We start from the raw sequence: 57,671 nt of genomic DNA, 5'->3' as shown, positions 1-57,671 counted from the left end.
TCACCGAAACGGATCTCTTCGGTTGCGACAGTGTCGTTTTCGTTCACCACCGCCACCGCGCCGAGCGAACGCAGCCGGTCGAGGGTGCGCTGTGCGTTGCGGTGATGTTCGCGGCGGGAGAAGTCGTCGGCACTGAGCAGGACCTGGCCGACGGTGCGGCCGTAGCGGGCGAACGAGGTGCCCCACGCGTGCGCGAGCGCGAGCTGGCCGACGCTGGCCGCGGCCTGCTTGGTGGCCAGATCGCGTGGACGAGCGCTCAGACCGAGCGGGGCCATACCGGCGCCGATCGCGCCCGAGGACACCACCACCACATCCGATCCGGCCCGCATCCGCGCCTCGACGGCGTCGGCGAGCCGATCCAGCCGAGCGGTGTCCAGACCTGCCTTCATGCTGGTGAGGGCCGAGGACCCGATCTTCACCACCACACTGCGCGCACCGGCGATGGCCTGGCGCGCCTCACTGAGTTCGGCGCCGAACTGCACCTGCGTTTCCGTCACGGCTGATCTCCACCACTGTTCTCGCGCGCGGCACGACGGACGCCGTGCCTACGCTTCGTCCTCGTCGTCGCGCACCAGACCGCGACGCACCCGGGAGGCATGCTTGCGTTCGGCCGCACTGACCCGGTCGGTCTGCTCGAGCCGGATATCGGTGCCGCGGCCGGTGGGCACCATGTCGACGCCCGCGGAGATCTGCGGCTCCCATTCGAAGGTGACGTCACCGATGGTGACGGGCGCGCCCGGTTCCGCGCCGAGACGTACGAGTTCGTCTTCGACGCCGAGGCGGGCGAGCCGGTCGGCCAGGTAGCCGACGGCCTCGTCGTTGTCGAACTGGGTCTGGCGCACCCAGCGCTCGGGCCGGGTCCCGCGCACGATGAAGCCGCCGGGTTCCTCCGGATCCGCGATCACGCTGAAACCGGTCTCGTCGACCGCGATCGGCCGGATCACCGGACGCTTCGGCGCTGCCTTCGGATGTTCCTCGCGGTACTTGCGCACCATGTCGGCCAGCGCGAACGTCAGCGGCCGCAGCCCCGCCCGGCTCACCGCCGAGATCTGGAACACCGGCCAGCCGCGCGCGGCGAACTCCTCGGTGACCATCTCGGCCAGTTCGGCGGCATCGGGCACATCGGTCTTGTTCAGGATCACCACGCGCGGGCGGTCGGCCAGATCACCCAGCCCGGCGTCGGCACTCAGCGCGGGCTTGTAGGCCGCCAGTTCCGCCTCGAGCGCGTCGACATCGGAGACGGGATCGCGGCCCGGCTCCAAGGTCGCGCAGTCCACCACGTGCGCGAGCACGGCGCAGCGCTCCAGATGACGCAGGAAGTCGAGGCCGAGCCCACGGCCCTGGCTCGCGCCCGGGATCAGACCCGGCACGTCGGCGACGGTGAAGGTGGTGTCGCCGCTGGCGACCACACCGAGATTGGGCACCAGCGTGGTGAAGGGGTAGTCGGCGATCTTGGGTTTGGCCGCCGACAGCACCGAGACCAGCGAGGACTTACCGGCCGACGGGAACCCGACCAGCCCAACATCGGCCACCGACTTGAGCTCGAGCACGATGTCGCGCTCTTCGCCCTCCTCGCCGAGCAACGCGAAACCGGGCGCCTTGCGCGCTTTGGAGGCCAGCGCGGCATTGCCGAGCCCGCCGCGTCCGCCGCGGGCGGCGATGAATCGGTTGCCCGCACCGACGAGATCCATCAGCACTTCACCGTCGGCCCCCAGCACCACGGTGCCGTCGGGCACTTTCAGCAGCAGGTCGGTGCCCTGTTTGCCGTCCCGGTTGCCGCCTTCGCCCGGCTTGCCGTTGCTCGCCTTGGCATGCGGATGGAAATGGAAGTCCAGCAGCGTGTGCACATTGGGATCGACCTCGAGGATCACGTCGCCGCCGTTGCCGCCATTACCGCCGTCGGGGCCGCCGAGCGGCTTGAACTTCTCCCGGTGCACCGACGCGCAGCCGTGGCCGCCCTTGCCAGCACGCACATGAAGTACGACACGGTCGATGAATTTGGACATACGCCGAATCATCCTCCTTCGGTCTGGTCGGGACGGCGAACGTCGCCGCAGGTCACTGCTGATGGAAACAACGAAAAGCGGGCCAGGGGTATGTCACCCTGACCCGCTCGTCTGTGTTGGAGTCGTCAGCCGGTCAGGCCTGGACCGGCTCCGGAACCACGATGTTGACGGTCTTGCGTCCACGCTTGGTGCCGAACTCCACCGCGCCCGCCTCGAGGGCGAACAGGGTGTCGTCACCGCCACGGCCGACGTTCACGCCGGGGTGGAAGTGCGTGCCGCGCTGACGCACCAGGATCTCGCCGGCCTTGACGGACTGACCGCCGAACCGCTTCACGCCGAGGCGCTTGCTGTTGGAATCGCGACCGTTCCGGGAGCTGGATGCACCCTTCTTATGTGCCATTGCTGTAACTCCTCCAGGTGAGGGCTCGGTGAACCCCCGGGCCGATTACTTGATGCCGGTGACCTTCAGGACCGTCAGCGGCTGACGGTGACCCTGGCGCTTGTGGTAGCCGGTCTTGTTCTTGAACTTGTGGATGCGGATCTTCGGGCCCTTGGTCTGCTCGACGACCTCGGCGGACACCGACACCTTGGCCAGCTTGTCCGCATCGGCGGTCAGCTCGGCGCCGTTGACCACGAGCACCGGCGACAGATCCACAGCGGTGCCCGGCGCACCCTCGATCTTCTCGACCTTCACCAGGTCACCGACCGCGACCTTGTACTGCTTTCCGCCGGTCTTGACGATCGCGTACGTTGCCATCGGTCGGCTGCCCTTCTTCCTCTAGGTGTGCGACGCTTGCTAGCGCGGCTGGAGTGGCACCCGGCCGGAGAATTCCACCGGGCATCCACTACACATCTGGTCTGGTAGTCACCGCCGCCTCAGCACTGGCGATTGCTCTATAGCTTCGCGGGCACAGCGTGATAAAACGCTGTCGCCGGGCAGCGACTGTCCAAGATTACAGGACGCATAGGTGCGCGACCAAACCGGCCACCGAACGACAGTGGCCCCCGCCACAAGGGCGGGGACCACCAGGTCATTCGTCGGCCGATTCGGCGGGCGGCGGCCCGGCGGGCCTGCCCGCGCTGCGCCTGCGAGGCCTGCGTTCGGGCACCGGGACCGGTACCGGTTCGGTGAAGTCGACGACCGGCGCCGCGGGCTCCTCCGAGCTGCTGAGGACGAATACCGCGCCCGTGCTGTCCGAGGCCGGGGCGGCAGCGGAACGAGCCACCCGGCGGCGTCGGGACGACCGGGCCGGGGTGCCGTTCTCGGCGGGCGCGGTGGGCGCCTCGGCCGATTCGGGCTCGGCCGGCTCCGTCGCGGCGGCGGTCTCGGGCTCTGTCGGCTCGGCCGCGGGCGCCGCGACCACTTCCGCGGGCGCGGTTGCTTCGGGTTCGGCGGTGGTCACCGCGGCCGGAGCCGATTCGGCCGACCCCGGCTCCACGACGGAGACCTGCTTGCCCACTGCCGTCACGTCGGCATCCGGTGCCTGGTCCGCTTCGACCGATTCCGTGTGCTCGGCCGCATCGGTGGCCGACACCGGTTCAGCGACTGGCGCCTGCTCGGATTCACGCTGGTCGGCAACGGCGGCCTGCTCCACCGCCGAGGCCTGTTCAGCCGGCGCACCCACCTCGGTGACGACCTCACTGACGGCGACGACAGCGTCGGCATCCGGCGCCGCGGCCGAGCGCGCCACCCGCCGTCGACGCGTCGACCGGGTGCGAGTGGTTCCGTTCTGTCCTGCGGCGACATGCTGAGCGGCCGGTTCGCCGGTCGCTTCCTGCGCCTGCTCGGCGGCCGCGGGTTCGACGCCGGTGTCCGGCGGCTGCGGCGCGGCCTCGGCCTCCGAGGCACCACTGTCCTCGGCCTGATGGGCGGCCATGGCCAGTGCGACCGGATGCGCGCGCTTGACCGCGGCCTCTTCCTCGCTCAACTCCGCCACCGCGGGCTGCGCCTGCGGGGCGGCGGGAGCGGCCGCCTTGTCACGGCCGCGACGACGGCGTGACCCGGATTCGCGTCCGCGTCCGGCCCCGTCCTCGGCCGCGCCCGGCTCCACCGGGTAGCTGTGCACCAGGATGCCCCGGCCATGGCAGTGCTCGCAGGTGGTGGAGAAGGCCTCGACGAGGCCGGTGCCCAGCTTCTTACGCGTCATCTGGACCAGGCCGAGTGAGGTCACCTCGGACACCTGATGCCGGGTGCGGTCGCGGCCCAGCGCCTCGGTCAGCCGACGCAGCACCAGGTCACGGTTGGATTCGAGCACCATGTCGATGAAGTCGACGACGATCATGCCGCCGATATCGCGCAACCGCATCTGCCGCACGATCTCCTCGGCGGCTTCCAGGTTGTTGCGGGTGACCGTCTCTTCCAGGTTGCTGTTGCCCGAGCCGGTGAACTTGCCGGTGTTGACGTCGATGACGGTCATCGCCTCGGTGCGATCGATGACCAGCGTGCCGCCCGAGGGCAGCCACACCTTGCGGTCGAGGGCCTTGGCCAGCTGTTCGTCGATGCGGTAGGCCTCGAAGACATCCACACCGTTGTTCTCGTGCCGCGAGACCCGGGCCAGCAGGTCCGGCGCGACGGTGCGGATGTAGTTCTCCACCGTGCTCCAGGACCGCTCGCCCTCGATGACCAGCTTGGAGAAATCCTCGTTGAACAGGTCGCGGATCACCTTGACCAGCAGGTCCGGCTCTTCGTAGAGCGTCTTCGGCGCGCCGGAATCCTGTTCGGCGGCCTTCTCGATGGTGCGCCAGGTGGCCTGCAACCGTTCCACGTCACGGGCCAGTTCGGCTTCGCTGACGCCCTCGGAGGCAGTGCGGATGATCACGCCTGCGTCGGCGGGCACGATCTCGCGCAGGATCTCCTTGAGCCGCTTGCGCTCGGTGTCGGGCAGCTTGCGGCTGATGCCGGTGGAGGTGCCGCCCGGCACGTACACCAGGAAGCGTCCGGCCAGGCTGATCTGAGTGGTCAGGCGGGCGCCCTTGTGACCGACCGGGTCCTTGCTCACCTGGACCAGCACCTGATCGCCGGGCTTGAGCGCCTGCTCGATCTTGCGTTCCTTGCCGCCGAGCCCGGCGGCCTCCCAGTTCACCTCACCGGCGTAGAGCACACCGTTGCGGCCGCGGCCGATGTCGACGAACGCCGCCTCCATGCTCGGCAGCACGTTCTGCACCTTGCCGAGGTAGACGTTGCCGACCATGGACGCCTGGCCGGTGCTGGTGACGAAGTGCTCGACCAGGATGTTGTCCTCGAGCACCGCGACCTGGGTGGCGGTGGGGTGGCCGGGGAACTCCTTTTCCCGCACCACCATGACCCGGTCGACGGATTCGCGGCGGGCCAGGAACTCCGATTCGGTCAGGATCGGCGGACGACGCCTGCCTGCCTCGCGGCCGTCGCGGCGACGCTGGCGCTTGGCTTCCAGCCGGGTGGACCCGGTGATGCCCTGCACCTCGTCGACGGCGGCGCGGGCACGGCTCTTGTTGCGCGGTTCGCGCTCGTGCACGACCGTGTTGGGCGGGTCGTCGTCGGCGGGTTCGTTCTCGCCGCCGCCCTCGCCGGCGACCTTGCGCCGCCTGCGCCTGCGCCGGCGACGGGTCGAGCCCTCCGAGCCGTCCTCGCCGTCGTCGCCGGATTCGGCCTCGGTCTGCTGGGTCTCCTCGGACTCGGACTCGTCGGCGGTGCCCGCGTCCGTGGCCGGCGCCTCGTCCTTGTCGCGCGCGCCGTCCTTGTCGCGGGCGCCACGCTCGTCGGTGTCCTGCTCGTCATCGGAGTCGGCGTGCTGTTCGCCGCGACCACGACCGCGACCGCGGCGGCCACGACGGCGGCGGCGGGGCTGATCGTCGGACTCGGACTGCTCGGCGCCGTCCTGCTCGTCGCCGGTCTCGTCCTCGACGTCCTCGGCCTGGGTAGTGCCCTCGTCGGCGCGCGGGGTCTCGGATTCGACGCGGCGGCGCTTCTTCCGCAGCTCTTCGGCGGCGGCGGCATCGGGCGACAGGAACAGTGGCGCGGCGACGACCGCGGACTCGAACACGACCGGCTCCACGACCGGTGGTTCTTCCTGAACCGGGCTGGCGAACAGGCCGCCGGGCGGGCTGAACGCGGGCGCGGTGGAGAACAGGTCGGCGCCGGCGGCCTCGGTCTGCGCGGCCGTCGGGGTCTCGGCCGGGACGGGCTCGTCCGGCGCGGCAGCGGCGCTGACCGCCTGCTCGGCCGGAGGCGCTTCGGGTGTTTGCTGGGTGTCCGCCGCCGGGGGTTCGGCGGCGGCCGGTTCGGCCTCCGGTGTGGCGAGCGCGTCGCGCACCGACTCCGCGACCGCGCGTTCGACGTTCGACTGGGGGCTGCGCGCGTCGGAGCCGAGCTCACCCAGCTTGGCCAGGATGCGCTTGCTCGTTACTCCCAGACGTTTGGCCAGCGCATGAACTCGGATTCGCTCCGGCAATTGATCGGCATCCTGTGATGTTGTGTCCAGCGGCTCTTGATCGGCCACGAAGTCTCCTCGGGCCCCCGGGCGCGTTCCTCCCGGAAGGGAGTGACGCGGCCGACGCGGGGGCGCTGTTTCCGTACGCCTCGCGCGGTTGGCACGAGGTCAATGGTCTCGCCCCGCGTGCCCGGTTATCTCCATATCGATCGTCGTTCGGGCTAACTGGTCACGCGGCGCCTGGCTGTATGGCTGAACTCCGTGGTGTGAGCGTTCATCCAGCGTGCCGACGCGAACGAGTTACCGCGCCGCGGCAGCGATGATCGGCATCGAACCTCGGGGTGTCATCCGGTTACGACCGTTGTCGGTTGCAACCAGTTGCCAGTATCCCACACCGTGCGCCGAGGGTTCGCCATCGGCGCAACAGCGTGACGTCGGATGCGACGGAATGGAGATCGTTTCAGGCCGGGAACTCGGGAAACCAGAGCGCGATTTCCCGCTTGGCCGACTCCGGCGAGTCGGAGCCGTGCACCAGGTTCTCCTGGGTCTCCAGGGCGAAATCGCCCCGGATGCTGCCGGTGGCGGCCTTTTCCACCGGGTCGGTGCCGCCGGCGATCTGCCGGAACGCCGCGATGGCGCGCGGCCCCTCGAGCACGGCCGCGACGACCGGCCCGGAGGTGATGAATTCGATCAGCGAGCCGTAGAACGGCTTGCCCGCGTGTTCGGCGTAGTGCTCGCCGGCCAGTTCATCGGACACCTGCTTCAGCTCGAGCGCGGCGATCTTCAGCCCCTTGCGCTCGATCCGGTTCAGCACCTCACCGACGAGGCCACGGGCCACACCGTCCGGCTTGATGAGGATCAATGTCTGCTCAGTCACGGCGACAGCGTAACGGTCGGCTACCCCTGCCTCCCAACCAGCGCTCATCCCGGATGCGCCCATGACCGGTCGGTCCGGGTCAGTTCCACGAAGCCGCATCGAGACAGCAGCTCGAGCTCCGGATCTCCCGGCTCGCTGTAGGTGAGCAGCCGGTCCACCCCGCCGAGGCGCAACCAGCCGGCGACCTGTCCGTACAGCCAACGCAGCACCTCGGGTTCGCCGTCCTCGCGGCAGGCATCGGCCCAGCCACCCAGCCGTGACATCCGTTCGGGCTGGGTCAGGTTGGTGTCGACCTCCAGGTGGCCAAGATCGTGACCGTCCCGGTGGGCGATGAATCGGGTGCCGAGCTCACCCATCTCGCGGCGCACCGCGAGATCGGGGCGTTGCGGGCGAGGAATCCTGTCGGTCTCGGCGAGCAGCAGCAGTTCGACGCTCGATGCGTCGGCCCGCGACCAGCCGTTGCGTCCGAGGACCGCCCGGATGTGCGGCCATTGCTCGGACAGGCCGTAGGCGGCGAAGGTGGGCAGGTTTCCGCTGAAGCGCCGCGAGGCGACCCGCCAGGGCGCGAACTGGGCCAGGCAGGCGGTCATGAGCGCGTCGGCGGCCGCGTCGACCGGACGGAGAGCGCCATCGTCGCCGAGGGTGCTCCGGTTCCAGGCGAGGAACCATTCGACGGTGCCGGCGTTGCGGAAGCTGTCGGTGACATGCGCGCCGGAGTCGTAACGCAACAGGTGCGCGGCCGCGACGAGTTCACGATCCTGTTCGGCGACGAGGGTGACCCGTTCGATTACCCATGGGTCGAGGATGACCTCTTCGGGACGCCGTTCGAGGCTGCTCAGCATGGTGTTGACCGAGATCGATACCCCGGGAACGACGGCGGCGATGTGAGTGTTGGCCAGCCGGGTCAGCTGATCGCGGTCGTCGCGGCGGAAGGGTCGGATGAGGTAAGCAGGCATGGCGAATCTCCAGGACGCTCGATGAGATGCATCGGAATCCGCCAGGGGGACGGTACGGCGCCACTGTAGCAACGGGGCGCCGGCGCCCGCCAACGTATTTCGGCCCGGCTCAGTCGGTGCGCTGGACGCGCTGGCTGGGCAGGACACCGAGGTCCATACGACGTTTGACGTCGTTGCGCAGGATGAGGATGAACGCCCAGACGATGGCGAACAGGATGCCGATCACGCCGATGGAAACGTGGATGAAGGCGCCCGCGATCACCAGGACTTGCAGGCCGAGGTTGAATTGGACCGCCCAGGGGCGCCGTTGCAGGCCGGCGCCGAGAATCATCACCACCGCAAGCGTCACCAGGTAGGTGCCGGACAGCCAGCTGAGTCCGCCGCCGACGTCGGCGACCACGGGCAGGGCGAGCAGCACGACGATGGCCTCGAGGACCAGCGTGCCCGCCATCACCCCGCGCAGGCCTTTCCACGGGTCCGGTGGCGCGGGCGCCGCCGGAGCGTTCTCCGCCGCGGCCTCCTCGTCACCGTTCGGGCGTGGATCGGATTCACTCATGCTCTGCCTCCTCGGCACGATCTGCCGATCATGCGGGCTTCCGGGCGTCCCGCCGCCTCCGGGCGCTGACCGCTCACGCTGTACCCATCACGCCGCGAGCGGGCGCCCTCCGTGGTGACGCAAGCTGCCGCCTCCGGGCGCTGACCGCTCACGCTGTAACCATCACGCCGCGAGCGGGCGCCCTCCGTGGTGACGCAAGCTGCCGCCTCCGGGCGCTGACCGCTCACGCTGTAACCATCACGCCGCGAGCGGGCGCCCTCCGTGGTGACGCAAGCTGCCGCCTCCGGGCGCTGACCGCTCACGCTGTATCCATCACGGCGTGAGCGGGCGCCCTCCGTGGTGACGCAAGCTGCCGCCTCCGGGCGCTGACCGCTCACGCCGGGTCCTTGCCGAACAAGGCTCGTGCGGCGCCGGCCGTCACCACCGAACCGGTGATGATGACCCCGGCACCGGAGACCATCTCGCCGCCGTCGGCGACGTCCTCGGCGATCGCGATCGCGGTCTCCAGGGCATCGGGCAGGGAGTACGCGGGGACGACGCGTTCGTCGCCAAAGCGCTGCACCGCGAGATCGGTGAGGGTGTCGACGTCGAGGGCGCGGGGCGAACCGTTGGTGGTCACGACGATCTCGTCGAACACCGGCTCCAACGCCTCCAGGATGCCGGCGGCGTCCTTGTCGCCGAGCACCGCGACCACGCCGACCAGCTTGCGGAAGTCGAACTCGCTGGTCAACGTGGCCGCCAGCGCCTTGGCTCCGGCCGGGTTGTGGGCGGCGTCGATGAAGATGGTCGGGGCGCTGCGCATCCGCTCCAGCCGGCCCGGGCTGGTGACGCTCGCGAACCCGGCACGCACGGCGTCGACGTCGAGCTGACGTTGCGCACCGGCGCCGAAGAACGCCTCCACCGCGGCCAGCGCCAGCACCGCGTTGCGGGCCTGATGTTCGCCGTGCAGCGGCAGGAAGATCTCGTCGTACACCCCACCGAGGCCCTGCAGTTCCAACTGCTGACCACCGACCGCGATCTTGCGCGCCAGCACCCGGAACTCCGCACCCTCGCGGGCCACCGCCGCGTCCACCTCGACGGCGCGGCGCAGCAGTACATCCATCGCCTCGGGATCCTGTTCGGCGATGACGGCCACGTTGTCGCGTGGGACCAGGCTTTCCGGAGCGCGCTTGATGATCCCGGCCTTCTCCCGCGCGATGGCGGTGAGGTCGGGCCCGAGGTAGTCCATATGGTCGAGCCCGATCGGGGTGATCACCGCGACCTGCCCGTCGATGACGTTGGTCGCGTCCCAGGTGCCGCCCATGCCGGTTTCCACCACCGCGACGTCGACCGGCGCCTCCGCGAACGCCGCGTAGGCCATCCCGGTGAGCACCTCGAATTTGCTCATGGCAGGCCCGCCTGCGGCCGCGGACTGCTTATCGATCATCTCGATGTAGGGCGCCAGCTCGCGGTAGACCTCGACGTAGCGCGCGGGCGTGATGGGTGCGTTGTCGATGCTGATCCGCTCGGTGGCCAGCTGTAGATGCGGGCTGGTGATGCGGCCGGTGCGCCGGTGCAGTGCGGTCAGCAACGCGTCGATCATCCGGGTCACCGAAGTCTTGCCGTTGGTGCCCGCGATGTGGATGGCCGGATAGCTCTGCTGCGGCGAGCCGAGCAGGTCCATCAGGGTGGAGATGCGGGTGAGCGACGGCTCGATCTTGGTCTCCGGCCAGCGCCGGTCGAGTTCGGCCTCGACCAGCGCCATCTCCGCCAGATCCACCGGCGACGGCCCGGAACCGAGCGGTGCGCCGGTGCCGTGTTGCGGTTCCGGTTCGGCGTTGCCGGCTTCGTGGGCGAAGTCGGGGCCGTCGGTCTCGTCGGGGCCGGTCACTTGCCGCTCAGTTCGGCGAGCCGGGCGCCGATGCGCTCCACCTCGGCGGCGGCCACATCGCGGCGGGTGCGGATCTTGTCGACCACCTGCTCCGGAGCCTTGGCCAGAAAGGCCTCGTTGCCGAGTTTGGCTGTGGTGCCTGCCAGTTCCTTCTGCGCGGCGGCCAGATCCTTTTCCAGCCTGCGGCGTTCGGCGTCGAGGTCGACCGCGCCGGAGGTGTCGAGTTCGACGGTGACGGTGGCGCCGCTGAGCCGGACCTCGACCGAGGCGGTAGCGGCGAAATCGTCGCCGGGCGCGGTGAGCCGGGCCAGGTCGGTGATGGAGCGTTCGAGCTCGGTGAGCCCGGCGGCGTCCACACCGATCAGCTTGGCCGCGACCTTCTGCTTATCGGCCAGGCCCTGGTCGCTGCGGAAACGCCGGATCTCGGTGATCAGCCGCTGGGTGTCGGCGATGCGCTGCGCCGCATCCTGATCGGCGGCCTGCCCGGTGGCCTGCGGCCAGTCGGCGATCACGATCGACTCGCCGCCGGTGAGCGCACGCCACAGCGATTCGGTGACGAACGGGATCACCGGATGCAGCAGCCGCAGCACGGCATCGAGCACCGAACCGAGGACGGTGCGGGTGGATTCGGCGCGCGCGTCGTCGGCGGCGAACTGCACCTTGGTCAGTTCGAGATACCAGTCGCACAGCTCGTCCCAGGCGAAGTGGTAGAGCGCCTCGCAGGCCTTGCCGAATTCATACGCGTCGAAGGCCGCGTCGACCTCGGCGCGCACGGCGTCGAGCCGGTCGATGATCCACAGATCGGCGTCGGTGAGGGTGGCGCGGTCGGGCAGCTCGCCGGGCCGGGCGCCGTTCATCAGCGCGAACTTGGTGGCGTTGAACAGCTTGGTGACGAAGCTGCGCGAGGCCAGCGCGTGCGGTTCGCCGACCGACAGGTCGCCGCCGGGCTGGGCGCCGCGGGCCAGGGTGAACCGCAGCGCGTCGGCGCCGTAGGCGGTGATCCACTCCAGCGGGTCGATGCCGTTGCCGCGCGACTTCGACATCTTCTTGCCGTGCTGGTCGCGGATGAGCCCGTGCAGGAAGACGTCCTTGAACGGCACCTGCTTGGCGCCGCCCTTGCCCGCGGTGATGACGTGATCGTCGGCCACATAGGTGCCGAACATCATCATCCGGGCCACCCAGAAGAACAGGATGTCGTAGCCGGTGACCAGAACGCTTGTGGGATAGAACTTCTCGAGCTCGGGGCTGGTGTCCGGCCATCCCATGGTGGAGAACGGCCACAGCCCGGAGGAGAACCAGGTGTCGAGCACGTCGGGGTCCTGCACCCAGCCCTCGGGCGGAGTCTCGTCCGGCCCGACGCAGACGATCTCGCCTTCGGGGCCGTACCAGATGGGGATGCGATGGCCCCACCACAGCTGCCGGGAGATGCACCAGTCGTGCATGTCGTCGACCCAGTCGAACCAGCGCGGTTCCTGACTGGCCGGGTGGATGACGGTGTCGCCGCTGCGCACCGCGTCACCGGCGGCCTTGGCCAGCGACTCCACCTTGACCCACCACTGCATCGACAGCCGCGGCTCGATCGGCTCGCCGCTGCGTTCGGAGTGGCCGACGCTGTGCTGGTAGGGACGCTTCTCGGCGACCACGCGGCCCTCGGCGGCCAGCCGCTCGCGCACCTTCACCCTGGCCTCGAAGCGGTCCATGCCGTCGAATTCGGTTCCGGTGCCGGTGATTCGGCCGCGTTCGTCCATGATGGTCGGCATCGGCAGGTTGTGCCGCAGACCCATCTCGAAGTCGTTGGGGTCGTGCGCCGGGGTGATCTTCACCGCGCCGGACCCGAACTCCGGATCGACGTAGTCGTCGGCGATCACCGGGATCTGCCGGCCGGTGATGGGATGTTCCAGGGTGGTGCCGATCAGCGCCTGGTAGCGCGGGTCGTCGGGGTGGACGGCGACGGCGGTGTCGCCGAGCATCGTCTCGACACGGGTGGTGGCGACGATCACGTGCGGTTCGTCGTCACGCAGTGAGCCGTAGCGCAGCGACACCAGCTCGCCGTCGACGTCTTCGTATTTGACCTCGATATCGGAGATGGCGGTGCGCAGCTCCGGCGACCAGTTGACCAGGCGTTCGGCGCGGTAGATGAGCCCGGCGTCGAACAGGCGCTTGAACATGGTCTGGACGGCGCGGGACAGGCCCTCGTCCATGGTGAAGCGGTCGCGGCTCCAGTCGACGCTGTCGCCGAGGGCGCGCATCTGCCATTGGATGGCGCCACCGGATTCGCGCTTCCAGTCCCAGACCTTCTCGATGAACAGTTCGCGGCCGAAGTCCTCTTTGGTCTTGCCGTCGACGGCGAGCTGCTTTTCCACCACGGTCTGGGTGGCGATACCGGCGTGGTCCATACCTGGCAGCCACAGCACCTCGTAGCCCTGCATCCGCTTGCGGCGAGCCAGCAGGTCCATCAGGGTGTGGTCGAGGGCGTGGCCCATGTGCAGGTTGCCGGTGACGTTGGGCGGCGGCAGCACAATCGAGTAGCCGGGCTTGGAACTGGCCGGGTCGGCCGTGAAGTAACCGGCCGCTACCCAGCGCTCGTACATCTCGGCCTCCACCTCGCCGGGGTTCCAGCTCTTGGGGAGGGCATCGGCACGATTACGCGTGTTGTCTGGGGCTGCGCTGGTCACCCCGCGATTCTAGTGGTCGGCGCGGACCACCTGACGCAGGGGCGACGAGGCCGGGACGGGACCGCGAACTCATCGACCCGGGTCCGGAAAAAAACACCGGCGGAGTCTTCGGTGGATGAGGGACACCGAAGACTCCGCCTACACCTGACAGACTACCGCCGATCGCAGGGGCGATCGCGGATCCATAGGCAACTCTCAGCTTCGGTTTTCGCCCGGATTGGTCACACCCGGTTGCCGAATCGGACATTACTGACAACTCTGGAAGAGTGAACCCCCGGCTCGAACCGTCCGTTGTTCTTCCCTTCGAATCCCCTGTGCCCGCTGCGGATTCCGTGCTGCTACCGCATCGGGTGCACGATCTACGCGGCCGCGCGGTCGACGAGTTGCGGTATCCACCGACGGCGGTGCTGGTGTTCGCCGGCGTCCCCGGCGCAGGCAAGAGCACGGCGCTGCGGGCGTTGTTCGGGTCGACGGCCGAGGCCGAGCAGCCGCCCGCCGGTCCGGGCGGTTCGGTGGTGCTCGATTCGCAGCATTCGCGCAACTCGTGGCGGCACCGGCTGGGCCGGGTGCCGTATCCACTGTGGCGGCCGGTGGTGCATATCGCGCACTACACGCGGATACGGAATGCGTTGCGCGACAATGCCGGACCGGTCGTCGTGCACGATTGCGCCACCTTCGGCTGGGCGCGGCGGATGCTGGCCCGCTGGGCGGCGGCGCGCGGGCGGGAACTGCACTTGATCCTCATCGACGTCCCCGCGACCATCGCCCGCGCGGGCCAGTACACGCGCGGGCGGCGGGTCAACGGGTTCTTCTTCCGGCTGCACTGCGTGCGGTGGCAGCAGCTGCTGCGCGCGGTGGACGCCGGGCCGATCACCGACCCGGCGCCCGCCTCGATCGTCATCGCCGATCGCGAGACGGTGGGTGGGATGCGCCGGGTCAGCTTCGCGGCCTGAGCGCGTTCTCCTCCGGCACCAGGATCGACAGCGCGCCCGGGACCGCACGCAGGGTGATGGGCAGGGTGCCCACCGGCTCCCCGTCGGCAGTGGCAGGCGCTCCAGGAGCGGTCAGCGTGATGCGCTGTGCGCGGTAGTGCGAGACCGCCGGATGGTCGATCCGCTTACCGGAGGCCAGCGCGGGCAGCAGCCGCAGCATGTTCAGCCGGGAGACCGCGCGGACCACGGTGACGTCGAGCAGTCCGTCGTCGACCACGGCGTCCGGGCACACCAGCATGCCGCCGCCATAGGTGCGGGTATTGCCGACCGCGACCAGCATCGCGTCGGTCTCGACCACGGTGCCCGGCCGCGCCGACCCGTCGGACAGTTCGATGCGGTACGGGGTGGCGGCTCGGCTCGCGAGTTCGGCCAATGCGGCCACGGTGTAACGCAGCGGACCCTTGGGCCAGCGCAACCGGTTGGCGCGCAGGGTGACTCGCGCATCGAACCCCGTGCCGGTGATGGTGGCGAACCACATCGGCGCGGCGTCGGTGCGGTCGATCAGGCCGAGGTCGATGGTGCGGGCCAGCCCGCCGAGCACCACGTCGGCCGCGGCCACCGGGTCGTCGTTCGGGATGCCGAACTCCCGGGCGAGGTCGTTACCGGTGCCGCCGGGGATCAGCCCGATCGGGGTGCCGGTTTCGGCCAGCGCCTCGAGCATCACCGACACCAATCCGTCGCCGCCGACGCAGACCACCGCGTCCGGGCGCTGCGGCCCGGTCACCTCGGCACGCACCAGTCGCACCGATTCGGCGGCCGATGGCGCGCGGATCTCGGTGACCTCGATGCCGCACTCGGCCAACCTGGCCGTGGCGGCAGCCGCGACATCGTGGCCTTTACCCATCCCCGACAGCGCGTTGGTCACCACCGTGACCTTGCGGATCTCGCGCCGCGACTGCGTCGTCATGGGACCAGCTTGCCCGGGTTGAGGATGCCCGCGGGATCGATTTCCCGTTTCACCGCTCGCAGCACGCGCACGCCGAGGTCGCCGATCTCGTCCGGAATCCAGCGACGATGATCGGCGCCGACGGCGTGATGGTGGGTGATGGTGCCGCCCGCCGCGACGATGGCATCGCCCGCGGCGTGTTTGGCGGCCTGCCATTGGGCCAGCGGATCGTCGAGCAGCTTGGCGATGACGGTGAAGTACAGCGAGGCGCCGGTCGGGTAGGTGTGCGAGATATGGCACATCACCAGCGCCGGAGTGCCCTGATCGGTGAGCGATTCGGTGAGCGCCGCGGTGACCTTCGCCTTGAGGTTCGACAGGTTCGACCAGGTGGTCGCGGTCTCCAGGGTCTCGCAGAGCACACCGGCGTCCAGCAGCGAGTCACGTAGGTAGGGCGCCGAGAAGCGGCCGCTCTCCCACTCGCGGGCCGGCATCTCGCCGAGCACCGTGCCGCCCGTGGCCGACAGCAACGCACCCGCCTCGAGCCCGCGCGCGGCGACATGCATCTCCGTGCCTTCGAAGGTGGTGATGGCCAGGCAGCCGCTCACCGCTTCCCCACCGATATCGGCGGTGCGGGCGAGGTTGACGCCGGTCTCCATCTCATCGGACAGCCGCAGCACCGTCGGCGCCGCCCCGGCCTGCACGACCGCACGCAGCGCAGCGGCGCCGGTCTCGAAGTCCGGGAACGACCAGGCCTGGTACGCAATGGTTTCCGGGACCGGATGCACCCGCACCGTCACCTCGGTGATGATCCCGAGCGTGCCCTCCGAGCCGACGAACAACTCACGCAGATCGGGACCGGCCGCCGAGGCCGGCGCGCGGCCGAGTTCGAGAGTGCCGGTGGGGGTGGCGATCCGGAGCGCCTGCACCATGTCGTCGAAGCGGCCGTAGCCCGCCGATGCCTGCCCGGACGAGCGGGTGGCGGCGAACCCGCCGATGCTGGCGAACTCGAAACTCTGCGGGAAATGGCCGAGCGAAAGATCGTGCGCGCCGAGCAGTTCCTCCGCGCGCGGGCCGGTGACACCCGCGCCGAAGGTCGCGGTGGCGCTCATCGGGTCGACCGCGATCAGTGCGTTCAACCTGCGCAGATCCAGCGAGATCACCGTGGCGAACTCACCGCGGATGGGGTCGAGCCCGCCGACGACGCTCGTACCGCCGCCGAACGGGACGACCGCGATCCCGGCTTCCGCGCAGTAGCCGAGGACGGCGACCACCTGCTCGTGATCGCCGGGGAACACCACCGCATCCGGCGCGTCCTGCGGGCCCTCAGCGCGCCGGCGCAGCAGGTCGGGAGTGCTCTTGCCGCCGGCGTGCAGCAGCCGGTCATGGTGGTCGGTCGAGACGTGCTCGGCACCGACCACCGCGGCCAGCCCGGCGCGCGCGGCCGGTGTCAGCGCCGAATCGCGCAGCGGCACGTCGCCCTCATCGCGGCGCGCCACGGTCTCGCCGGACACTCCGAACACCTGCTTCAGCAGGCCCCGGATCTGGGGCGAGAGCGGCTTGTGTCCAGCGGGAGCGCCCCAGGCGTCCCACACCATACTCGCCGGGAGCGCTACGTCGTCCGGGTTCGCGAAGGGATCCCGATCGGCGCCGGCAGGCTGCTGCGTATCGACCATGCGTTACAGTTTGACATAGACTGTCAAGCAGTAATCGATAGAACCTGTAGTACCGCGTGACGACCGCATCCCGATCGCCACGCCCGGCCCCCCGGTGGTGAACTCCATGACCGTCGCCGATGAACCCGGCGCCGAGCCCTCGGCCATAGACCGCGCCATCCTTGATGCCGCGCGCGCATGCGTCGCGGAGTTCGGGGTGCGGCGCACCACGCTCACCGAGGTCGCGCGGCGCGCCGGAGTGAGCAGGCCCACCGTGTACCGGCGCTGGCCGGATACCGGCTCGCTGGTGGCCGACCTGCTGGTGCGCGAATTGGGTGACATCCTCGCCACCGCCATCCCCTCCGACGGCGTGGTGCGTCAGCGACTGGTCGACGGCATCGTCGCCGGTGCGGCAGCGGTGCGCGCGAATCCCTTGTTCCGCAAGATCTTCCGCGCCGACACCGACCTGATGCTCACCTATGTCTTCGGCAGGCTCGGCCGCAACCAGCGCCACCTGATCGAGCTGTTCGCCGAGGCGATCCGGGAAGGCCACACGGACGGATCGGTCCGCGACGGTGATCCCGCACAAATGGCCACGATGCTGCTGCTCATCGCGCAATCGGTGGTGCAGTCGGCGGAGACGGTGTCCGGCTTGCTCGACGGCACCGCCCTCGACACCGAGTTGGCCCGCGCCGTCGACGGTTATCTGGCTCCGCGACCGGCCCCTTCCGGTGTCCCGCCGCGCACAGATAGCCACCTGCCGAACCCGCAGGTGAACCCGAGTGCGGCCGCGGGCAGCGCCCCATGATGAGCCGGCGGTCTGGACGGATCATGCGCGCACCGAGCGCCGTCGCCCCGGTGCCACCGGGATGAGGACCGCATCGGAGACCAGCGGCGGCGGGACCGGCACACCGGACGCGCCGGACGCCCCCGGCACCGTATCCGACCGACGACAAGGACTGTGATGACCCAGAATTCGGTACGCACCGGAGACTCAGCGCTCAACGCGCGACGGCGCCGGCGCGAACTCGCGGCCCTCGGGGACGCCGGGCAGATCGACGTGTTGGTGATCGGCGGCGGCGTGACCGGAACCGGTGTCGCGCTCGACGCCGCCTCCCGCGGACTGCGCACGGTGTTGGTGGAACGGCACGACCTGGCCTTCGGTACCAGCCGGTGGAGTTCCAAACTGGTGCACGGCGGGCTGCGATATCTCGCGGGCGGGCATATCGGCATCGCGCACGAGAGCGCGGTGGAGCGCGGCATCCTGATCCGCACCACCGCACCGCATCTGGTGCGGCCCATTCCGCAGCTGGTGCCGCTGCTGCCCACGCTGGGTGTGGCGCAGAGTTCGCTGGTCCGCGCGGGATTCCTGGCCGGTGATCTGCTGCGCCGCGGTGCGGGTACACCGGCGAGCCTGCTGCCGCGCTCACGGCGGGTGGCCGCCGCCGAGGCGCTGCGGCTGGCTCCCACCGTGCGGCGGGACGGATTGCGTGGTGGCCTGACGGCCTGGGACGGGCAGCTGGTGGACGACGCGCGGCTGGTGGTCGCGCTGGCACGTACCGCGGCCGCGGCCGGAGCGTCGGTGCTGACGCGGGTCGAGGTCACCGCCGCCACCGGCGACTCGGCGACCCTGCGCGATACCCGCACCGGCGAGACGCTGACCGTGCAGGCCCGTGCCGTCGTCAATGCGACCGGAGTCTGGGCCGATCAGGTCGACCCGAGTATCGAACTGCGGCCCAGCCGCGGCACGCACCTGGTCTTCGACGCCGCGGCCTTCGGCGGGCTGAGCGCCTCGCTGACGGTGCCGGTGCCCGGCAGCACCAGCCGTTTCGTCTTCGCCTTCCCCGCCGCGCACGGCCGGGTCTATCTGGGCCTGACCGACGAGGACGCCCCCGGCCCGGTGCCCGACGAACCGCACCCCACCGACACCGAGATCGATTTCCTGCTCGACACCATCAATGCCGCCCTGCGCGAACCGCTGACCCGCGCCGATATCCGCGGCAGCTACGCCGGACTGCGCCCGCTACTGAAGACCGGCACCGACAGCACCGCCGACATCTCCCGCGAACACGCCGTGCTGCACTCCCCCGACGGCCTGATCACCATCGTCGGCGGCAAACTCACCACCTACCGCAAAATGGCCGAGGACACCGTCGACGCCGCCGTCACGCGCGCCGGACTCACCGCGGGCCCGTGCCGCACCCGGCAGCTGCCCCTGGTCGGCGCGGTCGCCGGAGCCGCCCGCGACAGGATCGCCGCGCCACCGGTGCTGGTCGACCGCTACGGCTCGGAAGCGACCGCCGTACTCGCCCAGACCGACGCCGACCCGACCCTGCTCGAGCCGGTGGCCCCCGGAATCGACGTCACCCGAGCCGAATTCGCCTGGGCGATCTCCCACGAAGGCGCCCTCGACACCGCCGACGTGCTCGACCGCCGCACCCGCATCGGACTTGTCGCCGCCGATTGCACGGCCGCCCTGCCCGCCGCGGAGGAAGCTGTCGCCGCGGATCGAACCGACTAGCGATCCGATCGAAGTCAGGATCTCTCGCCGCATGAATTGGGGAGGGTAGTGATGGCTGCTACGGCCTACGATTCGCTGGTCGAGTCGGGAATACCGAGAGATTCGGTCCGTTCGGTCCGGCAACGCCATTCGCTTCTGCGCGGTGATGTCCGCTTCGTCGACGCGCACTTCTGGACGCGATGGCAGCGCACGCTGCTCGTCGAGTACCTGGAGGAAGAATCGGGCTGGGACACCGCAGTCATCGAGCTCGAAGAGCTGCTGCGCAAGAGGGTCTTGCGGTGGTGGGCGCCGACTTCGGCGGACCGAGCAGTGCCGAACGCTCAGTGCGCGATCCAGGCGGCGACCTCGGCGCGCATGCACGCCCGAGGCCACCGGTCCAGTCCATGGGCGGCCTCGGCGGCCCGGATAGCGCGCAGGCCAGGTGTTTCCTCGTCGGCGGACAGGTACCGAAAGCCCATCCGCTGGTAGTACGGGCCGTTCCAGTCGACGTCGGTGAAGGTGGTCAAAGTGAGTGCGGGCAGGGCGCGGTCGCTTGCCCACCGGGCCGCGTGGTCGATCAGGCGCCGCCCGATCCGCCGGCCCGCGTACCGGGGTTGCACCGAGACCTGCTCGATGTGGGCGTTGCCGTCCACGACCGCCAGGATCAGGTAAGCGACGGGCACGCCGGCGTCGGTCCACACCCAGGCGCGTCCGGCGTCGGCGAACTCGCGCAGGGTCGCGATGCTCGGCGGATCGTCCTCGGCGACCGACGTCATTCCGATCGCGGCGAACGGGGCGCCCGCCGCCCGTTCGATGTCCTGGAGCAGGGGCAGGTCGGACGGGGCGGCGGCGCGGATCACCGGGTCAACGGTAGTCGGAGGCGGACCGTGATCGCGGGCTGGTGCGAGCCGGCTGCGCGAACCTCCGCCTCTGCCCGGGTCGCAGGGGTCGGGGCGACGGGACCGGCCGCATCGCGTTTGAGCCGACTGGACGCGATGGCCCCCGCGATCGACGCGACCACGGTCCCGCACGTCACCGGCGCTTGGTCATCCAGCTGGTCGCCGACTTCCACCTGCACCGATGCCCGTCCGAACGCGCACCGCTGAGCCGCGCGGCACGCGACCGTCCCGCCGGCGGTCCTCATCCCCCGGTCGGACACCCGAACGACCTCTATGCTGGACCCCGTGGTGCGCCAGGAAGGAGGCGCGAGTGCGCGGCAGATCATCCACAGTCGGCGTCGCGCCGGGCGATGGCCTGGTGGCGCGCTTCGATGACGTCATCATCTACATCGGCGGCGAAACCGCCTCCACCGAGCGGATTCTCGGCGCGGTGGAGGCAGTGGCGCAGACCGAACATCCGGGTGCGGCCATTGCCCAGCGACTGGCGGCAGTGGTGTTCGGCGCGGGATCCGAACCGCCGCCGTTCGGCGTACTCGCCCCCACCGATGACGGCACGCTGGTGCTGTTGCGCGGCGCCGTGGCCGCCATGATCGATGGCGCCGAGGGAGCTCGGCGACTCACCGGTTCCCGGGCGTTCACCTGGGTGGACGAGATCGTCCGTGAGCCTTTCCGCACCATCACGATCGGCCCTGATGCCGGCGCCCGAATCACCGAGCGTCCACGCACCGATCTGCGCTCCGGCGTGGTTCCCGGCGGTGGGTTCGTGTTGCGCGCCGGCGTTCGGCGCAGTGGTCGTCAGCCCGCCGGCCGCGTGGCCCGTCCCGGCGCGACACCGGGTGAACCACCCGCCACCGCACCCGCCGGCTTCGCGGTCGCCGACGCCGAACCCGACCCGCACCCGTCCACCAGCGCGGCGCCGCCGGTGACCAACACACCGTCACCGCCCGCCCGGCATCGCGCGGACCCGCGGCCCGAGGGCACCCAGGCCATGTCGCTGGCCTGGTCGCAGGCACCGGGCACACTGCGCTCGGCTCCACCGGAACCGGTGGCGCTGCACAAACCGGGACCACAGGAAACAGTCCGCCGCCGCCCACGCCTGGCCGTCGGAACCGCACCGAGCACACCGGCCTCCGGCGTACTGATCGCCGAGGACGGAGCCAGCTATCCGCTGGACCGCCCCTACGTCATCGGCCGGGGTCCGTCCGCCGACGAGTCGGTCCGCCGCGCGGCCGCGGCCCCGATCGTGTTGCAACGCGACCGCCACATCTCGCGGGTCCATGCCTACGTGTCGGTGAGCAACGGCAAGGTCTTCGTCCGCGACGCCGGTACCGCCTCGGGCACCTTCCTGGCCACTCCCGATTCCCCGGAGTGGGCGCGCGTCGGCCGCACCCCCACCGAACTACCACCGGGCGGCCGGATCCGGATCAGCGAACGAGTATTGACCTACAAAGCCGGCCCCGACCCGTCCGCCACCGACGGAACCGGGTAGTCCCCTGCTGCTCACCCTTCGCTCGTGCTCGGCGTGAGGCGGGGCACAATGGGCGCATGCGCCGCACAGGACCGACCGAGGACATCGACGAGTCCGCACTGTCGGTGACCCCGCCGAAACAGCAGGCAGCAGGCGTCACCGCGGTGGCCGTCGCGTTGAAGCGAGCCGTCGAGGACATGGGCGTGGTGCGCACGGCCCGCACGCTGGTCCGGCTCAATCAGGTCGACGGTTTCGACTGTCCCGGCTGTGCCTGGCCCGAACCCACCGGTCACCGCAGGCCCGCCGAGTTCTGCGAGAACGGCGCCAAAGCCGTCGGCGAGGAAGCCACGCTGCGCACCGTCACCCCGGAGTTCTTCGCCGAGCACTCGATCGCCGAGCTGGCGGACAAGTCCGGATACTGGCTCGGCAGGCAGGGCCGGCTGACCCACCCGATGGTGCTGCGCCCCGGCCAGGACCACTACGTCCCCATCGACTGGGACGAGGCCTACCGGCTGATCGCCGACCAGCTGCGCGCCCTCGACAGCCCCGACGAAGCGGTGTTCTACACCTCGGGCCGCACCGCCAACGAGACAGCGTTCCTGTATCAGCTGTTGGTGCGCAGCTTCGGCACCAACAACCTGCCCGATTGCTCGAACATGTGCCACGAATCCTCGGGCACCGCGCTGACCAGCTCGATCGGCATCGGCAAAGGCTCGGTGACCATCGATGATTTCGCTGCCGCCGATCTGATCATCGTCGCGGGTCAGAACCCGGGCACCAACCATCCCCGGATGCTCAGCGCCCTCGCCGACGCCAAGGCCGCCGGAGCCCACATCGTCGCGGTCAATCCGCTGCCCGAAACCGGCCTGATCGGGTTCCGCGATCCGCAGACCGTCCGCGGGCTCACCACCGGCGTCCCCATCGCCGACGATTTCCTGCAGATCCGCCTCGGCGGCGATATGGCCCTGTTCCAGGGCCTTGGCAAGCTGCTTTTCGAGGCCGAGGACCGCGCGCCGGGCACCGTCGTCGACCGTGCCTTCGTCGACGCGCACACCGCCGGGTTCGCCGAATACGAAAAGCAGGTCCGCGCCGTCGATCTCGATGTGGTCGTGCAGGCCACCGGGCTCGACCGCGAACAGCTCGAACGCACCGCGCGCCGGTTCGCCGAATCCGAACGCGTCATCGTCTGCTGGGCCATGGGCCTCACCCAGCAGTCGCATGGTGTCGCCACCATCGAAGAGGCCACCAACTTGCTGCTGATGCGCGGCATGATCGGCACACCGGGTGCCGGTGTGTGCCCGGTACGCGGACACTCCAATGTCCAGGGCGACCGCACCATGGGCATCTGGGAGAAGATGCCCGAAACGTTCCTGGCCGCTCTCGACCGGGAATTCGGCATCACTAGCCCGCGCGCACACGGGCTGGACACGGTGAACGCCATCCGCGCGATGCGCGACGGCAAGGCGCGGGTGTTCTTCGGTATGGGCGGCAATTTCGTGGCCGCGACCCCCGATACCGAGGTCACCGAGGCGGCACTGCGGGCCTGCGATCTCACTGTGCAGGTCTCCACCAAGCTCAACCGCAGCCACGTCGTGCACGGCACCACCGCACTGATCCTGCCCACCCTCGGCCGGACCGACCTCGATATCCAGGGCGGAGTGAGACAGCAGGTGTCGGTGGAGGATTCGATGTCGATGGTGCATCTGTCCACCGGCCGGCTGCACCCGGTGAGCGAACAGCTGCGCAGCGAGGTCGCCATCGTCTGTGAGCTCGCCCAGCACCTGTTCGGCCCGGACCATCCGGTGCCGTGGGCCGAGTTCCGCCGCGACTACGACCGGGTCCGGGACGCCATCGCCCGCGTAGTGCCCGGCTGCGCCGACTACAACCACAAGGTCCGCCGGCGCAATGGTTTCGTGCTACCGCATCCGCCGCGCGATGCCCGCGAATTCCGCACCGCCAGCGGGCGCGCGAACTTCGCCGTCAACGACCTCACCTGGCTGCCGGTGCCGCCGGGGCGGCTGATCTTGCAGACCCTGCGCAGCCACGACCAGTACAACACCACCATCTACGGGTTGGCGGATCGCTACCGCGGTATCCACGGCGGGCGCAAGGTCGTGCTCGTCAACGCCGACGACATCGCCGAGCTCGGTTTCACCGATGGTGAGCTGGTCGATCTGGTCTCGGAGTGGAGCGACGGCGTGCAGCGCCGGGTCGAAGGCTTCCGCATCGTCGCCTATTCGACCCCGCGCGGCAATGCCGCCGCCTACTACCCGGAGACCAATCCGCTGATCCCGCTCGACCATGTGGCGGCCAGATCGAATACGCCGGTGGCCAAGGCGGTCACCATCCGGCTGGAACGGGCGCGCTCATGAGCCGGGTCACCGCGCGCCGCCGGATGCAGCGCGTCTCGCCCGCCGGGCTGGTGCAGCGTCCCGACACCTTGGCGGTGGAGGAGCCGCTGGAGATCCGGGTGAACGGGGCGTCGCTGACGATCACCATGCGCACGCCGGGCAGCGATATCGATCTCGTGCACGGGTTCCTGTTCGCCGAGGGCGTGATCGACTCGGCCGAGGACATCCTCGCCGCCCGCTACTGCGCGGGCACCGACGATGAGGGCCGCAACACCTACAACGTCCTCGACGTCACCCTGCGCGCCCCCGCCCCGGTCAAGGCCAGGAACTTTCTGACCACCAGCGCCTGCGGGCTGTGTGGCAAGTCCGCACTGGACGAGGTCCGCACCCGGACCCGCTACCCGTTGCCCGCCCCGGCACCCATGATCGGCGTCGACGCGCTGGCCGCGATGCCGAATACATTGCGCGCCGAGCAGTCGGTCTTCGATGCCACCGGCGGTCTGCACGCGGCCGGGCTGTTCACCGCGGACGGCGCGGTGCTTGCGGTCCGCGAGGACATCGGCCGCCACAACGCCGTGGACAAGGTGGTGGGCTGGGCGGTGCGGGAGAACCGGATTCCGGCCACCGAGCTGGTGCTGATCGTGAGTGGCCGGGCGTCGTTCGAATTGGTGCAGAAGGCCGTCATGGCCGGGATCCCGATGCTGGCTGCCGTCTCGGCGCCCAGCTCACTTGCGGTCGATCTGGCCGCCGAATCCGGTCTCACGCTGGCGGGGTTCGTTCGCGGGGAAACCATGAACATCTATACCCACCCGGATCGGATCGTCACCGAGTCGGCGAGCTCCCGCCCCGCCTGATCCCCGCGACGCGGGGATTTCAGCGCGCGAGCCGGAAAAGGCTCGCGCCGACCTGAGCGTCCGTCGCGGAGAGCTCATCGCGCGGACGCTCAGCGCCGGTTTCTCAGTCGGCGAGGGCCTCGAGCAGGGCGGCGCGCTGGCGTGCGCCCAGGCCGCCGATGCGGCGGTCCTCGGGGATCTCGGCCTGGTCGAGCAGCTTGGCCGCCTTGACCGGGCCTACACCGGGAAGGGCCTTGATGACGGCCGCGACCTTCGTCTTCTTGACCAGGTCGTCGGAGTCGGCCTTTTTCAGTAGATCAGCCACTGAGACCTTGCCCGACTTCACCTTGCCGATCAGTTCGGAGCGCGCCTTGCGGACCGCCGCCGCTTTGGCCAACGCTTCAGAGCGCTGTTCCGCGGTCATGGTAGGCAGTGCCATGTCTCCTCCGCTTTCACTCGTCACTCGAACATCTGACTCGAACATCTGGTTGACCGGACCGATTCAACATCACCGTACCGACAAGGTACGCCCGACACACCGGGGAAGAACCCGGTGGATACCGCTGGTTGTACCGAGTGAGACCGCGTAACAGCGGGGGCGCGCGCACCGACACATCAGCAGAAGCACCCGCACGGATCGAGGTTCAACGGCGAACCAGGGAGATCAAAGGCGCTCTCCAGCACCGGGCGCGGACGGCAATCGCACCGACCGTGACCGTGTCCCAGCGGGTGAAGTGTAGGGGTTGGTCCGTTCCCGCCGCGACGGGACCAGCGGGCTGATATCGTGCCGAATTAGAACACGTTTCATTTCGGCAGGAGTTCCCATGGCACGGCAGATCCGCGATGTGGTCGAGCAGTACGTCAAGCTGGTCGGCAGCGGCCCCACCGACGACATCGTCGCGCTCTATGCGCCGGACGCGATCGTCGAGGACCCGATCGGCACCCCGCCGAAGCAGGGCCACGACGCCATTCGCGAGTTCTACAACATCCTGGCAAACCTGGAGCGCGAGACCTCGATCCATCCCGACACCGTCCGCATCGTCGGCAATCACGCCGCCTTCATGTTCACTCTCGTCACCATCGCCGGCGGGCAGCGCATGACCCTGCACCCGATCGACGTGATGGAGTTCGATGACGAAGGCCGCATCACCCGAATGCGCGCGTACTGGGGGCAGGACGACCTGAGCATGGAGCCCGTCTGATCTGACGCGCGGACCGGGGTCCCGGCCCGCGAGCCCGGCGAGAAGGCCGCGGGCGCGGCCCGACCACGTCGCCGGCTACTTACCCATGGCTCGGCAGTCGTGCGCCTGCGCCTCACACGACGAGGCAGGCGTACCCGATATGCATGCCGACGCCCACCTCCACCTGGACCCACGGCGCGATCTCCTGCGCCGTTGTCGGCTGCACCGCTTGCAACGTGTGGTGGCCGCGAGTCGCCGGCGTCCAGGTGACCAGCGCGACGCCGTCGGTGGGCGCCACGGTGGCGAACGGCACGCCGTTGTCGTAGAAGGTCACCGGCGTCAACCCCTCGGTGAGCCGGGCCCGCACGGTGTACTGGCAGGTGGTGCCGTAGTTGGTGATCGGCCCGAACGAGAAGTCCGGCATCACACTCACCTGCGTGACACTGGCAGGCGCGGCGGGTGCGGTGACCACCAGGCCTGCGGCTGCCGCGGCGGCGAACACGGCCGCGGTGGCCATGGTGCGGGCTCGGAAACGCTTCGACATCGGCCGCTCCTCGTTGTGCGACGCCTGCAGGTGCACCGACCCTACAACGATCGCACCGGCCGGGAGGCCGTCATCGCCAACTCGGCGCCGAAACGATGAACGGCCCGCCCACAGTGTGGGCGGGCCGTCCTTCGACTATGTCAGGCCGACTTCTCGCGACGCTCGGCGCGCTCGCGCTTGCGCGGGACGATGGTGGGCAGCACGTTGTCGTTGACGGTGTCGGCGTCCACGACCACCTTGGCGACGTCGTCGCGGCTGGGGATGTCGAACATCACCTGCTGCAGCACCTCCTCCATGATGGCGCGCAGACCGCGGGCACCGGTGCCGCGCAGGATGGCCTGATCGGCCACCGCTTCCAGCGCGTCGCGGGTGAACTCGAGATCGACCCCATCCATTTCGAACAGCCGGATGTACTGCTTGACCAGCGCGTTCTTCGGCTCGGAGAGGATCTTGACCAGCGAATCCTTGTCCAGGTTGGTCACCGAGGCGACCACCGGCAGGCGGCCGATGAACTCGGGGATCAAACCGAACTTGATCAGATCCTCGGGCATCACGTCGGCGAAGTGGTCGATGGTGTCGACCTCGGCCTTGGACCGCACCTCGGCACCGAAGCCGATTCCACGATGGCCGGTGCGGTCGGAGATGATCTTCTCCAGCCCGGCGAACGCGCCCGCCACGATGAACAGCACATTCGTGGTGTCGATCTGGATGAATTCCTGGTGCGGATGCTTGCGCCCACCCTGCGGCGGCACGCTGGCCTGGGTGCCTTCCAGGATCTTCAGCAGCGCCTGCTGCACACCTTCGCCGGAGACGTCACGGGTGATCGAGGGGTTCTCGCTCTTGCGGGCGATCTTGTCGACCTCATCGATGTAGATGATGCCTGTCTCGGCGCGCTTGACGTCGTAGTCGGCGGCCTGGATCAGCTTGAGCAGGATGTTCTCGACATCCTCACCGACGTATCCGGCCTCGGTGAGCGCGGTGGCGTCGGCGATGGCGAATGGGACGTTGAGCATCTTGGCCAGCGTCTGGGCCAGATAGGTCTTACCGCAGCCGGTGGGGCCGAGCATCAGGATGTTGGACTTGGCCAGCTCGACGCTCTCGCCGCGGCTGTCGCGGCCCTTGTCGCCGGCCTGGATCCGCTTGTAGTGGTTGTAGACGGCCACGGCCAGCGTGCGCTTGGCCGTGTCCTGCCCGATCACATAGTTCTCCAGGAAATCCCGGATCTCGGCGGGTTTGGGCAACTCATCGAGTTTGACCTCGCTGGACTCGGCCAGCTCCTCTTCGATGATCTCGTTGCACAGGTCGATGCACTCGTCGCAGATGTACACCCCGGGTCCCGCAATGAGCTTCTTGACCTGCTTTTGACTCTTTCCGCAGAACGAGCACTTCAGCAGATCGCCGCCATCACCGATGCGCGCCATCTCGTGGGTCCTACTTCCTTGTTCGCGTGCAACCGTCCATCCAGTTGCCAGCTTTCCGCCACCTGTGGAAGGTGTCGTTGAATCCGTCGACCGTATCCGGGTGGTGGTGCACTGCTGTCAACCGGGAGCAAAGGTCCCTAGGTCGACCGTACCCGGTGTGCGCGAAACTGGTCGACAACTCGCGCATGTTTCTCGCCGGGGTTGTGCGGGTTCTCACCATGATTCGCCCGATTCACCCGGTCGCCGAGCCGTCCACCACACGCGCAACAATTCAGCAACCGCGTGTCGGCGGAACCCGCGGCGCACAGGCGCCGCGGGTCACCGAATTACTTCTGCGCGCTCAGCTTGCGGTAGTCGAACACCGTGTCGATGATGCCGTAGTCCTTGGCATCCTCGGCGGTGAGGATCTTGTCGCGGTCGGTGTCCTTGCGGATGGTGTCGGGGTCCTTGCCGGTGTGCCGGGCCAGCGTGGTCTCCATCAGGCGACGCATGCGCTCGATCTCGGCGGCCTGGATCTCCAGGTCCGACACCTGCCCCTGGATGCCACCCTCCAGCGACGGCTGGTGGATGAGCACGCGGGCGTTGGGCAGGCAGGCCCGCTTACCGGGGGTACCGGCGGCCAGCAGCACGGCGGCCGCGGAGGCGGCCTGGCCGAGGCAGACGGTGGCCACATCGGCACGCACGTACTGCATGGTGTCGTAGATGGCCATCAGCGAGGTGAACGAGCCACCCGGCGAGTTGATGTACATGGTGATGTCGCGATCGGGATCGAGCGACTCGAGCACCAGCAGCTGGGCCATGATGTCGTTCGCCGAGGCGTCGTCGACCTGCACGCCGAGGAAGATGATGCGCTCCTCGAACAGCTTGTTGTACGGGTTGGACTCCTTGACGCCGAAGCTCGAGTGTTCGATGAACGACGGCAGGATGTAGCGGGCCTGCGGGCTCGCCGGGGCGATACCGGACAGGCCTGCGCGGGGGTCGATCAGGTTGGCCATCTTCGTCTCCAAAGTCGGTGGGAGGTGAGCTGATTCGCGGCTCAGTTACCGGCGCCGTTCGCCTGGCGAGCGCTGTTGATCACGCGATCGATGAAGCCGTACTCGAGCGCCTGGTTCGCGGTGAACCAGCGGTCGCGGTCGGCGTCGGCGGTCACCTGCTCCACCGTCTGGCCGGTGTGCAGCGCCTGCAGTTCGTTGAGTTCGCGCTTGGTGTGCGCGAGCTGCTCGGCGTAGATCGAGATGTCGGCCGCGCTACCACCGATGCCCGCCGACGGCTGGTGCATCATGATCCTGGTGTGCGGAAGCGCGTAGCGCTTGCCCTTGGTGCCCGCGGTGAGCAGGAACTGCCCCATCGACGCGGCCAGACCGAAGGCGATGGTCGCGATATCGCACTCGGCGTACTGCATCGTGTCGTAGATGGCCATACCGGCACTGACCGAACCACCGGGCGAGTTGATGTAGAGCGAGATGTCGCGGGTCGGGTCCTCGGCGGCCAGCAGCAGGATCTGCGCGCACAGCTTGTTGGCGATGTCGTCGTCGACCTGGGTGCCCAGGAAGATGATGCGGTCGCGGAGCAAGCGCTCGTACACCGAATCACTGAGGTTGAGACCAGCAGTCGCGGATGTCATGACCCCTGCCTGGTTGATTGTCACGGATACCTGCCTTCTCTCGCCGGCTCGTTGCTGACACAAACATTAACGAAGCAGGGCGGCACCGAACTCCCGGTACCGCCCTTCTTCGCTCACAGCGCAATCTCGCTGGCGCTCGATTGCGCTGTGCGCGACCGCGCGCTGTACTTCTGGTTCACTCGCTTCGCTCGCTCACAGCGCAATCACAGAGCCCGAAAGGCACCCATCACGCTGGTCTCTCAATGGTTCTTCGCCGCTCGGCTTACTTCTCGGCGTCGGCGGGAGCTTCGGCGGTCTCGGCGGCCGCCTCGGTGTTCTCCTCGGCCGAATCCTCCGGGGCACCGAACATTTCGGTGGTGTCGACGGTGTTGCCCTCGGAGTCGGTGACGGTGGCCTTGCCGACCACACCGGCCAGCGCCTTGCCGCGGCGCACGTCGGCGAACACCGCGCCGAGCTGACCGGCCTGCTGCACCTGCTGGATGAACTGCTCCGGCGACATGCCGTAGCGCTGGGCCTGGAACAGGATGCGCTCGGTGAGCTCCTCCTGGCCGACCTGGGTGCCCTCGGCCTCGGCGATGGCATCCAGCAGCAGCTGGGTCTTCACCGACTTCTCGGCAGCCTCCTTGGTGTCCTTGTCGAACTCCTCGCGGCTGGAGCCCTGCGCCTCGAGCGCCTCGGCGAACTTGGCCTCGTCGTGGTCGAAGCCGTGCACGGCGTCGTGCTCGACGGCGTCGATCTCGGCCTTGACCACGGCCTCGGGCAGCGGCACCTCGACCTTGTCGAGCAGCTGCTCGAGCACCTTGTCGCGGATGTCGCTGGCCTGCTGGACCTTCTTGACCCGCTCGACCCGGCCGCGCAGATCGGCCTTCAGCTCGTCGAGGGTGTCGAATTCGCTGGCCAGCTGGGCGAACTCGTCGTCGGCCTCGGGCAGCTCGCGCTCCTTGACCGAACCGACGGTGACGGTGATGACGGCTTCCTTGCCCGCGTGCTCGCCCGCCACCAGGGTGGAGGTGAACTCCTTGGACTCACCGGCCGACAGGCCGATCACGGCCTCGTCCAGGCCTTCGATGAGCTGACCCGAGCCGACCTCGTGGGACAGGCCGGTGGTCGAGGCCTCCGGCACGTCCTCGCCGTCGACGGTGGCCGACAGGTCGATGGAGATGAAGTCGCCCTCCTGCACCGGGCGGTCGACGCCGGTGAGGGTGCCGAAGCGCTGCCGCAGCGACTGCAGCTGCTCGTCGATGTCGGAGTCGTCGACGGTGATGGCGTCGACGGTGACCTCGATGGTGCTGTAGTCGGGCAGGGTGATCTCCGGGCGGACGTCGACCTCGGCGGTGAACGCCAGCTCCTGGCCGTCTTCGATCTTGGTGATCTCGATCTCGGGCTGGCCGATGACCTTGACCTCGGAGGTGGTCACGGCCTCGCTGTAGCGGGCCGGAAGCACGTCGTTGACGACCTGCTCCAGGATCGCGCCGCGGCCGAGGCGTGCCTCGAGCAGCTTGGCCGGCGCCTTGCCCGGGCGGAAGCCGGGGATACGGACCTGCTTGGCCAGCGCCTTGTAGGCCTTGTCGAAGTCCGGCTTCAGCTCCTCGAAGGGCACCTCGACATTGATCCGGACCCGTGTCGGGCTCAGCTGCTCGACGGTGCTCTTCACGGACATGCTCCTTGTTCGTAGTTCATCGGTCGTTGACGTCGGTGTGTCCCCCCGATCGCATCCAGGCAAGGTTAGTCGACCGGTGCGCGCGCCCTGCAATCCGGGCAGGCGAACGCCCCCGTCACCGCCGCAGCGGCGGCGCGGGCAGGGCGTGGACCTCCGGGGTCAGTTGTCCGGGACGTCGACCGCGTCGGTGACGAAGACCAGGGTCTCGTTCGGTTTGATGCCGTTGCCGCCCATGCCGTAGCCGAGGTCGGGCGGGATGATCAGCAGCCTGCGGGTGCCCTCCTGGACGCCTTCGAGGCCCTGGTCCCAGCCGGGAATGACCATGCCGGCGCCGAGGGTCAGTTCGAAGGGCTCGCCGCGGTCGAAGGAGCTGTCGAGCTTCTGCTTGTCCGACCAGGTGACCAGGGTGTAGTTCATCTTCAGTTCCTGGCCGGGCTGTGCGCCCGGGCCGGAGCCGGTGACCAGATCCTTGACGATCAGCTGTTTCGGCGGATCGCAGTCGTCGGGGATGGTGATGGTCGGGGCCTCACCGAAGCCGCCGGTGACGTCGATGTCCTCGGCGGTGCATTCACGGCCGGTGGACGGCTTCGGACTCGGCGCACCGGTCGCGGCGTAAGCGCTCGTTGCGGCGGCGGTGGTGGCCGGCGCGGCACTGTCGGAGCTGTCGTCGGAGCCGCACGCCGTCAGCGCGAAGGCGGCCGCGGCGAGGGTGGCGATACCGATGGTCCTGGCGGAGGTAGGCATGCCGCGCACCCTAATCGACGCGTCCACGCAGCTGCCGATCGAGCCCGCGCCTGCCGGTCCCCGATCGCGTCCTGGGCCTACCACGGATCCGGCCGGTAGCCTGACGGGGAATCTCCATCCGGTGCGTGGCACGAGCGTGAGGAGAATCGCCCATGGCACAGCCTGGCTCACAAGGCAATCCCGTCGCCGAGGACACTTCGGCCGACAACGTCGGTGGCGGTGGCGGCCGGTCGGTGGCGCCCAGCCCGTATCGGCTCACCGACGCGCCCGGTCCCCTCGATGCCGACGGGCTCGCGGCCGTGGACGCCTGGTGGCGCGCGGCGAATTATCTGTCGGTCGGCCAGATCTATCTGATGGACAACCCGCTGCTGCGCGAACCGTTGCGCGCCGAGCACATCAAGCCGCGACTGCTCGGCCATTTCGGCACCGTTCCTGGGCTGAATCTGGTGTGGGTACACGCCAATCGCGCGATTGTGGCCCGCGATCTGAATGCGGTGTTCGTCGCCGGTCCCGGTCACGGCGGGCCGGGGCCGAACGCCTGCGCGTGGCTCGAGGGCACCTATTCCGAGTTGTACAGCCACATCGCGCGCGATATCGACGGTATGCGCGCACTTTTCGGCCAGTTCTCCTTCCCTGGCGGAGTGCCGAGCCACTGTGCGCCGGAGACGCCCGGCTCCTTCCACGAGGGCGGTGAACTCGGGTATTCGCTGCTGCACGCCTTCGGTGCGGCCCTGGATCACCCGGATCTCACGGTGTTCTGTGTGGTCGGCGACGGGGAGGCCGAGACCGGCCCGCTGGCAGGCAGCTGGCATGCGAACAAGTTCCTCAATCCCGCCCGCGACGGAGCGGTGCTGCCGATTCTGGCGCTCAACGAGTACAAGATCGCCAACCCGACGATTCTGGCTCGAATCCCCGAACCCGAGCTGATCTCGCTGATGCGCGGCCACGGCTACGAGCCGCTGGTGGTGTCCGGGCACGATCCGGCGCGAGTACATCAGGCCATTGCCGAGGCGATGGACACCGCGTTGGAACGCATCGCGCAGATCCAGCGGGCCGCCCGCGGCGGCGACGGTAGCCGCCCGCATTGGCCCATGATCGTGCTGCGCACCCCGAAGGGCTGGACCTGTCCCCCGCTCGTGGACGGCGAACCGGTGGAAGGCACATTCCGGGCCCATCAGGTGCCGCTGCCCGCGGCCCGCACCGACGACAACCACCGGGCCGTGCTCGAACAGTGGTTGCGTTCGTATCGGCCAACGGAGCTGTTCGACGGTTCCGGCGCGCCGGTCTCGGAGCTGATGGACCTCGTCCCGGCCGGTGACCGGCGGATGAGCGCGAACCCGGTGAGCAACGGCGGCACCCACGCGCGTGATCTGCGGTTGCCGGATTGGCGCGAGTTCGGCGTCGACGTGCCCGCCCCCGGTGCCACCCATCACGAGGCCACGCGAGTACTGGGCGGCTGGCTGCGTGAGGTGACCGCAGCAAATCCGGACAACTTCCTGACCTTCGCGCCGGATGAGCTGGCCAGCAATCGTTTACAGGACATCCTCGAAGTCACCGGACGCAATTGGCAGGCCGAGATCGATGAGTTCGACGTCGGCCTCGACCGGCAGGGCCGGGTGATCGAGGTGCTGTCCGAGCACATGTGCCAGGGCCTGCTCGAGGGCTATCTACTCACCGGCAGGCACGGCGTGTTCACCTGCTACGAGGCCTTCGTGCACATCGTCGACGCCATGTTCAATCAGCACGCCAAGTGGCTCGACGCGAGTGCCGCGGTGCCGTGGCGACGCCCGATTCCGAGCCTGAATTACCTGTTGTCATCGCATGTCTGGCGTCAGGATCACAACGGCTTCACCCATCAGGATCCGGGTTTCCTCGATGTGGTGCTGAACAAGAAGCCCGAGGTCGTGCGGGTGTACCTGCCGCCGGATGCCAATACGCTGCTGTCCACGTTCGACCATTGCCTGCGTTCACGCCATTACGTGAACGTGGTGGTGGCGGGCAAACAGCCGCAGGCCGATTGGCTGTCGGTCGAGGCGGCGGCGCTGCACTGTGCGCGCGGGATCGGTATCTGGGAGTGGGCGGGTAACAACGACGAACTCGGCACCGCCCCCGATGTGGTGCTGGCCTGCGCGGGTGACGTGCCCACGCTCGAGACGCTGGCCGCCGCGGCCATCCTGCGCGAGCATCTGCCGCAGCTGCGGGTTCGGGTGGTCAATGTGGTCGATCTGATGCGGCTGCTGCCGAGCACCGAACATCCACATGGGCTCCCCGACTCCGAATTCGACACCCTGTTCACCCACGATCGCCCGGTGATCTTCGCCTTCCACGGCTACCCGTGGCTGATCCATCGGCTCACCTACCGGCGCACCAATCACGCGGGCCTGCACGTGCGTGGATACAAGGAGCGCGGAACCACGACCACACCGTTCGACATGGTGATGCTCAACGATATGGATCGCTATCACCTGGTCACCGACGTGATCGACCGGGTGCCCGGACTGCGCGAGAAGGCCGGCGGCCTGCGCCAGCAGATGCAGGACGCACGACTGCGGGCCCGGGCCTGGACCCGTGAGCACGGCGAGGACATCGCCGAAGTAGCGCAGTGGTCGTGGGCCGGCGCCTGAGATCATTGCCCGAAGTAATGAAACGAGTTACATTCGGTAGCAAGGTCGCTTGCAACTGCTAGCGAGCAGCAAGCGCCGGGCGTTTCACAGACAAAGGAGTCTGAATCATGCCGGCTACCGGAACCGATGGCGCGTGGGCCGAGGACAGCGTCCCGCCCGTCTCGCACATGCTGATCGACGACCGCTTCGTGCCGGTGGCCACGAAGTTCTTCGCCATGGTTCGCCGTCGCCGCCATGGTGGCGCGGCCCTCGCGGTCTACCTGGACGGCGAGCCGGTGCTCGACATCTGGAGCGGCTGGGCCGCACCCGGACGGCGCTGGCGCGGCGACACCATGGCGCTGGCCTACTCCACCGGCAAGGGCGTGACCGCGACGGTGGCGCACCGGCTGATCGAACGCGGACTGCTCGCACTGGACGAACCGGTCGCCACCTACTGGCCCGAGTTCGCCGCCAACGGCAAGGACGCCATCACCGTCCGCGAGGTGCTCAACCATCGCGCGGGCCTGCAACGCACCCGCGGCCTGCTCGACGATCCCGAAGGAATGCTCGACCACGACGCTTTGGCCGCCGCGCTCGCCGCCGCGGCACCCGATCCGCTGCGACTGCGCGCATCGGGCTATCACGGGCTGACCTTCGGCACGCTGGTCGCCGAGATCGCTCAGCGCGCGACCGGCCGGCCGTTCCCCGAGCTGGTGCGCACCGAACTGGCCGAACCGCTGGGTCAGGCCGATCTCTGGTTCGGCGTCCCGGACCATCATCGGGCGCGGATCGCACCGTTGTCGCCGCGCCTGCATATCGCCCGCGTCCCGCTCGACCGGTTGACCGGGCTGACCGGATCGCTGCGTCCGTTGACCTCGCTGCGCGAAGTGATCTACGACGGCTGGGCCGAGATGAGCCAGACCGAGCGCCCGTACACCGCGATGATGCCCGGCTGGAACGGCGTGTTCACCGCTCGCGCGCTGGCCGCGATGTACGGCGCGATCGCCAATGACGGCCGTGTCGGCCGGCGACGGCTGTTGCAGCCCGAAACCACCAGGATGATCGCACGAATGCCGGCCAACAGCCGCTTCGACTATGTGCTCGGCGCCCCGCCGCACCATGCGCTCGGCTACCACCGCGGCATCGTCGGCGCCACCTTGACCAGGCACGCCCTCGGCCACTACGGCATCGGCGGCTCCGGCGCCATGGCGATGCCGAGCCTGGGGCTGTCGATCGCCTTCGTCACCAACCAACTCGGCAATCACGCCATGTCACTGGGCGATGCGCGGCTGACGATGCTCGCGGCCGCAGCGGTCCGGTCCGCGCGTGCGGCGCGACGGCTCACACCCCCGGAGTTGGCCGCCGCGGCGAGCTAGCTCGACATGGTCCCATCACCGGCCGCGGACGCCCCTCTGCCCAAGCGAGGCGCGAGCATTCCTAAACGGTCAAGTTCGGTCGCCCGGACCGCCTGGATACATCTGCGACGCAACGCTGTTCGCCCATCCACTTGCCAATCCTGGGCAATGACGTAGGGCGAGTTCGGTCGCGGCGGACGGCAGGACCAGCCCCGACCGAATACCAACCCCGCTTACGCGGGGACCACGCCCTGTTGGCCGCGAAGACTCACGTGAACGTCGGATCATCCCCGCCTCCGCGGGGAACAACGCGAGATGCGATGTGGCGGGCGACTTCTGCTGCAGACACAGGCGTCGTGAGCCACTAAGACCTTACCCACGATAGCGCCTGGAAGTCAGCGGGCCCGATCTGGTCCGCGTGCGGCATGCCGAGCTCGCGGCAGATCTGCTGCTGCCAGGCGGGCAGCGCGTCGATGTAGTCATCCACGCCCGGATCGACTCGGTAGGTCACCTCTCGATCACACCACGCGCAGCACAGTCCGGTCAGCACTTCCCAGCTCCGGGAATAGCGGAACTGCAATCAGCGTCACATCGACTATCGTACCGTTACATAACGACACATTGATTGGGTCAGGCAGAGCCGAGGCCCAGCTGCCGACCCGATGCGGGCACTGGCACAACGAACGGAGCAGACCATGAGCAGCACTTTCCATCGGGGCACGGTCCGCAAGATCCTGGCCACCACCGCCCTCGCCGGCGCGCTGGCCCTCGTGCCCGCCGCGGTGGCGCCGCAGATCGCGGCCGCGATGCCCGCGGGCGCGGATGCCAAGGCTTCCAGCCAGCGCGGCGACAGCCACAGCAGCCGTGGCAACGACGGTCACGGGCACAGCCACGGCCGCGGCTACGGCCAGAGCCGTGGCTACGGGCAGGGACGCGGATACGGCTCGCACAACCACGGCGGCCTGCGCAACTCCTCCACCAAGACCGAGTCCGACAACAAGCCCGGCTACAGCAGCCGTTGCCACGGTGAATGCGGCCCGGACTAAACCCTGGCAGCACCGCCGATCCCAGCGATCGAATCAGCGCCCGCGCGTCCGCCGCGGGCGCTGCGGTCGTTGTCCGGCCTCCGCGCGCACCTGCTCGGCCAGCTCGGGCGGGATGTGGGCGGCGATGTCGTTGCGGGAGGAGATCATCAGCTTCTGCCGAATGCCTGCCACCTGCGCGTCGACGGTGCGCACCGAACTGTGCCGCCGACTCGCGATCGCACTGTTCGGCCAGCCGGCCGCGGCGAGGATCGCGACGTCACGTTCGGCCCGCGACAAGCTCTCCCACAACCCCGATCGCGGCGGGGCCGGCGGCTCTCCCGGCCCGTCGGCACCCAACGGCTCCGCGCCGAAGGCTGCCGACGCCACGTCCATGGCCAGCCGCAATTCGGCGGCGACCAGTGGCAGCGCGGCGACCGCAACGCCCATCGTCCGGTCGAACTCCTCGAAACTGCCAACCATGCGGGCGATCTCGGTGGCCATCGCGACCGCTGTGCGTCGCTCCCGCTCGGCGCGCAGCAGTTCGGTCTTGGCGATGATGCGCGCGGCGACCGCCCAGATCGCCGTCCAGCTGTCGCCGGCACGCCGCTGATCGGCGGGCACCGCGTCGATCAGGTCCAGCGCTTCGCGCGCGAAACCGTGTTTGGCCAGCGCGACCGATCGCGTGATCTGGGCCCAGGCCTTGGCCAGATTCGATCCGGAGCTCATCGAACGCTCCAGGTAGCGCGCGGAACTGTCCAAGGCCGCGGCCCGGGAACCGAGCGCAGCGCGACATAGGGCCAGGAACATGTCGCTGCCCTCCTCGCCCGCGTGGTCGCCCGCGTCCGCGTACTTGCGGCGGGCCCGGTCGAGCACGCCGATGGCGCGCGGATCACGGCGGACCAGCATCAGCTCCAGCCCGCACGTCCATTCGACGGGAGCAGGCAGACCGGTATCGACGCCGATGGTCTCGCGCCACGGCAGATCGGTCTCCGCGCCGGCGCGGCACAGCGTCACGCATTCGTCGAGCAGCCGGGCCGCGTAGACGTCGCGGCCCTGCCAGATGGCATTCCACGCCAGCATCGCCGACGCGCGCACGCGATGCCTGATGCCCTCGGGCGAGGACGTCCGCGCGGCCTCGAGCGCCCGTTCGGTCAGCCGGGTGACCGCCCATCCGCCGCAGCGGATCGACGGAATCCAGGTGGCGAGCAAGACCGCGGCCGTCTCCAGGGCGACGACCGCGGTCTCCGGATCATCGAGTCCGGTGTCGATGGCGAGCAGGATGTTGTCCCAGGCCGTGCGCACCCAGTGGACCCAGGCCCGCTCTCGCGGCCCGAACCAGTCGTCGGCGCCGACCACCACCCGATCGCGGTAGTAGCAGCGGTGCCGGTCGGCCATCCGCTTCGCCTCGGCCGGATCACGACGCTGCAAGCGGTCCCGCGCGAACACCCGGACGCTCTCCACCAGGTACCACCGCACCGATTCGGCGGTGTGGTGGGTCGACAGCAGCGAGCGTTCGGCCAGCCGTTCCAGCAGATACTCGACGGTGCCGGGCGAGAGGCTAGCGTCGGCGCACACCGCGACGGCGTCGGCGAGCTCGATACCGTTGCGTAGCGAGTCCGCGCCGTCGGTCTCGTATCCGGCCGCGAACACCGACAGTCGTTCCAGCAGCAGCTTTTCCTCGGGCCCGCACAGGTCGTAGGACCAGGCGATGACGTCGTACACCCCGCGATGGCGGTGTTCGTTGCCCACCCGCACACCATGTGACCAGCGCATCCGCTTGTCGTCGACGTCGCCGGTGAGTTCGGCCAGCACCATGGCCGGCGGCTGATGCCGTAGCCGGGCGGCGGCCAGCCGGACGAACAACGGACTGTGATCGACGTGGCGGCAGATCTTTTCGGCGATCTCGATCTGCACCGGATCGTCGGGGATCGGGCGTCCGGTGCGTTCGGCGCGCTGCCGCAACAGGGCCAGCGACTGGCCGGGGGCGAGCGGCGGCACGGTCAGGATGAATTCATCGATCCAGCCGACCGGTTCGCGGCTGGTGGCCAGGATGGTCAGCGTGGGCGCCGTCGCCAGCAGTTTGGTGATCACCCGGCCGACGCTGCGGAGCACGTGCTCGCAGTTGTCCAGCACCAGGATTCGCCGCTCGGCGCCGGCGGTGGCGTCGGTGAACGTGCTCATCAGCAGATCCCACTCCGACGGATCGCTGCCGTCGGTGCGCATCACCGACCGCACCACGTCCTCGTCGGCGAGCCGGTCGTCGCGTTCGACCTCGGCCAGCCGAGCCCAATACACCGGTCGACGCTGATCGTGCGATATGCGCCGCAGGGCTTCGGCCGCCAGCCGGGTCTTGCCGATGCCGCCGGGCCCCACCAGGGTGATCAACCGGGCATCACCGGCGAGCAGGGCGTCCAGGCGGGCCAACTCGGCGGTACGCCCGACGAATTCGCTCACCCCGAGGACCTCATGAGCGGATTCGGAGAGCACTACGTCGGACACCGGTAACACGACCATATGGACGTAAATTAGCCGATGAACCCAGCGGCGGAAGAAAATTTCGCCGGAGTACGGCGCTACCGGCGCTATGCCGGGCTGCCCGTCTGCCGTGCTCAGCTCGTCGCGCGGCTCGCATGCTGATAATGCATGCCGACCACGGCGCTGTCGAAGGTCATCACGTCGACCAGTTGCAGCCCTGCGGCTTCGGGTCCGGTGTGGAACAACCGGACCCCGCCGCCGAGCAACATCGGATGGACGAACAACCGGTACTCGTCGATGAGATCGTGCCGGATGAAGGTGGATGCGGTCTCCGCGCCGCCGAACAGCACCATGTCGCAGTCCGGGCGTTCGCGCAGGGCCGCGACCTGCTCGACCATGTCCTCACCGATCACACTGGTATTCCACGGCGCGGTGCGCAGGGTGCGGGAGAAGACGATCTTCGTCTTCTCCTTCCAACACCGGGCGAAATCCAGATAGAACGGCGAGATCCCCGGCGCCGCATCGGCGGTCGGCCAGAACGAGGCCATGATCTCGTAGGTCTTGCGGCCGTAGAGGAACAGGTCGGCGCGGCGCAACTGGTCGAGGGACGATTCGCACAGCTCCTCGTCCACGACCGGCCAGTGGACCTCGTCATCCGGCCCTTCGGCGAAGCCGTCGAGCGAAATCTGCATCCATAACGTCACGCTTCCCATTCCAGGCAACCCTCACTGTCCCAAGCTGTGCGACAGTGTGCATTGTCGCGCCGGGCCGCGGCAGCGCGCATCGGTAGGAGCGTGCCTATCTACTTAGGTAGAAGCGGCGTCGGCCGTGCCTGCCCTATGCCTATGCCGGCTACAGGTGGCCCGCACTGCCGCTGGGTAGCGACAGCCCGAACGGCAGGCCGGGGAGGTGCGGCGCCGACCGCGCGGGTCCGCCGTCGAACAGGTCCGTATCGCAGTGCGCGCCTTGCTGCCACGGCGCACAGGGCGGGTCGGCGTCGTCGTGCGGTTGCGGCGAGGGGGTGTTCGGGAAGAACGGACTGAACGGATAGCCCGGGTCGGGGAAGGGCCAGCGGTCGTTGTGCCAGCCGTCGTTGGGGTCGTGCGGGTGGATGGGATCGGCGGGCGCGGGCTGACCGGGGGCGGGCGCCTCCGGCGCATCGGGGGGCGAGGGCAGCTGGGGCGCCTCACCCGTTCCTGGGAGGGTGCCGATGCCGGAATCCCCGCCCAGATCGGGAAGTCCGGGCAGGCCCGGATCCGGTGTGCTGCCGCCGAATCCGCCGCCGTCGCCGAAGCCGCCGTCGAGGCCACCACCGACACCGCCGTCGCCGAGGCCGCCACCGAACCCGCTGTCACCGCCGACACCGCCGTCGCCGAAGCCGCTGCCGACAGCGCTATCGGTGGCGACGCCGCCGTCACCGCCGAATCCCGAGTCGGTACCGGCTCCGCTGTCGGTGCCGGCGCCGTCGCTCACGCCGCCGCTCGCGCCGCCGTCGCTGACACCGCCGCTGGTGCCGCCGTCGGTGGTCGCACCACCACCGGTGTCACTGACGAATTCGGCTCGCACACCCGAGTCGTCGACGGATTCGAACGCCACCGCGGAGGCGGGTGCGGCCGCGAGGGTCGCTACAGCCGCTGGGCCCAGTGCGAGCGCCGCCGCGATCGCGGCGCCTGCCAGCCATGTCGGTGTCCGGCGGGTCCTTGTGAACGCTCGCATCGCCATCACTTCCGTTCCTCGCTCATCGGGTTCTGGCCTGACGGACAGCCCTTCAGTATCGCTGCCTAATGTACCGTTAGCTAGCGGCACATTAGATTGCGAGGAATTGTCAGCGGTGGGAAATCAGCAGTGAACAACGTGAGCAGAGAACCAGCGGAGGCGCCGGGCCGAGGAGGGCAACTACAGATCGGCGAGTTCGGCGTCTTCGTCGAAATACCGTGCGACGAACCGGTTCACCAGCTCCCCTGTCACCTGGCCGGGGACCACCTTGGCGACGTCGAGGCTCTCGGTGAGCTCGGCCCGATCGGCCGACGACCGCTCGGACTCCTGGTACTCCCGCCAGACCGTGCGATGGAACAATTCGACGAACCGGCGTGCGACGCGATCGGCGTCGGTCCGCAGCTTCTCCAGCTCGGCCAGCATGTCGTCGACCGGAATGCCGGCCGCCTCCATCTGTTCCAGGACACGGATGAGCTTGCGATCGGCGGGGCGATAGGTGCTGGCATCGACGGGTTCGTACAGGCCGGCCGCGACGACGCGGGCCAGGCCGTTGGGCACCGCGCTGTAGCGCTGGGCGAGTTCGGTCGCCGGGATGGTGTCCTCGGCCCCAGCGCTCCCCGCGGGTTCGGCCGGACTGTCGCCCACGCCGAGGACGTCGCCGAGATCGTCACCGCGATCCCAGGCCGCGAGCAGCTCCTTGATGCCGTTGAGTTTGATGCCACGATCGAGCAGCCGGCTGATGGTGCGGACCCGGTTCAGGTGCTCGGCGCCGTAGAACCCGGTGCGGCCCTTGACCCGAGGCGGTGGCAGCACCCCGCGCTCGTGGTAGACCCGCAGGCTGCGCACCGTGGTGCCGGCCTCGCGAGCAAGCTCGTCGATCGTGTACTCCACACGCCCAGCCATACCTCAAGGAAACCACATCCGGGCGTGTCGGAGCGGGCGTGGACGGGCGCGGCGCGTCCGCTCAGGCGCCCTGATGACCCCAGGGCCTGCGCCGGGCCGCGGCCCTGCGCTCGTCCTCGGACATGCCGCCCCAGATGCCGTACGGCTCGCTGACGGCCAGCGCGTAGTTGCGGCATTGTGCCAGGACCGGGCAGCTGTCGCAGATCTGTTTGGCCCGCCGCACCCGTGCGGCGCGGGCCCGGCCACGTTCACCGTCCGGGTGGAAGAACACCGCCGATTCCACCCCGCGGCAGGATCCGCGCAGTTGCCACTCCCACGCGTATGCGGCCGGGATGGTGCGCTCGATCACGGTGGACATACCTGGACTCCTCATGGTGCGAGTTCGTGCCGGTGCCAGCCTAAATTCTCCCCAGATGTGGGAACCGTCACTCGAACGTGGTCCGGCGCCCCTTCCCGCCCATGGCAATTCGGGAGGCCGGGCGCGGGTTGCGCGGGCATATTCTTCGGATATGACCGATTCGCCGGGGCTTCGGATCAGTGTCGCCGAGCGCGAACGCGCCCTGCGTGAGCTCACTCATCATCTGGGCACCGGCAGGCTGAGCCTGGACGAGTTCGAGATTCGCAGCGCCGCCGTCGCCGCGGCCGATCGGCCGGACCAACTGGCCGAGCTGTTCACCGATCTGCCCGGCGCCGTGCCGGATTCCGTTCCACTCGGCCCGCCGCCGAGCCCGTTGCCCGCGGTCGGCGCGGGCGCGGTCGTCGTGCTCGGCGTGGTAGCGACACTGGTGTCCGGTAGCTGGTGGTGGCTGCTGCTGCCGATTGCGGCAGCTGTCGCCACGCCGGTGATCCGGCGGCGTCTACCCCGCGCCAAGGGCTGACACAGTACTCACCACCGGCTGTGTGGCCGCACATGATTGGCGAGGTCGACCAGTCGGTACCGGTGCAGCCGATCGGGCGCGGTGCGGGCCAGCGCGCGCAGACAGGTCTCCAGCCCGCGCGCCAAACCCGGCTCGGTGAACGGGAATCCCAGCAGGTCGGCTCGCGGGTCCGGCGCCGCATGGCCCGCGCGCAACCATTCCAGCGCCGCCCCGACCACGATGACCTGCAATTGCAATGTGCGCGGCTCTTCGGGCAGGGCTTCGAGCCGCTCGGCGGCCTCGCGCAGATCCTCGGCGATGATCTCGCCCACCGGCCGCGACACCAGCAGCAGGCATCCGGTCATCCGGGCGACGGCATGATGCCGCGAGGCGGCGGGCACCTGGTCGAGCACACCGACGGCTTCGAGCAGTTCCCCATCGGCGGCGAGCCGGCGCGCCAACCCGAACGCCGAGCTCACCACACCGTGGTTGGTGCGCCAGACCATGCGGTGATACTCCATGGCGGCGCTGTGCCAGCGGTCGGTGCGCTCGGGCTGCTCGAGCTGCTGCAACACCAGTTCGGCCGCGGCGGCCAGCGCCAGCGCGGGCGCGATCTCCCCGGGCAGCACGGTGTGCACCTCGTCGAAGCAGGCGTAGGCCTGTTCGTAATGGCCGTCGAGCAGGTCGGCGATGCCGGAGTACCACTGGATGCGCCAATCCCTGCCGAAACGCGGGCGCAGTTCGGCGAGCCGGGCGCGGGCCGGGCAGACCTCACCCAGATCCAGATGGGCGCGCACGGCGGTCAGCGGGCCCTCCAGGTCGAAGGATTCGGGCGCCTCGATCGTTCCGGCGCCGATCCGTTCGGTGGTGCGTTCGAGCACGTCGAGGATGTGGCGCGGATCGCCGTGCAGCAGCGTGGCCAGCAGCTCGGCACTGGGATCTTCGCTGTCGATGAGCGGAATGGGCAGTGCCGCGACGACGCTCGCCGCGTCCACCGCGGGCATCCGGTGCATACCGTCGACCATGCCGTCGGTCTGGCCGATCAGCGTGTCTATACCGAAATCGCCTCGCATCGAACCGAATTCGGTGGATGCCTGCGGGTGTTCCAGGCCGGTGTCGGCGGCCAGCACCATCCGCAGCACGCCCGCGAGCTGGCAGTACATGGTGTAGGCGGACGGGAAGCGACGCAGCGGGTCCGGGTCGGTCGCGCGCAGCAGCAACCGATGCAGGAACGGGTAGCGACGCAGGATCGGCTGCTGCTCAGGAGACGGCATACCGGGCAGGTAGTGGCCTTCGGAGTCGGTGGGCAGATCGAAGAGCAAGGCCGCCAGCGTCCGCCCCACCGCGTAGATGTCGGATTCCACCGTCGGCCCGGTCTGCAGGATCTCCGGGGCCTGGTAGCCGGGGGTGCCGTAGATGCTGCCGTAGGACTCCATGGCGGCCACCGCGCCGAGGTCGATGAGTTTGACCTCGTCGTCACCGACCATGATGTTGTCGGGTTTGAGGTCGTTGTAGGCCAGGCCGATGGAATGCAGGTAATCGAGGGACGGCAGCACTTCCATCACGTAAGCGATGGCCTCGGCGACGGGTATGCGTTCGGGCGTGCCCCGGTCGAGCATCGATTTGAGCGAGTGTCCGCCCACGTACTCCATCACGATGTAGCCGTCGGCCACCTCGCGCGCCGACTTGTGCTTGACGAAGTTGTAGATCTTCACCACGCCCGGATAGGCCACCTCCGACAGGAACTGCCGTTCGGCGAGCGCGACGACATGCGCCTCGAAGTCGAGTGGGTTCTGCAGGCCTTTGAGCACCACCCAGCGATCGCTGACGTTGCGGTCGATCGCCAGATAGATCCAGCCGAGACCGCCGTGTGCCAGACAGCCCTGCACCTCGTACTGATCGGCCACCAGCTCGCCGGGCCGCAGCGCAGGCCGGAAATTGAACGGCGACCCGCATCGTCGGCATTCACCGGCCACCGCGCCCGGGCCATCGGCGGTGGCGCGCCCGACCGCGTCCTGGCAGTTCCAGCAGAACCGTTTGTGTTCGGGAACTTCCGGGTTCTCCAGCACCGCCGACAGCGGATCGGTCTCGGTGACCCGTGGTACGACGACGAGGCCGGCGCCGAGGCGGCGCACGCTCGGCCGTGAGGGGGTACTTCGGGCCGAACCGGTCTCCAGTTCGTCGAGTTCGAGATCATCGAGCCCGGGCGGCATGGTCGTTTCCGGTGCGCCGAGGTCGCCGGCGGCCTCGCCGGTGCTCATCGCCGGAGGCGAAACACGCTGGGAAAGCTCGGCTTTGCTCACCCGACGAGTAGACCAGTGCGGCGCGAGACGGTGGGGCACTTCGCCACGAATGCGGCGATCAGCCCAGGCCGTTGGACGCTGTGTGTCGGACGCGCTGGGCTGTTCCGGCATATGAACCCCTAGAACCCGATGAACCGAGGTCTCATTCTCGTGTGCTGCCGAACCGGGAGGCTCGGTGATGTTCCCGAATCTGGGAACACCACTGCCCCGGGCGAGCCTCGCCCGGAGCAGTGGCCGGCACTCATTCGTCGGCAGGCTTCTCCAGGATCACCACCGCTTCGCGGGCATCCTTGCGCGGACGCTCGGCGAGCACCGGGAACTGCCCGGTGTGACCGCCGCGAATCTGCGCGAGCTGCGTCACCCGCTTGCGGGCCAGGAACCAACCGCCGACCAGCGCGGGGATCATGATGACGCCCATGGCGATCACGGCTCCGCGCTGCACCTCGTCTTCGCTGAAGGCCATCAGCGCGACAACGGCGACCAGGAACAGCAGGGTCGCGACGCTGGTGTACGGCGCACCGATCAGCCGGAACGAAGGACGCTCGACCTTGCCCTGCTTCGACCAGCGCCACAGCTGCAACTGGCACAGCACGATCGCGGCCCAGGCGAAGATGGTGCCGAGTGCGGACACGTTGATCACGATCTCGAACGCCTTCTCCGGCACCATCGCGTTCAGCCCGACACCGAACAGCGCGATCGCGCCGGTGGCCAGGATACCGACGTAGGGCACGCCGGACTTCGACATCCGGGCGGCCACCGTCGGCGCGCTGCCGTTCATCGACATCGAGCGCAGGATGCGGCCGGTGGAGTACAGCCCGGCATTGAGACTGGAGAACGCGGCGGTGAGCACGACCAGGTTCATCACCGAACCGGCGCCTTCGACGCCGAGCTTGGAGAAGAAGGTGACGAACGGGCTCTCACCGGACTTGAAGGCGGTGTAGGGCAGCAGCAGCGCGAGCAACACCAGCGAACCGACGTAGAACAGCGCGATCCGGGCGATGACGGAGTTGATGGCCCGCGGCATCACCTTTTCCGGGTTCTCCGTCTCTCCGGCCGCCGTTCCGACCAGTTCGACCGCCGCGTAGGCGAACACGACACCGGTGGTGACCAGCACCAGCGACAACATGCCGGTGGGGAACAGACCGCCGTGGTCGGCGATCACGCTCGGACCAGTGGTCTGGCCCTTGATCTCGAACCGTCCCGCGAGGAACACGGTGCCGACGATCAGGAAGGTGACCAGCGCGACCACCTTGATCAGCGCCGCCCAGAACTCCAGCTCACCGAACCATTTGACCGACACCATGTTGATGGCGACCACCAAGACCAGCGCGATCAGCGCGATAGTCCACTGCGGTATGGCCTCGAACGCTCCCCAGTAATGGACATATGTGGCGATGGCGGTGATGTCTACGATCCCGGTCATGCACCAGTGGAAGAAGTACATCCACCCGACCGCGAAGGCGAGTTTCTCACCGTAGAACTCGCGGGCGTAGGACACGAACGATCCCGAGGACGGGCGATGCAGAACGAGTTCACCAAGGGCCCGCAGGATGAAGAACACGAACACGCCGCAGACGGCGTAGACGATGAACAGGCCGGGGCCCGCGCTTGCCAGCCGGCTTCCCGCGCCGAGAAACAGCCCGGTGCCGATGGCGCCACCGATGGCGATCATCTGCAGCTGACGCGGGCGCAGCGACTTGTGGTACCCCGCATCCTCGGCATGCAGCGCGTCGACCGACGTCGCCGGCGTGCCCTGCTCGGGCAGTGCGGCCTGGGCCGGCGCCGAGGTAGGTCGAACAGTGGTCATGGTGATGGCCTTTCCTGTGGCGGCGATCATATCTGTGAGTAATGTACCGTCAAACAACGGTACGTTCAATAGGTATCTACCCGATGTAACCCCCTGTAAACAAAGAACTTTCGAACGAGGTGCCGACGCCGAGCAGTTTGTGCTGGTCATAGCGGATTGATCACGCCGATACCCAGCGGTACGCTATTTGTTGTTGTTCGCGGATGGAGCGCATATGGCTTGGTTCGAACGGGAGTTCATCGCGGTTCCGGAAGCCGCCAAGGGCCAACTCGTCTACAAGTGGCCCGATGTCAACATCCGCCGGTACAGCCGCGCCGTCGTCAATGCCGACCAGACAGCCCTGTTCGTCAAATCCGGTCACGTCGTCGCCGCGATGGGACCGGGCAGGCATCGCATCGACGCCGACGAGCTCCCGGTGCTCGGCGCCCTTGTCGATACGCTGTCCGGCGGAAACTTCTACCGCGCGGAACTGTATTTCGTCTCGACCCGGGAGTTCGCCGGTATCAAGTTCGGCGGTCGGCTGGCCGATATCGTCGACCCGGCCAGCGAGCAGGTGGTGACCCTGCGGGTCTTCGGCGAATTCGCGCTGGCGGTGCGAGATCCGGGCATGCTGATCACCGGGCTCGCGGGCACCGCCGACGTCGCAGACCCGGCCGCCTTGAACTCCTGGTGCGCCGAGCTGCTGCTGAAATCGATGAAGATCGCGGTGACGCAGGGGGTTTCCGGGGGGCAGTGGCCGGTCCTGGGGCTATCGGGGCATCTGTTGCCGATCGAGACGGCCGTATTGCGCCAGACCAACATCACGCTCTACGAGTACGGCCTGCGCATCGTGCGGATGGGTAACTTCGACATCACGCTGGCGCCGGAGGATGCCGAGCGACTCAAACGACTCGCCAAAGACGTCACCTACATCCGGCTCGCCGGAGACTTCCGCACCTACGCCGCCGGAGAGATGGCCCTGGGCGCGGGCCAGGGGTTCGCACAGGGCGCCTCCGGTTCCGATGCCGGCTTCCTCGGCGCGGCCCTCGGCCTCAATGCCATCAACCAGCACACGAGCTCACCGCCGCGGCCCCTGCAACCCGCTCCCCCGCAACCGACACCGCCGCAACCTGCTGCCTTGCCCGCGGCCACCGGCAACCGGACGTGCGCCGGCTGCGCCGCAGAGAATCCCGCGGCCGCCCGCTTCTGTATGGCCTGCGGGCAACCTCTCGCGACCCCACCGCGGCACTGCACGAGCTGCGGCGCGGAACTCGTCGCCACCGCCAAATTCTGTGGTGACTGCGGGTCTCCCGCAGGCCCCTGACACCTCGTCGCTGCACGAGGTGAGCGCTCGAGCCGCTCCGGCGGCCCTCCGCTACCCGGTTCACCCGCCCACCGGAACGCCGATGGCCGACGGCATGTTCGCCGTCGGCCATCGAACCGGCTAGTGCGCCGAATCAGCTCGCGCTAGTCGCCGCCACCACACTGGACTCGCCACCCGCGCTGACCATGCCGCGCACCTGACGCGCCGCGACCGACAGCGTCGCCAGATCGTAGGTACCGGAGTCGAAGATCTCACCGAGCGCCGCCGCGGCCCTGGCCAGACGCGGCCGGTTCGTGGACTCCCAGTATTCGATCTTCTCCGCGACGGTGTCGCCGGGTTCGGTCGCGGTCGACACGTCGAGGGTGAGCAGCCGCAACGATTCGTACAGATCGTCACGCACCGCGAGGCGGGCCAGGGTCGGCCAGCGGTCGCCGTGCTCGAGGTTACCCACCGCGGTGAGCAGCCGCTCGATATCGAGGTGCTCGTTCAGGGCGAAGTAGAGCACCGCGACGTCGTCGGCGTCCCGTTCCGCGATATCCGCGATATCGAGCACATCCAGCAGCGGGAACAGGTGGATCAGCCGGAACACCTCGGTCGCCAGGTCCGGCGGCGCGCCGAGGGCGACGGCGCCCTTGGCACGGGCGGTGAGGTCGTCGGTCAGGTAGCCGGGCATCCAGTCCGCCACTCGACCGGCCAGCGCCATCACCCCGTCACGGTAGCGGGCGATGTCGGCGCCGATGGCGATGGGCTGCGGCCGGTTCAGCAACAGCCATCGAGAGGCCCGTTCCAGGGTGCGGCCGGTCTCCAATTCCAGGGCGTCGCGCGCCGCGGACGGAATGGGCGCGGTGCGGATTCGCTGCCAGATCTCGCGCAACCCGAAGATCTCCACTGCCGCGGTGAAGGCACGCACCGCGTCGTCGGTGGACGCGCCGACCTCCTCGGCCAGACGGAACGCGTAGACGATCCCACCGTAGTCGACCAAATCGTTGACCACCACGGTGGCCACGATCTCGCGGCGCAACGGGTGCCTGCGGATAGCCGATTCGAAACGGGTGCGCAGCGGCGTCGGGAAGTAGCCGGGCAGCACCCCGGCGAACGAGGGACTGTCGGGCAGCTCCCCGGCCAGCAGATCCGATTTCAGCGACAGCTTCACATGGGCCACCACGTTCGCCAGCTCCGGCGAGGTGAGCCCACTGCCGTCGGCGGCCCGCCGCGCCAGTTCGGCATCGGTGGGCAGCGCTTCCAACTGCCGATCGACCCCACGCCGGGTTTCGAGCTCGGTGAGCAATCTGCGGTGCACAGCCGACCGTGCCGCGGCATCGGCCCGGCACAGGCCCATCCGGAAATTCTGCGAAATATTGTCACGCAGCACGAGTTCGGCGACTTCGTCGGTCATCGACGCCAGCAGTTCATTGCGTTCACCCGGATCGAGATCGCCACCGGAGACCACCGCGTCGAGCAACACCTTGATGTTGACCTCGTGGTCGGAGCAGTCCACGCCGGCGGAGTTGTCGAGAGCGTCGGTATTCATCCGGCCGCCGTTGCGGCAGAACTCGATCCGGCCGAGCGCTGTGGCGCCGAGGTTGCCGCCTTCGCCGATCACCTTGGCCCGCAGCTGGTTCGCATTCACCCGCACGGCATCGTTGGATTTGTCTCCGGCGTCGGCATTGGATTCGGTGCTCGCCTTGATATAGGTGCCGATGCCGCCATTCCAGAGCAGGTCGACCGGCGCCTGCAGGATGGCACGGATCATTTCCGGTGGGGACAGGGTCGTGACCGCCGGGTCCAGGCCGAGGGCGGCGCGCACTTCCGCTGAGACCGGCACCGCCTTGGCCGACCGGTCGTACACGCCACCGCCGGCGCTGATGAGCGAGGCGTCGTAATCGGCCCAGGACGACCGCGGCAGGCCGAACATCCGCTTGCGCTCGGCGAACGAGGACGCCGCGTCCGGATTCGGGTCCAAGAAGATGTGCCGATGGTCGAACGCGGCCACCAGACGGATGTGCTCGGACAGCAACATGCCGTTGCCGAACACGTCGCCGCTCATGTCACCGACACCGACGACCGTGAAATCCTCGGTCTGGGTATCGATTCCCATTTCCTGGAAGTGGCGCTTCACGCTTTCCCAGGCGCCACGAGCGGTGATACCCATCGCCTTGTGGTCGTAGCCGACCGACCCGCCGGAGGCGAACGCGTCACCGAGCCAGAAGCCGTAGCTCTTGGCCACCTCGTTGGCGATATCGGAGAAGGTCGCGGTGCCCTTGTCGGCGGCAACCACCAGGTAGGTGTCATCACTGTCGCGCCGAACCACCCGGGCCGGCGGCAACACGGCGCCGCTGGTGTGATCGACATTGTCGGTGACGTCGAGCAGTCCCGAGATGAACGTGCGGTAGCAGTGCACGCCTTCGGCCAGCATCGCCTGCCGATCCGCGGCGGGATCGCCGGTCGCGGCGGGAGGTTGCTTCACCACGAAGCCGCCCTTCGCGCCCACCGGCACGATCACCGCGTTCTTCACCGCCTGCGCCTTCACCAGACCGAGAATTTCCGTGCGGAAATCCTCGAGCCGGTCCGACCAGCGCAAACCACCACGCGCCACCGCACCGAACCGCAAGTGCACACCCTCGATTCGAGGCGAATACACGAAGATCTCGAAGCGCGGCCGCGGCTGCGGCAATTCGGCGATGGCCTGCGGATCGAACTTGAACGACAGGTAGCCGGGGGCATGGCCGTCCTGGTCGCGCCGGAAGTAGTTGGTGCGCAAGGTAGCGGTGATCAATTCGAGCACCGCACGAAGGATTCGGTCGGTGTCCAGGCTGACCACCGCGTCGATCTCCGCGCGCAATCGCCCGGAGATCTCGCTGATTCGGCTCTCCGATTCGCTGCCCGCCGAATCCGGATCGAAGTACGCGTCGAACAGCTCGATGAATGCCGCGGCCAAGGCCGGATGGGCCAGCAACACCCTGGTGATATTGCCGAAGGTGTAGGCGAATCCCGCCTGCTGGAGGTACTTCGCGTAGGCCCGGAGCACCGCGATCTGGCGCCAGTGCACGCCCGCGCGCAGTACCAGCTCGTTGAGACCGTCGACTTCGGCCTCGCCGAACCACATGGCCGCGAAGGCTGCCGGGAATCGGTGCCGGATACCGGAGGCCTGTTCGCCCGCCGGGCTCAGCAGATCCGCTTCCATCTCGGAGTCCAGCGAATCGCGGAGCACCGATGCGGGCACCCGCAGCGCGAAATCGTAGATCCAGCGCAGCGGGCCGTCCTGGCGAGTGATCCGGTACGGACGCTCATCGACCACCTCGACCCCGAGGCTGTGCAGCACCGGCAGCACCCGGCTCAGTGATACGCCGGCGCCGGCCACATAGAGGGTGAACCGCCACTCCCCCGAGGGCGCATCATCGAGCCGGTACAGCGTGGTGTCGATCTCGCCGTCACCGAGCCCCTCCAGCCTGCGCAGATCCGCCAGCGCCCGATCGGCGCCGAACTCCTGCTGATAACTCGCGGGGAAGGCGTTGGCGTAATCGGTCGCGACGGCGCGGGTGATACCTTGCACACCCGCCGCTGCCGCCACCACCCGGTCCGACCAGGTGCGTGTGGTCGCGAACAGGATGTCCTGCACCCGTTCGCGGTTGGCCTCGGACAGGTCGGCCGCCGCGCCCGCCGCGCGATGCACCGTGAAGTACACGACCGCGAGCTCGGATTCGGTGACCCTCGCCGAATAGCTGATCTGGTCACCGGCGAACTCGGCGAGCAGGATGTCCTGCATCCGGAGCCGGACTTCGGTGGAGTACCGATCGCGGGGCATGTACACCAGGCAGTAGATGGCACCGCTGCGCGCGTCCTGGCGCAGGAACAACCGGATCTGACGCCGCAGTCCGAGATTCATGACCGCCGAGACGGTTTCGAAGAGCCTGCGCGCGTCGGTGGAGAACAGCTCCACCCGCGGGAAGGTCTGCATCACCTCGAGCATGCCCTGACCGGAGAACGAATTCAGTTCGAACCCGGCCCATTCGATGACCTGATGCACCCGGCGCGAGATGACCGGGATATCGAGGATGTTCTCGTGCAGCGCCGTCACGGTGAAGGTACCGACGAAGACGTGCTCACCCTTGACCGCCGCGACCGTATCTCCCGAGGCGCCCGCCCGACCGGGATCGGTGGTCGCGTATTCGGCCACACTGATGAAGTACAGATCACGCGAGCCCGGGATCAGCGAGTCCACTGTGCCATTGGCGAGCCGCAGCACCGGACGCTTGGCACCGAGCACCGGCACAGGGATCTCGGCGCCGGAACCATCACGCAGAACGCCGAGTCCGGTACCCGGGACCGGCCACATGCCGAATTCTGCGTCGGGGGTCGGGCTGGTGCGGCGCATCCGGTAATCGCTGTAGCCGAGCACCGTGAAATGGCCGTCGGCCAGCCAGCGCAGCAGGCGCGCGCATTCGGAGATCTCGGCGTCATCGGCCCATTCCGCGGTCCGGTCGAGACGGTCGGCCAGCGAGGTCATCGACTCGACCATGGCGGGGGTGTCGTCGGTGACCGAGCGCAGATCGCTCAGGACCTGCGGCAGGGCCTGCTCGATCCGATCGAGGGTCTCGCCCGTGACGGTGGGGTCGAGTTGGACGTGAATCCAGGATTCCGGGTAGCTGTGCGCGTCGGCGTGATCGCGGCCGTTCCCGTCGCCGTCGCGCGGGGCGATTGCCCGCAGTTTGCCCTTATCGTCGCGGGTAACGTCGAAGACCGGGTGGACCACCTCGCCGACAGAGGCGCCGAGGCGGCTCAGCGCGGAGGTCACCGAGTCGACCAGCAGCGGCATATCGTCATTGACGATCTGGATCGCCACACCGAGTCCGCATCCGTCCTCGGCGCGGTACACGCGCGTGGAGACCGTGCCTGGCGCGCGCTCGAAGGCGAGCTCGAGGTGATGGCGCAGGATATGCCCGGCCCGGTCGGTTGTCGTGAGAGTCGACGAATCCGATTGGATCCAGCGGAAATACGCGGCCTCCAGCTCCGATGGATCACCTCGGAACCGCTTCGTTGGGGAAATCGTGTCCTGAGTGGTTGTCACCGTCGACCTGCGCCTTCCGCTGTTCGTGTGGTTGTACCGATTGCCAATTTACCTATTTAACGTACCGTTGTACAGCGGTACGTTAACTGTGGCGAATAGCCAGTTGGTGCAGCGCGCGATCTGCGCTCACCGAGTGAGGCCCGATCGGGCCAAGAAGGTCTGCGCGGCCGATGACCCGGCGAACGCGCCGGTTTCGAGTACCAAGCCGGCCCGGGTATCGGCATATCGAATCGCCGCCGAAGAGCTGATCGCGGCGAATACCGCATCGTCGGCGACAACCATGCCACCCGCCCCGCGCCATTGCGCGACAGTCGTTTCGGCTCGGTCCGGCGATACCGTCCGGATGGTGAAGATCAGATCCCGGCCTGCGGTGATCTCACCCCACAGCAGCGAACTGCCCGCGTCGAGCACGCAACGGTCCGACGACGGATCGGACTCGGCGCGTTGACATGTCGCCGCGGCCCGTAGCTCAGCCACCGCGCCGCCGACTCCGTCGGCGCCTGTCGGCCCGCCGGCAGGCAGCGGCATCGAGCATGAGCGGGTCATCAGGACGACGATGAACACAAGCGCTGCCACCCCAACGGCCGCGACGGCACGCCACTGCCATGCCGGGTGACGTCCCGCCATTTCTTCGATCCGTGTCGACACCGCGCGCGTCACGCCGACAGCCTCGCCCACCGCCTTACCGGCCGCGTGCTCTGCCGTCGCTTCCCACCGCGCGGCCGTGCCCCCGATGGACTTCGAATCGGCGGTGGGACCGGATGGTCCCGGCTCGGCCTGCGGTTGCGCCGTCACAGTGACGGCCGACAGCGGTGCACCGCAATTGCCACACCGCGGGCTCGGCGCGCTCTCGCGATGCGCGCAGTACTGGCAGATCAGCTCGGAAGTACCGGGCATGGCACCACTCACCGTCCGGTGATCACGATCGAGGAGATCGCGGTGGTGTTCACCGTCGCATCACCGGTGGATTCCAGGACCGTCAGCACGATCTGCGAGGCTCGCACCGGCGGATCCAGCGTGGTGACCACCAGAGTTCGCTGGTCGAGCGTGTCCTGTGTCAGCACGGTCGCGTCGTTGTCGTCGAACTGATACGACACCCGGCTCACCGTGCGGTATTTCGACCACTGGTCGGTGCCGTCGGTGCCGACGTGGTCCCACCCCGGCACGATACCGATGGACTGGATCTCGTAGGTCTTGCCGAGGTCGATGCGCAAGATCTGGCCGTCGACCTTGTATGCCCGCGCACACGACCAGGCCTTACCCGGTTCGCCGGAGAAGGCGTCCATGCCATCGGTGCCGCCGGGCGGGCAGTGTGATTCCGCCGAACGGGGCTCGATGGGTCCCGCACCACTGTCGGCGGGCGCAGAGGTGGGCGCGGGCTCGGTCGCCGTTGGAGGAGGCAGGACCAGCACCTGGTCCTGCGGCTGCTTCTCACCGCCGGTGAGAATCAAGATCAGCACCAGTACCACGGCCAGAACGCCGCCCACCGCCATCGCGACCTTGGGCTTGCGCAGTTGCGCGAGCGCATCCCGCAGCATCGCCTCGCCGGGCGGTCGTTTGGCACCGGTGGGCGAGCTCGGCCGATCCGGTGCCGCGGATTCCGCGTGCTGTGCGGCTTCGGTGTCGCGGGCGGTTGCGTTCAACCGCGACGACGCCATTTCGGCGTACTCGTTGGAGTAGTCGGCGGCCGGGCCGCCGGACGGGTGCCCGTTCAGGAGTGCGTTGATACGGTCGCTGGCCCGCTGACCACCGGCCGGTCGCGAGGGAGCGGGCGCGGAGGTCGTCGGGTCGGGGCCGACCGGCGGCAGATCGAGCAGCGCTGCGTCGATGTCGAAATTACCGCCGGAGCCGGGCGCGCTCCGTGCGCCGGCACTGTCGTCCGACGTTCCGAACGACGGATCCGAGAGCAAGGCGTCGAGCACCGCACCCCGATGGCGGAGGAAGACGTCTGCCGGGTCCTCGTCGGGCATGATCGGATCGTATCCGTCCGCGCCTCACCGGACCGGCAGGCTATTCCCGCTGCCGAGAAGGCTCGGTCAGAGCTATTTCTCCGCAGTGACGAAGTACTCCGGCGGCACATCGAACACCCGGGCGAGCGCGATGATCAGATCGAGCCGTGGGATCGCCTGGCCATGGATGAGCCGGTACAGACCCGACTGCGAGACCGGCACATCCGGGTAGGCCAGCTCGAGATGCTGTGCGAGTGAATACAGCGTCAGCGACCGCGTCGAACCGTCCTCGGTCGACACCACCGATTCCGCGATGAGTTCGGAGAGCCGACGGGAAAAAATCACCGCCGCGGCCTGCCTCGGAGTGAGTTCGCCGGTCTCGGCCTGGTGCTGCGAGGAGTTGTCATCCGACCGGGAGTCCGCTGCCACGCTGATGGACCCTACCGTTTCCATCCGTCAACTCACGCGACGGCCACCAGGTTGTGGTGGAATCGTCACTGGCACGGGGACCGAGCTGGTGCCCGTGTTCGGCTGCTCTACCGGGTCGAAGTAGCGCGTCTCGCCACGCGGTTCGATCAATTCGACCCGCACGGTGCGCATGGGAATGCTCACCTCTACCGCCGTTGCGCTGACCTGGTCGATGGCCAGATCCGCGGTCCGTCGGCGTGGCCCGCCCGGATCGGCGATGGTGACCGTGGTCGGCGCGGACGACGCACGTAGCGGCATCTGATCGAAGACCGCGATCGTGGCCGCTGCGGTATCGGCACCGGAATCGCCGTTGCCGTTCGCGGTGGCGCCGTCGGGATCGGCCAACCGCAACGAACGCGCGTCACCAACCGCCGCGACCAGCTGACGCCAGCGCTGCGGACGCGCGGTATGGATCTCGACGTCCGCGCCCACGACGGTGGCCCGCAGCACGATCTGCTGCGCGACCGACAGCTCGGCGTGCACGTCGATGGTCCGTCTGCGCGGGTTGTAGCGTGCCGGATCGAACAGCGCCAGTGCCAGCGTGTGGCGAGGCTGTCCGCTGATGGCGCCGAGGATCTGCCCGTTGGGGCCGATCGCGATCGTCAGGCTGTTCAGCAGGTCCTCCGGGAGGATGTCTGCGCCGGTCTCGTCGCTCGGTAGCTCGCGCACCGACGTCGCTCCCGGCAACGTCGCCATGAGCGCGGTGGACTGCCTGCCTGGCACCAATCGCAGATAATCCGGCAGCGAATCGGTCACAGCGGGCCCGACGAACCGAACCAGTGCGCGTGGTTCGACGCCCTTGCCCAGGCTGACGACAAGGGTGGTGCGGCCGCTGTTCCATGCCCAGCAATCATCGAGCCCGGCACCGTCGAGGCGGGTCCAGTCGATGAGGAAACTGGTGACGTAACGGCCCGGCGCCGGCGATTCCAGCCGACGCCAGCTCTCCCGCAGGTCCGTCAGCTCCACTCCGGCGTGCAGGGTGCGAGTCGCGTCCCGCAACGCGGCCGCCGGCAGTGCGTGCGCGGAGATGCCTCGCTCCCGCAGCCGTCCGGCGATCCGGTGCGCTGCCGTCGCGAGCGCCTTGGGAGCGACCACCGCGCACGGCCCGCGTTTGCTCAACGCGGCGAGATTGCGTTCCTGATCGAGCCGGACCACCAGCCAGGTCATCCTGTTGCCAACCACCGCATGGGTGCCGATCAGCTGGTCGTAGAGCATGCTGTAGCTGCCCGTCGGACGGATGCGCTGGCCGGTGGTGACGATATCGATATCGATCGCTATGCCGTATTGGTCCAGCATCGGCACCAGCGCGTCGACGGCGACGGTGTCCTCGGTGTAGATGGTCCGGTCCGCGATCACCGTCGGCAGATCGAGATTGGGCGCCAGTTGGATCATCGCGATCAGCGTGTTTCCGGATTCTCGGATGCCACAGGTCCCCGCGGCGACTTCGATATCGCGCGCCTCGGTCATCTCGGTGCGTGCCCGCGCGCGGCGGCTACGGCCGAACCGGTACTCGGTCCAGTCGAGCAACCATCGCACGGCTGTGCGGCCGTTGACCCGAACGGTCACCGTCACCAGCAGCACGGTCACCACCACCGCACTCGCCCACCACGGCGTCGTCGCCCACAGCGCGACCAGGCCTGGACTGCCGCCGATCGCGTAGAAGGCGAAAGGTCCGCGTTCTACCTCCCCGACCCGGATGCTGGGAAACTTCACTCGCGCCTCCGGTTCGCCTGAC

The 57,671-nt window shown here is 68.6% G+C and carries 45 protein-coding genes and 1 pseudogene (1 of these 46 running past the window's edge); 13 read left to right on the top strand and 33 right to left on the bottom strand.

Going from position 1 to position 57,671, the window contains the following annotated elements; all coding sequences use genetic code 11:
* The 10 genes from proB to RJ05_RS07145 form a co-directional block, all read right to left on the bottom strand.
* Nucleotides 1–497, bottom strand: the 5' end (the start) of a protein-coding gene (proB, locus tag RJ05_RS07190) for a glutamate 5-kinase (RefSeq protein ID WP_232052353.1). Its footprint begins 637 nt before the window's first position; the window shows 497 of its 1,134 coding nt (coding positions 1–497); the start codon lies at nucleotides 495–497; its stop codon lies off the left edge, out of view.
* 48 nt (nucleotides 498–545) lie between these two features.
* A complete protein-coding gene (obgE, locus tag RJ05_RS07185; protein ID WP_036534592.1) occupies nucleotides 546–2,006 on the bottom strand; it encodes a GTPase ObgE in 1,461 nt (486 codons plus the stop codon).
* Nucleotides 2,007–2,139: 133 nt separating this feature from the next.
* On the bottom strand, nucleotides 2,140–2,406 hold the full coding sequence (gene rpmA / locus RJ05_RS07180) for a 50S ribosomal protein L27 (protein WP_036534590.1): 267 nt from the start codon (nucleotides 2,404–2,406) through the stop codon (nucleotides 2,140–2,142).
* Nucleotides 2,407–2,451: 45 nt separating this feature from the next.
* Nucleotides 2,452–2,763, bottom strand: coding sequence for a 50S ribosomal protein L21 (gene rplU / locus RJ05_RS07175; RefSeq protein ID WP_014349679.1), 312 nt, complete (start codon nucleotides 2,761–2,763; stop codon nucleotides 2,452–2,454).
* 274 nt (nucleotides 2,764–3,037) lie between these two features.
* Nucleotides 3,038–6,484: a translation initiation factor IF-2 N-terminal domain-containing protein gene (locus RJ05_RS07170; protein WP_036534587.1), complete on the bottom strand. Its 3,447-nt coding sequence runs from the start codon at nucleotides 6,482–6,484 to the stop codon at nucleotides 3,038–3,040.
* A gap of 391 nt (nucleotides 6,485–6,875) precedes the next feature.
* Complete coding sequence (gene ndk / locus RJ05_RS07165) at nucleotides 6,876–7,292, bottom strand: nucleoside-diphosphate kinase (protein WP_036534584.1); 417 nt, start codon at nucleotides 7,290–7,292, stop codon at nucleotides 6,876–6,878.
* A gap of 44 nt (nucleotides 7,293–7,336) precedes the next feature.
* A complete protein-coding gene (locus RJ05_RS07160) occupies nucleotides 7,337–8,248 on the bottom strand; it encodes a hypothetical protein (RefSeq protein ID WP_036534582.1) in 912 nt (303 codons plus the stop codon).
* 109 nt (nucleotides 8,249–8,357) lie between these two features.
* Nucleotides 8,358–8,804 (bottom strand): DUF4233 domain-containing protein, encoded by a 447-nt coding sequence (locus RJ05_RS07155; protein WP_036534579.1) that lies wholly within the window; start codon nucleotides 8,802–8,804, stop codon nucleotides 8,358–8,360.
* 373 nt (nucleotides 8,805–9,177) lie between these two features.
* The gene (gene folC, locus RJ05_RS07150) at nucleotides 9,178–10,563 is read right to left on the bottom strand and encodes a bifunctional tetrahydrofolate synthase/dihydrofolate synthase (RefSeq protein WP_036534626.1); all 1,386 of its coding nucleotides are present in this window, start codon (nucleotides 10,561–10,563) and stop codon (nucleotides 9,178–9,180) included.
* Nucleotides 10,564–10,670: 107 nt separating this feature from the next.
* Nucleotides 10,671–13,349, bottom strand: coding sequence for a valine--tRNA ligase (locus tag RJ05_RS07145; protein WP_036534577.1), 2,679 nt, complete (start codon nucleotides 13,347–13,349; stop codon nucleotides 10,671–10,673).
* 332 nt (nucleotides 13,350–13,681) lie between these two features.
* Between RJ05_RS07145 and RJ05_RS07140 the strand changes: the two genes are divergently transcribed.
* Entirely contained in the window at nucleotides 13,682–14,302 is a 621-nt protein-coding gene (locus tag RJ05_RS07140) for an AAA family ATPase (protein ID WP_036534574.1), read from the top strand.
* Here RJ05_RS07140 and RJ05_RS07135 read toward each other — a convergent pair.
* Together RJ05_RS07135 and RJ05_RS07130 are read right to left on the bottom strand one after the other, a co-directional pair.
* Entirely contained in the window at nucleotides 14,286–15,248 is a 963-nt protein-coding gene (locus tag RJ05_RS07135) for a diacylglycerol kinase (RefSeq protein WP_036534572.1), read from the bottom strand. The genes RJ05_RS07140 and RJ05_RS07135 overlap by 17 nt on opposite strands.
* A complete protein-coding gene (locus RJ05_RS07130) occupies nucleotides 15,245–16,822 on the bottom strand; it encodes an FAD-binding oxidoreductase (RefSeq protein WP_036534624.1) in 1,578 nt (525 codons plus the stop codon). The genes RJ05_RS07135 and RJ05_RS07130 overlap by 4 nt, the downstream gene beginning before the upstream one ends.
* 184 nt (nucleotides 16,823–17,006) lie before the next feature.
* Here RJ05_RS07130 and RJ05_RS07125 point away from each other — a divergent pair, with 184 nt between their 5' ends.
* The 3 genes and pseudogenes from RJ05_RS07125 to RJ05_RS32860 all read left to right on the top strand — a co-directional run.
* Nucleotides 17,007–17,687, top strand: a complete 681-nt coding sequence (locus tag RJ05_RS07125) for a TetR/AcrR family transcriptional regulator (protein WP_228784113.1) — start codon at nucleotides 17,007–17,009, stop codon at nucleotides 17,685–17,687.
* Nucleotides 17,688–17,843: 156 nt separating this feature from the next.
* Complete coding sequence (locus tag RJ05_RS07120) at nucleotides 17,844–19,400, top strand: glycerol-3-phosphate dehydrogenase/oxidase (protein ID WP_036534569.1); 1,557 nt, start codon at nucleotides 17,844–17,846, stop codon at nucleotides 19,398–19,400.
* A 51-nt stretch (nucleotides 19,401–19,451) separates the two neighbouring features.
* Nucleotides 19,452–19,649, top strand: a pseudogene (locus RJ05_RS32860) (DUF2789 family protein); the annotation flags it as partial.
* A gap of 71 nt (nucleotides 19,650–19,720) precedes the next feature.
* Here the strand turns inward: RJ05_RS32860 and RJ05_RS07115 are convergent.
* Nucleotides 19,721–20,239 carry a GNAT family N-acetyltransferase gene (locus RJ05_RS07115; protein WP_036534567.1) on the bottom strand — a complete coding sequence of 173 codons (519 nt, stop codon included), beginning with the start codon at nucleotides 20,237–20,239 and terminating at the stop codon, nucleotides 19,721–19,723.
* Nucleotides 20,240–20,588: 349 nt separating this feature from the next.
* Here RJ05_RS07115 and RJ05_RS07105 point away from each other — a divergent pair, with 349 nt between their 5' ends.
* Genes RJ05_RS07105 through fdhD form a run of 3 tightly spaced genes read left to right on the top strand, consistent with a single transcriptional unit; the run spans nucleotide 20,589 to nucleotide 24,951 of the window.
* Entirely contained in the window at nucleotides 20,589–21,767 is a 1,179-nt protein-coding gene (locus tag RJ05_RS07105; protein WP_158682529.1) for an FHA domain-containing protein, read from the top strand.
* A 56-nt stretch (nucleotides 21,768–21,823) separates the two neighbouring features.
* On the top strand, nucleotides 21,824–24,118 hold the full coding sequence (locus RJ05_RS07100; RefSeq protein ID WP_036534559.1) for an FdhF/YdeP family oxidoreductase: 2,295 nt from the start codon (nucleotides 21,824–21,826) through the stop codon (nucleotides 24,116–24,118).
* Nucleotides 24,115–24,951 carry a formate dehydrogenase accessory sulfurtransferase FdhD gene (gene fdhD / locus RJ05_RS07095; protein ID WP_036534556.1) on the top strand — a complete coding sequence of 279 codons (837 nt, stop codon included), beginning with the start codon at nucleotides 24,115–24,117 and terminating at the stop codon, nucleotides 24,949–24,951. The genes RJ05_RS07100 and fdhD overlap by 4 nt, the downstream gene beginning before the upstream one ends.
* 103 nt (nucleotides 24,952–25,054) lie before the next feature.
* Here the strand turns inward: fdhD and mihF are convergent, their stop codons facing one another.
* Nucleotides 25,055–25,369 (bottom strand): integration host factor, actinobacterial type, encoded by a 315-nt coding sequence (gene mihF, locus RJ05_RS07090; RefSeq protein ID WP_014349663.1) that lies wholly within the window; start codon nucleotides 25,367–25,369, stop codon nucleotides 25,055–25,057.
* A gap of 385 nt (nucleotides 25,370–25,754) precedes the next feature.
* On the opposite strand from mihF, the gene RJ05_RS07085 reads away from it, so the two are divergent.
* Nucleotides 25,755–26,132 carry a nuclear transport factor 2 family protein gene (locus RJ05_RS07085; RefSeq protein WP_036534553.1) on the top strand — a complete coding sequence of 126 codons (378 nt, stop codon included), beginning with the start codon at nucleotides 25,755–25,757 and terminating at the stop codon, nucleotides 26,130–26,132.
* Between the two features lie 112 nt (nucleotides 26,133–26,244).
* Here RJ05_RS07085 and RJ05_RS07080 read toward each other — a convergent pair whose 3' ends face one another.
* The 6 genes from RJ05_RS07080 to RJ05_RS07055 all read right to left on the bottom strand — a co-directional run bounded on the left by RJ05_RS07080 (nucleotide 26,245) and on the right by RJ05_RS07055 (nucleotide 32,104).
* On the bottom strand, nucleotides 26,245–26,655 hold the full coding sequence (locus RJ05_RS07080; protein WP_138445807.1) for an Ig-like domain repeat protein: 411 nt from the start codon (nucleotides 26,653–26,655) through the stop codon (nucleotides 26,245–26,247).
* A gap of 140 nt (nucleotides 26,656–26,795) precedes the next feature.
* A complete protein-coding gene (gene clpX / locus RJ05_RS07075; RefSeq protein ID WP_014349660.1) occupies nucleotides 26,796–28,076 on the bottom strand; it encodes an ATP-dependent Clp protease ATP-binding subunit ClpX in 1,281 nt (426 codons plus the stop codon).
* A gap of 326 nt (nucleotides 28,077–28,402) precedes the next feature.
* The gene (locus tag RJ05_RS07070) at nucleotides 28,403–29,071 is read right to left on the bottom strand and encodes an ATP-dependent Clp protease proteolytic subunit (protein ID WP_014349659.1); all 669 of its coding nucleotides are present in this window, start codon (nucleotides 29,069–29,071) and stop codon (nucleotides 28,403–28,405) included.
* A gap of 41 nt (nucleotides 29,072–29,112) precedes the next feature.
* Entirely contained in the window at nucleotides 29,113–29,700 is a 588-nt protein-coding gene (locus RJ05_RS07065; protein ID WP_036534548.1) for an ATP-dependent Clp protease proteolytic subunit, read from the bottom strand.
* Nucleotides 29,701–29,962: 262 nt separating this feature from the next.
* Nucleotides 29,963–31,354, bottom strand: a complete 1,392-nt coding sequence (gene tig, locus RJ05_RS07060) for a trigger factor (RefSeq protein ID WP_036534621.1) — start codon at nucleotides 31,352–31,354, stop codon at nucleotides 29,963–29,965.
* Nucleotides 31,355–31,519: 165 nt separating this feature from the next.
* Nucleotides 31,520–32,104, bottom strand: a complete 585-nt coding sequence (locus tag RJ05_RS07055; protein WP_036534546.1) for an FKBP-type peptidyl-prolyl cis-trans isomerase — start codon at nucleotides 32,102–32,104, stop codon at nucleotides 31,520–31,522.
* 152 nt (nucleotides 32,105–32,256) lie between these two features.
* On the opposite strand from RJ05_RS07055, the gene RJ05_RS07050 reads away from it, so the two are divergent.
* On the top strand, nucleotides 32,257–34,728 hold the full coding sequence (locus tag RJ05_RS07050; RefSeq protein ID WP_036534544.1) for a phosphoketolase family protein: 2,472 nt from the start codon (nucleotides 32,257–32,259) through the stop codon (nucleotides 34,726–34,728).
* Nucleotides 34,729–34,835: 107 nt separating this feature from the next.
* Complete coding sequence (locus tag RJ05_RS07045) at nucleotides 34,836–36,083, top strand: EstA family serine hydrolase (RefSeq protein WP_036534542.1); 1,248 nt, start codon at nucleotides 34,836–34,838, stop codon at nucleotides 36,081–36,083.
* A gap of 343 nt (nucleotides 36,084–36,426) precedes the next feature.
* Here the strand turns inward: RJ05_RS07045 and RJ05_RS30720 are convergent, their stop codons facing one another.
* Nucleotides 36,427–36,573 carry a hypothetical protein gene (locus RJ05_RS30720; RefSeq protein ID WP_156090803.1) on the bottom strand — a complete coding sequence of 49 codons (147 nt, stop codon included), beginning with the start codon at nucleotides 36,571–36,573 and terminating at the stop codon, nucleotides 36,427–36,429.
* Between the two features lie 184 nt (nucleotides 36,574–36,757).
* On the opposite strand from RJ05_RS30720, the gene RJ05_RS07040 reads away from it, so the two are divergent.
* Nucleotides 36,758–37,108, top strand: coding sequence for a hypothetical protein (locus RJ05_RS07040; RefSeq protein ID WP_036534539.1), 351 nt, complete (start codon nucleotides 36,758–36,760; stop codon nucleotides 37,106–37,108).
* A gap of 33 nt (nucleotides 37,109–37,141) precedes the next feature.
* Here RJ05_RS07040 and RJ05_RS07035 read toward each other — a convergent pair whose 3' ends face one another.
* From RJ05_RS07035 to RJ05_RS07015, 5 genes are all read right to left on the bottom strand, one after another.
* Nucleotides 37,142–39,586, bottom strand: a complete 2,445-nt coding sequence (locus tag RJ05_RS07035) for an ATP-binding protein (RefSeq protein ID WP_162140627.1) — start codon at nucleotides 39,584–39,586, stop codon at nucleotides 37,142–37,144.
* Between the two features lie 110 nt (nucleotides 39,587–39,696).
* A complete protein-coding gene (locus RJ05_RS07030; protein WP_255220920.1) occupies nucleotides 39,697–40,266 on the bottom strand; it encodes a dihydrofolate reductase family protein in 570 nt (189 codons plus the stop codon).
* A 148-nt stretch (nucleotides 40,267–40,414) separates the two neighbouring features.
* Nucleotides 40,415–41,284 carry a hypothetical protein gene (locus tag RJ05_RS29235; protein WP_051016311.1) on the bottom strand — a complete coding sequence of 290 codons (870 nt, stop codon included), beginning with the start codon at nucleotides 41,282–41,284 and terminating at the stop codon, nucleotides 40,415–40,417.
* Nucleotides 41,285–41,458: 174 nt separating this feature from the next.
* The gene (locus RJ05_RS07020; RefSeq protein ID WP_036534530.1) at nucleotides 41,459–42,181 is read right to left on the bottom strand and encodes a MerR family transcriptional regulator; all 723 of its coding nucleotides are present in this window, start codon (nucleotides 42,179–42,181) and stop codon (nucleotides 41,459–41,461) included.
* A gap of 61 nt (nucleotides 42,182–42,242) precedes the next feature.
* Nucleotides 42,243–42,539: a WhiB family transcriptional regulator gene (locus RJ05_RS07015; protein WP_036534528.1), complete on the bottom strand. Its 297-nt coding sequence runs from the start codon at nucleotides 42,537–42,539 to the stop codon at nucleotides 42,243–42,245.
* A 151-nt stretch (nucleotides 42,540–42,690) separates the two neighbouring features.
* Here RJ05_RS07015 and RJ05_RS07010 point away from each other — a divergent pair, with 151 nt between their 5' ends.
* Nucleotides 42,691–43,059, top strand: a complete 369-nt coding sequence (locus tag RJ05_RS07010) for a DUF1707 SHOCT-like domain-containing protein (protein WP_036534525.1) — start codon at nucleotides 42,691–42,693, stop codon at nucleotides 43,057–43,059.
* Between the two features lie 8 nt (nucleotides 43,060–43,067).
* Here the strand turns inward: RJ05_RS07010 and RJ05_RS07005 are convergent, their stop codons facing one another.
* The gene (locus RJ05_RS07005; RefSeq protein ID WP_036534522.1) at nucleotides 43,068–45,452 is read right to left on the bottom strand and encodes a serine/threonine-protein kinase; all 2,385 of its coding nucleotides are present in this window, start codon (nucleotides 45,450–45,452) and stop codon (nucleotides 43,068–43,070) included.
* Between the two features lie 130 nt (nucleotides 45,453–45,582).
* On the bottom strand, nucleotides 45,583–47,148 hold the full coding sequence (locus RJ05_RS07000; protein WP_036534616.1) for an amino acid permease: 1,566 nt from the start codon (nucleotides 47,146–47,148) through the stop codon (nucleotides 45,583–45,585).
* Nucleotides 47,149–47,362: 214 nt separating this feature from the next.
* Between RJ05_RS07000 and RJ05_RS06995 the strand changes: the two genes are divergently transcribed.
* Complete coding sequence (locus RJ05_RS06995) at nucleotides 47,363–48,451, top strand: SPFH domain-containing protein (RefSeq protein ID WP_036534613.1); 1,089 nt, start codon at nucleotides 47,363–47,365, stop codon at nucleotides 48,449–48,451.
* 133 nt (nucleotides 48,452–48,584) lie between these two features.
* Here RJ05_RS06995 and RJ05_RS06990 read toward each other — a convergent pair whose 3' ends face one another.
* From RJ05_RS06990 to eccE, 5 genes are all read right to left on the bottom strand, one after another.
* Nucleotides 48,585–53,519 (bottom strand): NAD-glutamate dehydrogenase, encoded by a 4,935-nt coding sequence (locus RJ05_RS06990; protein ID WP_249040573.1) that lies wholly within the window; start codon nucleotides 53,517–53,519, stop codon nucleotides 48,585–48,587.
* Nucleotides 53,520–53,645: 126 nt separating this feature from the next.
* Entirely contained in the window at nucleotides 53,646–54,416 is a 771-nt protein-coding gene (locus RJ05_RS06985; RefSeq protein WP_036534519.1) for a hypothetical protein, read from the bottom strand.
* A gap of 8 nt (nucleotides 54,417–54,424) precedes the next feature.
* On the bottom strand, nucleotides 54,425–55,489 hold the full coding sequence (locus RJ05_RS06980; protein WP_036534517.1) for a discoidin domain-containing protein: 1,065 nt from the start codon (nucleotides 55,487–55,489) through the stop codon (nucleotides 54,425–54,427).
* Nucleotides 55,490–55,561: 72 nt separating this feature from the next.
* A complete protein-coding gene (locus tag RJ05_RS06975; RefSeq protein ID WP_249040572.1) occupies nucleotides 55,562–55,897 on the bottom strand; it encodes a helix-turn-helix domain-containing protein in 336 nt (111 codons plus the stop codon).
* Between the two features lie 27 nt (nucleotides 55,898–55,924).
* Nucleotides 55,925–57,671: type VII secretion protein EccE (eccE, locus tag RJ05_RS06970; RefSeq protein ID WP_306306376.1), on the bottom strand; the 1,747-nt coding region annotated here is incomplete at its 5' end.

The sequence above is a fragment of the Nocardia cyriacigeorgica NBRC 100375 genome (genome assembly GCF_000308555.1).
GTDB lineage: Bacteria > Actinomycetota > Actinomycetes > Mycobacteriales > Mycobacteriaceae > Nocardia > Nocardia cyriacigeorgica.
This window is presented reverse-complemented; position numbering and strand designations above follow the sequence as displayed.

Bases quoted from the DNA above. Each gene is read 5' to 3' on its own strand.
- obgE (WP_036534592.1), bottom strand. From the start codon at position 2,006: ATGTCCAAATTCATCGACCGTGTCGTACTTCATGTGCGTGCTGGCAAG.
- rpmA (WP_036534590.1), bottom strand. From the start codon at position 2,406: ATGGCACATAAGAAGGGTGCATCCAGCTCCCGGAACGGTCGCGATTCC.
- rplU (WP_014349679.1), bottom strand. From the start codon at position 2,763: ATGGCAACGTACGCGATCGTCAAGACCGGCGGAAAGCAGTACAAGGTC.
- RJ05_RS07160 (WP_036534582.1), bottom strand. From the start codon at position 8,248: ATGCCTGCTTACCTCATCCGACCCTTCCGCCGCGACGACCGCGATCAG.
- RJ05_RS07155 (WP_036534579.1), bottom strand. From the start codon at position 8,804: ATGAGTGAATCCGATCCACGCCCGAACGGTGACGAGGAGGCCGCGGCG.
- RJ05_RS07135 (WP_036534572.1), bottom strand. From the start codon at position 15,248: ATGACGACGCAGTCGCGGCGCGAGATCCGCAAGGTCACGGTGGTGACC.
- RJ05_RS07130 (WP_036534624.1), bottom strand. From the start codon at position 16,822: ATGGTGTGGGACGCCTGGGGCGCTCCCGCTGGACACAAGCCGCTCTCG.
- RJ05_RS07125 (WP_228784113.1), top strand. From the start codon at position 17,007: ATGACCGTCGCCGATGAACCCGGCGCCGAGCCCTCGGCCATAGACCGC.
- RJ05_RS07120 (WP_036534569.1), top strand. From the start codon at position 17,844: ATGACCCAGAATTCGGTACGCACCGGAGACTCAGCGCTCAACGCGCGA.
- RJ05_RS07100 (WP_036534559.1), top strand. From the start codon at position 21,824: ATGCGCCGCACAGGACCGACCGAGGACATCGACGAGTCCGCACTGTCG.
- fdhD (WP_036534556.1), top strand. From the start codon at position 24,115: ATGAGCCGGGTCACCGCGCGCCGCCGGATGCAGCGCGTCTCGCCCGCC.
- mihF (WP_014349663.1), bottom strand. From the start codon at position 25,369: ATGGCACTGCCTACCATGACCGCGGAACAGCGCTCTGAAGCGTTGGCC.
- RJ05_RS07085 (WP_036534553.1), top strand. From the start codon at position 25,755: ATGGCACGGCAGATCCGCGATGTGGTCGAGCAGTACGTCAAGCTGGTC.
- RJ05_RS07080 (WP_138445807.1), bottom strand. From the start codon at position 26,655: ATGTCGAAGCGTTTCCGAGCCCGCACCATGGCCACCGCGGCCGTGTTC.
- clpX (WP_014349660.1), bottom strand. From the start codon at position 28,076: ATGGCGCGCATCGGTGATGGCGGCGATCTGCTGAAGTGCTCGTTCTGC.
- RJ05_RS07070 (WP_014349659.1), bottom strand. From the start codon at position 29,071: ATGGCCAACCTGATCGACCCCCGCGCAGGCCTGTCCGGTATCGCCCCG.
- RJ05_RS07065 (WP_036534548.1), bottom strand. From the start codon at position 29,700: ATGACATCCGCGACTGCTGGTCTCAACCTCAGTGATTCGGTGTACGAG.
- RJ05_RS07055 (WP_036534546.1), bottom strand. From the start codon at position 32,104: ATGCCTACCTCCGCCAGGACCATCGGTATCGCCACCCTCGCCGCGGCC.
- RJ05_RS07050 (WP_036534544.1), top strand. From the start codon at position 32,257: ATGGCACAGCCTGGCTCACAAGGCAATCCCGTCGCCGAGGACACTTCG.
- RJ05_RS07045 (WP_036534542.1), top strand. From the start codon at position 34,836: ATGCCGGCTACCGGAACCGATGGCGCGTGGGCCGAGGACAGCGTCCCG.
- RJ05_RS07040 (WP_036534539.1), top strand. From the start codon at position 36,758: ATGAGCAGCACTTTCCATCGGGGCACGGTCCGCAAGATCCTGGCCACC.
- RJ05_RS29235 (WP_051016311.1), bottom strand. From the start codon at position 41,284: ATGGCGATGCGAGCGTTCACAAGGACCCGCCGGACACCGACATGGCTG.
- RJ05_RS07020 (WP_036534530.1), bottom strand. From the start codon at position 42,181: ATGGCTGGGCGTGTGGAGTACACGATCGACGAGCTTGCTCGCGAGGCC.
- RJ05_RS07015 (WP_036534528.1), bottom strand. From the start codon at position 42,539: ATGTCCACCGTGATCGAGCGCACCATCCCGGCCGCATACGCGTGGGAG.
- RJ05_RS07010 (WP_036534525.1), top strand. From the start codon at position 42,691: ATGACCGATTCGCCGGGGCTTCGGATCAGTGTCGCCGAGCGCGAACGC.
- RJ05_RS07005 (WP_036534522.1), bottom strand. From the start codon at position 45,452: ATGCCGGAACAGCCCAGCGCGTCCGACACACAGCGTCCAACGGCCTGG.
- RJ05_RS07000 (WP_036534616.1), bottom strand. From the start codon at position 47,148: ATGACCACTGTTCGACCTACCTCGGCGCCGGCCCAGGCCGCACTGCCC.
- RJ05_RS06995 (WP_036534613.1), top strand. From the start codon at position 47,363: ATGGCTTGGTTCGAACGGGAGTTCATCGCGGTTCCGGAAGCCGCCAAG.
- RJ05_RS06985 (WP_036534519.1), bottom strand. From the start codon at position 54,416: ATGCCCGGTACTTCCGAGCTGATCTGCCAGTACTGCGCGCATCGCGAG.
- RJ05_RS06980 (WP_036534517.1), bottom strand. From the start codon at position 55,489: ATGCCCGACGAGGACCCGGCAGACGTCTTCCTCCGCCATCGGGGTGCG.